This is a genomic window from Nocardia brasiliensis (genome assembly GCF_011801125.1).
GTDB lineage: Bacteria > Actinomycetota > Actinomycetes > Mycobacteriales > Mycobacteriaceae > Nocardia > Nocardia brasiliensis_C.
Genome location: NZ_CP046171.1, coordinates 3,660,893 through 3,718,563 on the forward strand (window position 1 = coordinate 3,660,893; position 57,671 = coordinate 3,718,563).

Consider the following 57,671-nt stretch of genomic DNA (forward strand, 5'->3'; position numbering starts at 1 on the left):
GTGCGACAAGAGGACTTTGGTCCTGCGGATCGATTGCCGTAGTCCCTGTCCGTGATGCCGTGCGCGGTTTGATTCCGATTCGCTATGAAATCCGCGCGTGAAATCGGCTGTGGTTGAAGGTAATACCTTCCTTGGTGACCTCAGTCACATTGGTAGCTGAATGATTGCGAGATCATGTCCGCGTCTGCTGTTGTTGGAGCAGTTACGTGCACGGTTGGGATCGCTCTCTTGTGGGGTGGGTGAACTGGTGATGACGATTTCGGGAGGGCAGGCGGCTCCGCCGACGACCAGCGACGGCGTGCCCGACGCATTGGCCACGCGGCTCGATGCGCTGTTCCATACGGTGCGTGATCCGTTCGGCAGGCCATACACCTATGGACAGGTGGCGGCCGCGCTGCAAACGGCGGGATGCCCGGTATCGAACTCCTATCTGTCGCAACTGCGCTCCGGGGTTCGCAGCAATCCGTCGGAGGCTTTGCTGGCCGCACTGTCGGCATTCTTCGGTGTTCCGGTCGACTATTTCTATGGCGGCACCGAGCCGGTCGCCGCCGCCGGTGACCGTCCGCTGCTCACCGGCTTGTGTAATGAGAGCCTGCGCAAGCTGCTCGACCGCGCCGCGGATCTGTCCGACGAATCGCAGGAATTGCTCACCGCACTGGCCGAACGCTTACGCATGAGCGAAGAGCACGCACCCATGGTGTCCGAGCTCGGTTGAGTGCGTGCCGGCGATTTCGGGGCGTGTGACGGTTATTGTCCCCAAGGGCGTTATGGGCCGCATTTGCCCTGTACCCAGGTGTTTCCGGCGTATCATGATGATCCGCTGAGCACTCGGCGCAGGCGAATCCATTACGTCGTTCGACTGGGGATATTGGCTTATGTGGTGGAATCCGGTCGATGCGGAATCGGAAACGCTGCGACGGAATGTCGACACGCTGAGCGCGCGTTTTCGCGATCATCTCGGCGCCGTGGAGAATGGACGAACGTCGCAGCTCGTTTGGGGAGTCGGTAGTGCACCGGACCCGAGCGGCCGCTGGAACAGCGAACTGGTGCTCGTCGAATGCGCGGCACTCGGCCCGGACAGCGGAATCACCGTAGGCCGATATACCGCGTTCGATCTGCTGCGGCGGGTCGACCCACGCGCGCAGCGCAGATTCGCCGACGCGCCCGCGCTGCAGCTGCTGATCGACTGGCGGATCGGGCCGACGACGCTCATCGATGTCACCACGCGGCCGCTCCCCACCGCGGCGCAGGTGCAGTTGCGCGACCTGGTCCGGGAGAACGCGGTGCCGAACCGGACCGCCACCGTGGGTCTGTCCTGCACCCTCGCCGCGACGAAAAGTCCCGCGATCCTCACCGCGGGCCATCTCGTGACGGGGGTCGGTGATCGGGTGCAGCTCTACGCGTCCGGGCAGCAGACCCCGGTGTGGGTGGACGGCGTGGTCGTGCACTGGTCCGATCCGGCGGTCACCGGCACCGCGGGCTATGACTATGCGGTGGTCGAGCTGCTGGACCAGCGCAATCAGATCCTCAGCGTGTTCCACACCGGCCCGGCCGGGCCGCCGCGGCCGCCGTACGCCCCGATCGATGTCGCCGCCTACGGTGCCACCTCGGGCACGCGCACCGGCCAGATCAGCGGTGCGCTCACACAACTCGGCGACGCCACCCGGCAGTGGTGCGAGTGCTGGCAGATCGGCCCGTCCTATCTGCTCGCACCCGGTGACTCGGGCGGGCTCGTGCTCGGCACCAGCGGCGCGCACAGCGGAAAGGTGCTCGGCCACTTCGTCGGTGGCTCGTACTGGCCGAACCAGCCTGGCCTGGTTCATCAATACGTGCAGGACATGGCGTCCTGCCTCAATTCCGGTCTCGGCCGGTACATCTCGCTGTGAACCAGAGGACCGACCATGACCATTTCCTCGATCGCCCAGCTCGCCGTCGATCGGCACGCGCCGTCGCGCACCAGGCAACCCAAGGGCGCGGCGGTGACCGCCGCGTCGGCCGCGGGCGGGGCGGATCGGTCGAGCGAGAACGGGACCGCCGTGCTCGCCCGCGCGGTGCCGACCGACATCATCGTCTTCTACACCGCGCTGGTCGGGCTGCTCGAGGGAATCCAGAAGGACAGCAACGATTCCTACTATCCGCTGCGCTGGTTCATCTACGCGTTCGCGTTGCTCGCGACGCTCGTCGCGGTCACGGTCGCTACCCGGCTCCGCACCGGCAAGACGCAGGCCACCGACCCGCCGTTGCCGGTGGGTGATCCGATCGCACAGCCGACACCGCAGGCGCCGAATCAGCAGCCCGAGCCGAATCAGCAGCCTGTGCCGAATCAGCAGCCACCGAATCGCGCGCGTCAGCGCCTGTCCGAGTGGTGGCAGCGGTGGAGCCCGCCGCCCGCCGAAACCATCACCGCCACCTTCGCTTTCGCGGTCTGGGGCCTGATCACGCCCGGCTCGCCGCTCTACGTCGCCTTGGACTCCCCGGTGCTGCCGATCGTGGTCGGCATACTGACCGCGGGTGGCGCCCTGGTGATGACGGTGGTGATCTCGCCGATTCTGGGGCGCGCCGCCGATCGCCCGTAGTTCTCTTGGCGTGACGTTATCTTGCGTCCCCGGAACACTTCTGGCAGGTTCAAGGGTGCCTGCGCGCGCCGGAACGAGCCGGTGACGGCGATTGGAGGACACCATGGACTCTCCACTCATCTCGGTGGGCCTGCCCCTGGTGCTGATCGTGATCATGTTCGGGCTCGGGCTCTCGCTCACGGTGGCGGACTTCACGCGAATCGCCAAGAACCCCAAGGTGGTCAGCATCGCGCTGGGCTGTCAGCTGCTGGTGCTGCCCTCGATCGCGTTCGGTCTGGTGCACCTGTTCGACCCGTCCCCGAATCTGGCGGTCGGGGTGATGTTGCTCGCCGCCTCGCCGGGCGGCACGGCGGCGAATCTGTTCAGCCACCTGTTCCACGGCGACGTCGCGCTGAATGTGTCACTCACGGCGGTAAATTCGGTGCTCGCGGTGGTCACCGTCCCATTGGTGACGAACTTCGCGCTCGGCTATTTCGACCCGGGTGAGTCCGGCACGGTCGGATTGCAGTTCGGCAAGACCGTGCAGGTATTCGCGATCGTGCTGGTGCCGGTCATGCTCGGCATGCTGGTGCGCCGGTTCTCGCCCGGCTTCGCCGATCGCATGGACAAGCCCGTCCGGATCGGTTCTGCCCTCACGCTGACGCTGGTGATCACCGCGACGATCATCGACCAGCGCGGGGACGTCGTCGACTACGTCCGGGCGATCGGCGTCGCCATGATCCTGTTCTGCCTGATCAGTTTGACCGTGGGCTATCTCGTGCCACGGGTACTCGGGATCGAGGATCGCCAGGCCATCGCCAGCTCGATGGAGGTCGGCATCCACAACGGCGTCATCGCCATCACCATCGCGATCAGCGTGCTGGGCAGCACCGAGATGGCCATCCCCGCCGCCGTGTACGGCGTGGCCATCTTCCCGCTGGCCGCCGGCTTCGGCTGGCTGGTCACCCGCAACCACCCCGAGCGCACCGGCAGCGCCGAGGCCGACCGCGCGCGGACCGCCCGCTGATCCCGCGCCGCGCGTCGCTGTTTGCGCGGCCTCGACTGGGCTAACCCGAAGCTGAGCGGTGCCGGCCGAGGGTTCGAGGATGGGACGGGTTCATGCGGGACGATGCGCGACGCGCTGGGGAAAGTAAGACGATGCCGTCCGACGTGCGGGGGAAGTTGACGATCTTCGATCGTTTCGCGACCGGGGCCGCCGCACTCACCGCGAAGGCGGGATTCTTCGTGTTCTGCGTGCTGCTCGTGCTGGTGTGGGCGCCGACGTTCCTGGTGCTGCCGAGCATCGACACCTGGCAGCTGGTGATCAACACCGCCACAACGATCATCACGTTCCTGCTGGTGGCGCTGCTGCAGAACACGCAATCGCGCTCCGATGAGGCCGTGCAGCAGAAGCTGAACGCCATCGCCGACGCGCTGGCCGATCTCATGGGCGAGTTCAACGACGATCACCCTGAGCTCGACCGCCATCGCCGTGAACTGGCCGACGCGGTCGGCCTCGAGCAGCGCGAATCGACGTGACCGCCGCGTGCGGCCCGCGGGTTCAGGTGCGGGCGACGAAGCGGAAGCGATCGCCGCGATAGATCGAGCGGGTCCACTCGATGGGACGGCCCGTGGGATCGCAGGCGAGGCGTTGGATCAGCAGCGTGGGGGACCCGACGGCGACATCGAGCAGGGCGGCTTCGGCCGGGGTGGTGAGCGCGGTTTCGACGGTGTCCTCCACCGCGGCCACCTCGATGCCGTAGCAGTCGCGCAGCGTCGCATAGAGCGAGCCCTTGTCGGTGAGGCGCCGGCGCAGGTCCGGCAGCCGGTCGGCGAGATGGGCGGTCTCGAGCGCGAGGGGTTCGCCGTCGACCGCGCGCAGGCGTTCGAGCCGGTGGATCCGGGTGCCCGCCGCGATCGCGAGCCGACCGGCCACCACTTCGTCGGCGGCCACCTTCGTCAGCTCCAGGATGCGTGAACTGACTTGCAGCCCTTGCACATCGAGGTCATCGGTCAACGACGTCAACTGCTGTAGGTGCACCACCTTCGGTGGCGCGACGAACGTTCCGCTGCCCTGGACCCGCCGCAGCAGGCCCTCGGCAGCGAGTTCGGCAAGGGCCTTGCGCAGTGTCGTCCGCGAGGTGGCGAGCTGTTCGGCGAGCACGCGCTCCGGCGGCAGCGCGGTCGACGATTCCAGCGTGCTGATGAGCTGACGCAGTGCCAATTTTGTGCCGTAGTAGCGCGGCTGCTGCGCGGTCTCGGCAGCGGTCCCGGCGGTGTTACCCATGCCGCCGAACCTACCGCGCCTGCCCCGGAGTTGACGCCGGAATTGGTGTATGCCAATCTCGTCACCGGCAAATTGGTGTATACCAATTACTTCCCTGATCAACGGTGAGAGGCGAAGAAACATGGGGTTCGTGGCCGAGCTGCGGGCGTCGTCCCGTTTGGGGGTGCTGGTCGGCGTGGCCGCCGCCAGTGTCGGGGTGATCTACGGCTACGACCTGTCCAATATCGCGGGCGCGTTGCTGTTCATCACCGACGAGTTCGGTCTGACCACGCGACAGCAGGAACTGCTCACCACCGCGGTGGTGATCGGCGAGATCGCGGGCGCGATCGGCGGCGGCGTGCTGGCGAATCGGATCGGTCGCAAGCGGTCGATGGTGCTCGTCGCCGCGACCTACGGCGCGTTCGCGCTGCTGGCCGCGTGCTCGACGGCGCTGCCGATGCTGATGGCCGCGCGCCTCGCGCTCGGCATCACGATCGGTATCTCGGTGGTCGTGGTGCCGGTGTTCGTCGCGGAGTCCGCGCCGACCCGGGTGCGCGGGGCGCTGCTGGTGGCCTACCAGGTAGCCACGGTGCTCGGCATCATCATCGGGTACCTCGCCGCGTACCTGCTGGCGGGCACGCAGAGCTGGCGCTGGATGCTCGGCCTTGCCGCGATACCCGCCGTGCTCACCACCGTGCTGCTGCTGCGGCTGCCCGACACCGCGCGCTGGTATGTGATGAAGGGCCGGATGGACCAGGCTCGGCAGGTGCTGCGGCGGGTCGAGCCCGACCTCGACGCCGATGCCCAGCTCGCCGAGATCGAACACGGGCTGCGCGAGGAATCCGGTGGCGCGCTGCGGGAGATGCTGCGCAAGCCGTACCTGCGGGCCACGGTGTTCGTGGTCGGGCTCGGCTTCTTCATCCAGATCACCGGCATCAACGCGATCGTCTACTACAGCCCCCGGCTGTTGGAGGCGATGGGTTTCCGCGGACATTTCGCGCTGCTCGTGCTGCCCGCGCTGGTGCAGGTGGCCGCGCTGGCCGCGGTGCTGGTCGCGCTGGTTCTGGTCGATCGGCTCGGCCGCAGGCCGATTCTGTTGTCCGGCATCGGCATGATGATCGCGGCGAACGCCTTGCTCATCGCGGTGTTCCTGGCCGGCTCCGATTTCGGCGGTGTGCTGACGGTGCTCGGGTTCGTCGGCGTGCTGTTGTTCACCGTCGGGTTCACCTTCGGCTTCGGCGCGCTGGTCTGGGTGTACGCGGGGGAGAGCTTCCCGGCGCGGCTGCGTTCCACCGGCTCCAGTGCCATGCTCACCTCTGACCTGGTCGCGAACGCGATCGTGGCGGGCGCCTTCCTGACCATGCTCGAATCACTCGGCGGCGCGGGCACTTTCGCGGTGTTCGGGGCGCTGGCGATCGTCGGCTTCGGCTTCGTGTACCGGCTGGCGCCGGAGACCAAGGGCCGCCAGCTCGAGGAGATCCAGTACTACTGGGCCAACGGCGGACGCTGGCCCGCGGGCGAGCACGCCGCGCCGCGCGATCAGGATGTGCGCGCATGACCGCGGTGCTCGGCTTGGACATCGGCGGCTCGAAGACGATGGCGGTGCGGGCCGAGGACGGCGTCGTCGTCGCGCAGGCGCGGGCGGGCAGCGCCAACGTCGCCTCGGTCGGCGCGGACGCGGCGGGCGCGCAACTCGATCTGATCCTCGAGCGGGTCGGTGGCGACGGCGTGCGCGCGGTGTGCGCGGGCGCGGCGGGCGCCGACACCCCCGAGGGACGCGCGCGGGTGCAGGATCTGCTCGCACAGCGGTTGCCCGATGCGATGATTCGAGTGGTGCACGACAGCGAGCTGGTCCTGGCGGCCGCCGGTCTCGACGAGGGCATCGCGCTTATCTCGGGCACCGGCTCGGTGGCATGGGGCAGGCACGCGGGCCGGTCCGCACGCGCGGGCGGCTGGGGCTATCTGCTCGGCGATCAGGGCAGCGGCTATTGGGTGGCGCGCGAGGCGGTCTGCCGTGCGCTGGCCGCGGTGGACCGGGGTGCGCCCGCCGACGCGCTCGGTCTGGCGCTGGCCGCCGAATGCGGGCTGCGTTCGACCGAACAACTGCTCGACCACTTCTACGACCACACCGACCGCAGATACTGGGCGCGCCGCGCCCGCGTGGTCATCGAGGCGGCGCAGCGCGGCGACCGGGCGGGCCGGGAGATCCTCGCGACGGCCGTCGCGGATCTGGCCGAACTGGTCGGCACCGTCGCCGACCGGCTGCGCTATGCCGGCCCGGTGATCGTGGCGGGTGGGCTCGCGGTACATCAGCCCTTGCTGCAAGACGAATTGCGGCGCACGCTCGCCGGGCGCGGACTCGACGACATGCGTGTGCTCGAACTCGACCCGGTGCACGGCGCGGTGCGACTCGCGGGACAGTTGCCGGGCCGCGGCGCGGCGGCCCTGCCCGGATAAGCCTTCAACTCGAGGAGTGACATGACCGACCAGGACAATCCCGGCGCTTTGATGGCGAGCGAGATTGCCGAACAGCCCGCGGCGTGGCAGCGGCTGCTCACCGAGGGCACCGACGCCATCCGGCGCGCGGCTGCCCGAATCGCGGAGTACCAGCCACGATTCGTGCTCTTCGTCGCGCGCGGCACAAGCGATCACGCCGCGCTGTACGGCAAGTACCTGGTGGAGATCCACCACGCGCTGCCCGCCGGTCTGGTCTCGCCGTCCACCATGACGATCTACGACAGCGCCCCCGACCTGCGTGATGTGCTGTTCGTCGCGGTGAGTCAGTCCGGCGGCTCGCCCGACCTGGTGCAGTCGGTGGAGGTGGCGCGGCGGCAGGGCGCTCTGACCGTCGCGCTCACCAACAACCCGGAGTCGGCGCTGGCGGCGGCCGCCGAGATCCACGTCGACGTGCTGGCCGGGCCGGAACGCGCGGTCGCGGCGACCAAGTCCTACACCGCCGAGCTGCTCGCGCTGTACCTCATGCTCGACTACGCCAGGGGCGGCGACGGTGCGGGCGCCGCGGAGCTGCCGAGCCTCGGCAGCCGGGTGTTGGACTCGGGCGCGGCCCTGGCCGGTGTCGCCCAGCGCTATCGGTTCGCGCAGCGGCTCATCACGTCCGCGCGCGGCTACTCCTATCCGACCGCCCGCGAGGCGGCGTTGAAACTCATGGAGACGTCGTATCTTTCGGCGCAGGCCTTCTCCGGCGCGGACCTGCTGCACGGCCCGCTGGCCACCGTCGACCCGTCGGTGCCGGTGCTGGCGATCGTGCCGGACGGCGCGGGTGGCCGGGCGATGCTGCCGGTGCTCGCGCGGCTGGCCGAGCTGCGTGCCGACGTATTCGGCGTCGGCACGGCCGCGGCGATCGCGGGACTGTCCGGCGGTGTGACTCTGCCGACCGGCATCCCCGAGCCACTGTCCCCGCTCGTGGAAATCCTTCCGCTGCAACAACTCGCACTGCATCTCGCCATCGCCCGCGGCGGCGATCCGGATCGCCCGCGCGGGCTGAAGAAGGTGACAGAGACGCTCTGACCCGCTCACCCGCGCCGCGGGTGAGCGATCAGCTCGGCTGTCAGACGGCGTGCTGGTCCATGACGGCTCGCACGTGGGCGGCGATGGTCTGTTCGATCTTGGTAAGACAGTCGTAGCCCTGCTGGGTGCCGGAGATCCAGGCCGCCGTCATGCCGCCGAGGATGTCTCGCGGCGCCGGGGGTTCGGGTTCGGCCGGGGGCGGCGCCGCGGGCGGCGTCCACGGTGCGGGGGATGCGGTCGGTGCGATATCGACGGGTGGGGGATCGTAGGTCGGCAGCTCGGGAACGATGTCGGGTCCACGGGCCGGAGGTGGAAGGAACTGGCGGGTGGCCAGGCCGGAGGCGGTGTGGTCCTCGTTCGAGGCGGGACGACCGGACAGCGGTCCGTCGCGGTGCGTGCAGACCAGCGCGGTGAGCACCGCGGCGGTCGAGACCACGGCGAACTGCATCGTGACTTCGGACTTTCGTGGTGCGCTGTGTTTACCCATCGACTGCTTTCCCTCGAATACCGTCGGGTCTGAGAGTTTATGGCGCGCAATCGATTCGGGCCAACGATGTTAGCGGTTCTGTAAACGAGTTAAGCGCGACCGGCACCGCCCGCGCGGGGTGGTTCCGTCCTTCGATGGCCGGCGACCTGCGGCTTCGATGCCGAGACCCCGACCGGATCGCATTCCCGCCGCATATCTCGGCATTCTGCACAGAAATTCCGATGCGGGATTGGATTCGATGCGGCGGGGTAGAACGAAGGGGTCTTGACGCCGGACTCGATGATTCTCCACAACTGCTGTTTGTCTCGATGTACGCAACATCCGTGGCAATTCGCGAAGGAGGAAACCCATGGAATGGCTTCTCGGATTATTGGGCGGGGTGGTCGGTGGCGGGGTCGGCGGTGCGAAGAACCCGCTCGGACCCCTGGTGAACGGTGCGGCGGGTGCGGTCGGTGGTGGCATCACCGGCGGGATCATCCAGGCCGCGACGGGTAGCGGGCTCGACTTCGGACAGATTCTCGCCCAGGTCGCCGGTGGCGGCGTGGTGGGTGCCGTGCTGTCGGCGATCGTCGGATTCGCCACCAGACCGAAGGTCGGCGACGTGCGCTGACCGCGACTTCGAGCTGCCTGCAAGTGCCAGCCCTATCGCCCCTTGTAAGGAGTCTTTCGATGAAGAGCTTGAAGAAATCTCTGTCCGCCGTCGCCTTCGCCGGTGGGTTGATCGCGACGTTCGGTGCCGGTGTGCTGCTGAGCCCGGGTGCGGGCGCGCAACCGGCCGACGCGGACGCGGCGATCACCGCGCACTACGAGGAGAAAGGCGGCGCGTCCACGCCGCTCGGTGAAAAGGTCGGCGCCGTCTACGCTTTCGGACCGGACGGGGCCGCGCAGGACTACCGCGGCGGCAAGATCGTCTACTCGCCCGAGACCGGCGCGAAGGTGATGTACGGCGCGATCCTGGACAAATACCTCGCCCTCGGCGGCGCGAGCACCGATATCGGCTACCCGGTGAACGACGAGTCCGACGCACCGGTCGCGGGCACGGCGCGCTACAGCGAGTTCTCCGCCGCGGACGGCGCGACCATCCAGTGGAGCCCGCAGAACGGCGCGTGGCTGGTGCGCGGGCCGATCCGCACCGCGTGGTCGCACCTGAAGGCGACCGACGGTCCGCTGGGCAATCCGACCTCCGACACCACCGTGGCCGATGGCGTCTACAGTCAGACCTTCAGCGGCCAGCACGGTAACCCGGTGCAGGTGCGCTGGAGCGAGGCCGACGGCTTCGCGACCGTCCCGCCGGAGATCGCGGGTGAACTGCGCGGGCTGGATGTGTCGGCGCCCGGTGCGGCCCCCGGTTCCGTGGTGACCGGCGGTGATCCGGAGCCCGCCACGCAGGCCGCGCCCGACGGCGATTCGGGGTCGAGTTCGAACGCGAAGTGGTGGGCGCTGCCGATCGGTCTGGTGATCGCGGCCGTCGCCGGTCTGCTCGCGGCCATGGTCGGGCGTGGCCGCGGTGAACACGGCGCGTCCGGCCGGGGCACGCCGGTGCCGGCGGGCAGCGCCGGCACGGCTCAGCCGCGCGGCGGATCGCACGTCGCCACCCCGCAGCAGGTGCACACCGACACGGGCACGACACGTAATCTCTGAGCACACCAGGAGGTGCGGGCTCCCGGGGGCGAAATCCCCGGGAGCCCGAACAAATTCGCTACACGGGTGTGTGCACGTCGGCGTGACCCGCGGTGGAGAGCACGAATGCCTCCGGCTTGGGCTTGCGCGTCGCGAACCAATAGCTCGTGCCGGTGCCCGCCCAGGACTGCCGATTGTGGCCGGTGTGGTCGAGGAACCAGCTGTGGCAACCACCGGAGACCCACACGGACCGATCGAGCTTGCCGTGCAGCCAGGTGTTGAACTCGCGTTGCTTGTCCGCGCTCACCTCGATCCGGGTGGCGTTCCGATTCGCCATCAGGCGCAGGCATTGTGCGATGTAGCGCACCTGCGCCTCGATCAGGAACACGATCGACTGGGCGCCACCGCCGGAGTTCGGGCCCATGATCATGAAGAAGTTCGGGAATCCCGCCACGGTCATCCCGAGGTAGGCTTGCATGCCGTCGCGCCACGCGTCCTGGATGGTGAGCCCGTCGCGCCCGACGATGTGTTCGGTCGCGCACCGGTTGTCGGTGGCGAATCCGGTGCCGAGCACGATCACATCCGCTTCGTGCAGCACCCCGTCGTCGGTGCGGATCCCCGTCTCGGTGAACTCCTCGATGCCCGCGGTCACCAGGCTGACGTCGGGGCGCTGCAGGGCCGGGAAGAAGTCGCTGGAGAACAGGATTCGCTTGCAGCCGAAGGTGTGCGTCGGCGTGAGCTCGGCGCGCAGCTCCGGGTCGGGCACCTGCTTACGCAGGTGATGCAGTGCGACGAACTTCAGCAGGAAGTTCCAGCGCGGGTGGAAGTAGCCGTAGACCGGCGCCTCGTGCAGCCAGAAGGCGAAGTTGCGGTAGATCTTCATCAGACCGGGGAAGGCCTTGAACATGCGCTGTTCGAGCCTGCTCACCGGGCGGTCCATCTTCGGCATCACCCAGTGCGCGGAGCGCTGGAACACCGAGACATGCGCCGCGGTGCCCGCGAGCTGGGGCGCCACCTGCACCCCGCTGGAGCCGGTGCCGATCACCGCGACCCGCTTACCGGTCAGGTCCACCGAGTGGTCCCACTGCGCGGAATGGAAGACCGGGCCGGTGAACTTCTCCCGCCCCTTGAATGCCGGAATGTTCGGCACGTGCAGCGCGCCGTGCGCGGCGACGACGGCCCGCGGCCGATATTCCTCGCCGTCGGCGGTGCGGACCACCCAGCGGTCGTCGGTGGCATCGAACTCGTAGGACACCGCCTCGGAGCGGAACCGGATGTACGGCTCGATCCCGTACTCCTTGACGACCCGCTTGATGTAGTCGAGTATTTCCGGCTGCGGCGCGTACATCCTGGTCCAACCGGTGTGCGGCGCAAAGGAATACGAGTACATCATCGACATGATGTCGCAGCCGCAGCCCGGATAGGTGTTCTCCCGCCAGACGCCGCCGACCTCGTCGGCCTTCTCCAGGATGACGATATCGCGCTCGCCCGCCGCCAGCAGTTCGATAGCCATCGCGACGCCGGCGAATCCGGTGCCGACGATGAGAACATTCGGGGATGCCGTGCTCAGCTGATCGTTGGATGCCATGGTTCACCTTCACTTGACTGGTGCCGCGTCCGGGTACGGGAATTCGCGGACGACTGTGCCGACGGTGGGCCGACTCTCGGAATGCGCACTGCCGGAGAATGATTCGGCGGCGGGAATCGACCGATTACACCACAGCCCGCCGCCCGCCGCACGTCGAATCGCGTGCGGCGCACCGAGCCGCGTGCGGCGTGGCCGTCCCGAATCATGGTGTGCCGACGGGTGTTCGGATCGTGGTGGTGAGGTCCGTCGCGTGCAGCAGGATTTTCGCGTGCTGCCACAGCCGGACCAGGGTCTGTTCGTCGGGCACGTCGGCCCCGCGCGTGGTCGGCTGCGCGGAGCCCTGGCCGCCGTCAGTGAGCCTGCGGGCCGCCAGCACCAGCTCGGCGACCATGCGGATGTGCTCCTGCTCGTCCTCGACGACGGTGTTCTCGATGAGTTCGTCGACCGGCGTCGGCAGGGGCAACACGTACCTGGCGACGATCTCGGCCGCGTCGTGGATCTCCATGCGCCTGCGGTGCAACCGTTCCTGCGGGGAGACATTCCAACTGTCGGCGCGCTTGAGCCGGAAGACGACCTGTGGCGCGGCGGCGGTGAGATCGCGCCAGATCGGATACACCCGGCGCGCGGCGCGCGATTCCCGGTCCAGGCGCAGCAACTGCACGATCGCCTGTGCCGAGGACGGCACGTACACCATGACCAGGGCGGCGAAGACGAACAGTCCTGGCTCGCCCGAGGTGATGCCGTCAGCGACCAGATCGAAGACATTGTGCGTGAACGCGTTCCCGACGCCGAGCGCGTCCGCTCCGGCGGCGAGCGCCATCAGGAAGACCGGCAGTGAGCTGGCGATGCCGAAGCAGACGAGGGCGGCGACGGTGAAGCGTTCCCACAGCGTGGTCGTCCGCCAGACCGTGCCACGCACCTTCAGCACGTAGTAGTAGCCGGAAACGATCACCGGCAGCGCCGAATACAACCCGATGTAGACGCCGAAGCGCCAGCCGCCGTACTCGGCGATGGACGACAGGCCCTGGGCGCGGGCAGGCGCGCTGAGCACGAGGAAGAGCAGGCCGATCGCGCCGGAGAGCCCGAGCACGACCTTGAACTGGGTGCGGTAGCGGACCGGGCCGTTCTCGTGCAGCAGCGCCATCCCGAGCCCGAAGGCCCATGCGGTCACCGTCAGCCAGTGCCAGGCGTCGAAAACGGTAGGCAGGCCGCCGGGTACGACCTTGGACACCTGCCGGGCGACGACCGGTTCACGCAGCAGCGCTGCCGCGGCGTCGAAGCCGAGCAGGGTGTTGATCAAACGGCCGAACAGCGTCGTGTGCAGGGTCGACGCGAGTCGAATCAGAGTGATGGCAACGATGAACACCGTTGCCGAGATAGTGATCCAGGGCGACAGCTCGGTGTTCGGCCACATGCGTCAGAGCTCTCTCAACATCGGGTCGCGGCGCGGTCCGACGGTGCGCGCGCGGAAGCTGATCAGGGTTGCCAATAGCTCGGCTTCGTACTCTTCGACCGAGGCGTAACTCGAGGCGCCGCGGGCGGCGCGCACCATCGACAGGTCGATGGCGTCGTTCAGCGCGACCTCGTTGGTCAGCGTGCGCCATTCCACCGAGGACAGCGAGGTGTCCTGCCCGTGGCCGAGCAGCATGTGACTGACCTCGTGCAGGGCGACGTGCAGTTCCACCGCCGGGTCCGATGACTGCCTGAGGAAGATCACGTCGTAGTCCTTGCAGGCCAACCACAATCCGCACAGTCCGACCGGAGCCGTTGGTGGCAACAGCAGTCGTACGATGCGGCGCCCACGCGTGCGTTCGACGCACGCGATGAACTCCTCGATGGTCCAGTCCGTCGGCAATTCGAGACTGTCGACCAGCGCTTGCAGGCGAGCCCGCGTGGAGGTCTTGCCACGGGAGGGCTTCCACAGGAGAGCGGAGACCTTGCGCCGGAACAGTTTCAACATGTCACCTGCCTCCTCGTTCGAGTGAGGCGATCCGCGTCAGTGAGGTCCGACCCTTCGGCATTACCGCTGGTAAGAGCTGCTGCGTCGAGGCCGGTGGAATGCAGATCGTATGCGTTCACGATTTCCTCCCCCGAGCACCTGGAGATCCCACCTTGTTATCGCGCACGACAGCGGCATCGTTGCCACCGGCGCAATATTGTTCGTCGAAGGCGTCCGTTGCAACAGGAGCGCGACGTCCATTGCCCCGGAAGCCTTCAGCGGACCGGCATGTCGACACACATCGACTCACCATCGTCGACTTGCCGGGCTGGCATATACCCTACCTGTCACCCGGGCTTCGCGTAGCTGTAATTCCTTGGTCACAAGTTGCAGATTGTCACTTTGACCTGGGCTGATATGGGTGAAGAGTGAGGCAAGATTCGGAATCGCGGACGTGGTCGCGACGCGATCGGTCCAGGTGGCGCGGCCGCGGGTGAGCCGGCCGTGGGTGGTGGGGGAGTGCGCGCGGCGGCGCGAAACATCGCGGAGGTGAATGTCTTTCGAGCGCGCCCGCGCGGGACGGTCCGGCGCGCGAGCGGGCGTCGGTGCCGGTCGGGTCGGCGGCAGGCGGTCGTTCGAACCGCCGAGCCGCCGAAACAGCTTGTGTATCAATCGTGGTCGCGTATGGACGGCCCCGTGCCCGCATCCTCGGTTCGCCCGGCATGTGTCGAGGGTGCGCACGTCCATGACCCGCTTCCTCGCAGGTTAGGTCTGCGGATGGTCGTCTCGGTCGGACTCGCGCCCGGGGTGTGCGGGTTCGGCCGTGTTCTGCAATGCCTGTAGCAGACGATCGATCGCGGTCTTCGGGAACACCAGCTGGTAGCCCTCGGTGTGGCTGCGCGCGCGCTTCAACTCGATGCCGAGGCGGTCGAGCTCGGTGACGAGGTCGACCACCGACCGGTGTTTGCGGGCCAGGTTCTGCAGCGCGTCCACGCCGCTTTCCACGTCGTCGGGCACGACCGGCTCGGCGGGCTCGTCAACCGGGGGAGCGCCGAGGGTGGCGCCGTGATGCAGTGCCGCCGTGGCACTTCCGGCCGCCAGCCCGAGCGCCTCGAGCGCTCGGTTGTACTTCGCCTCCGTGGTGGCGCTTATCGTGTCTACCTGCCCGCTTTCGATTCGGGACTGAACATTTCGTGTCGGACCCCCGAGGTCGTGGATGTGCTGGTGCGTGATCAGCTCATCGGGAAGATTTCGCTGCCGGAACGCCTTCAGCTGCCGTCCGAACCGCTGTCCAGCCGACTCGACTCGTGTGCGGTTGACGGTCTCGCTGGCGCCCAACTCGTCGCCCATGGCAAGCACCATACCACTTGGCTGTGCAGAGCTGGTCATCATGCGCGCGCATGTCCTCTCATGTCCGGTCGCGAAGGAGCACCATAGCAAGATCATTCGCCGACGGCGCGCGGGGGGTGGAGTTACACTGCACGAGCGTGTGCATAGCGGGGATCTTGAATGCACACGAATGCACATCGATGTGTTGACATGACTGCTTGTGGTCGATAAATTCTGACCATGGGTGCGGATCTGGGCACCGGGCGTGAGGTGGGCACAAATCATGTGGACGTTCAGCACGATCAGCGCGACTCCCGATGATGTGCAGCCCTGTGCCACTCTGCTCAACCGCCTCAGTCTCGATGAATCGCCGGCTGCCCGGCGTGCGAGCGGCTCGGTCCGACCGCCGAGGCCTCGTTCCGGGGTGGCAGACGCCGGCCGGGAGTGCTATGCCGTCCGGCAATCCGCCGAAAAGTGCTCTGCGGGTGGCTATTTCGTAAGTGCGGTCATGGTCCTCGAGGGGGGAACATGACCGCGGGCCCGATGGTGGCAAGTGACGGTCGAAAACTCGACGATCACATCAGCCTGCCCGAGATCGTCGCGCACTCGCGATCGACGGCATGGTGGGGCGCTTCGCGCAGGCGAAGCGCGAATGGTCGATACGGATCCTGATCGGCTGGGCGAGAACAACACTCAGCGGTTGTTCGGCCTGGTCGATAGACGTGTGGTTACAAAACGAAGGTAATGCGATGGATTCTGTGCACAGCTCATCGATCGAGACCGAGTCGACCGCTCACGAGGGCATAGCCGTCGTGGGAATCGGTTGCCGGTTCCCCGGACGGGTTTCCGATGTCGATGATTTCTGGCAACTGCTGCTCGACGAGCAGGATGCCGTTCGTGAGGTCCCGGAGAACCGGTGGTCCGGCGCGGCCTTCTACGATCGCGATGCGGCGCGGCCTGGCCATCTGCGTACCAGGGCCGGTGGCTACCTCGAGGACGTGACGTCCTTCGATGCGCACTTCTTCGGCATCACACCGCACGAGGCGGCGCGGATCGATCCGCAACAGCGCCTGTTCCTGGAGACCACCTGGGAGGCATTGCAGGACGCGGGAATCGTGCCCGAGAGCATCGCGGGCACGAAAACCGCCGTGTACGCGGGTGTTTCGGGACATGACTACGGCATCATCCAGCTCAACCCCGAGAACCGCTACCTCATCGGTGGCCACACGATGACCGGTGTCACGAACTGTATTGTGGCCAACCGCGTTTCCTATCTGCTCGACCTGCGCGGCCCGAGCATGACGGTCGACACCGCGTGCTCGTCGTCGTTGATCGCGATTCACCTGGCGTGCCGCAGCATTCGCTCGGGCGAGGCATCGATGGCGATCGTCGGTGGCGTGAGCACCCTGCTCATCCCCGAGGCGACCATCGGCTTCAGCCAGGGCACCTTCCTCTCGCCCGAAGGCCGGTCGAAGTCGTTCAGTGAATCCGCCGACGGCTATGTGCGCAGCGAGGGTTCGGGCACGATCATCCTCAAGCCGTTGTCCGCGGCGCTGGCCGACGGCGATCGCGTCTACGCGGTGATCCGGGGCAGCGCGACCAATCAGGACGGGCGCACCAACGGCATCTCCGTGCCGAGCGAGGAAGCCCAGGCGCAGATGATCGCCGACGCCTGCCGCGACGCCGGCGTGCTGCCCGCCGACATCGGCTATGTCGAGGCGCACGGGACGGGCACCTCGGTCGGTGACCCGATCGAGGCGCGCGCACTCGGAAAGGCGTTGGCGCAGGGGCGTAACGGGCACGGCCCCTGCATCGTCGGCGCCGTGAAGTCGAACCTGGGCCACCTGGAGTCGGCCGCGGGCATCGCCGGTGTCATCAAGGCGTGCCTGGTGCTGACCAAGGGCGAGATTCCCGCGAATCTGCACGCGGAAGTGCCGAATTCGACCATCCCGTTCGACGAACTCGGCCTGCGGCTGGCGCAGTCGCGCCAGCCGTGGCCCGACAACCGGCCCCGCCTGGCGGGTGTGAACTCCTTCGGCTTCGGCGGCTCCAACGCCCACGTGATCCTCGAGGGTCCGCCGGAGGAGGCCGGAAACGCGTTGCCGGACAAGGCGAATGAAGCAGACAACGCGGTCGAGACGCAGGAGCCGGTGGTTTTCGCGCTGAGCGCGAAGACCAAGGACGCCCTGCGTGCCTACGCCGAGAGCTACGCGGACTACCTGGAGGAGCCGCCTGCGGCGGCGAGCCTGCCGGTCATCGCGGCCACCCAGGCCCAGGCCCGTGCGCACTACGACCATCGCCTCGCCATGGTGTGCGCCTGCACCGACGAACTGCGCGACGCACTGCGCGAGGTCGCACGCGGTTCGGCGCCGGAATCGGTGCGCACCGGCGTGAAAGCGCCCGCCGCACAGCAGATCGCGTTTGTGTTCTCCGGCCAGGGCCCGCAGTGGTGGGGCATGGCGCGCGAGTTGCTCGCGCAGAACGAGGTCTTCCGGCAGACCGTGCAGCGCGTCGACGCGGAGCTGAGCAAGTACGCCGACTGGACCGTGTCCGAGGAACTCGGGCGCGACGAAGCCGACAGCCGGATCGGCGAGACCTTCATCGCCCAGCCCGCGGTGTTCGCGGTACAGGTCGGTCTGGCGGCGCTCTGGCAGAGCTGGGGCATCGTGCCCGCCGCGGTGGTCGGCCACAGCATCGGCGAGGTCGCCGCGGCCTACGTCTCGGGCGGACTGTCGTTCGAGGACGCGGTGCGGGTCATCTTCCACCGCAGCCGGGTACAGCAGCAGGCCTCGGGCAAGGGCAAGATGCTCGCGGTCGGTCTGCCACTGAGCGAGGTGGAGCAGCGGGTCGCGGGGTATCGCGGCCGGGTCGCCATCGCCGCGCTCAACGGACCGCAGTCGGTGGCGCTGGCCGGCGATCCCGACGCGCTCGAGGAGATCGAGCGCGCGCTCGGCGCCGAGAAGATCTTCGCCAGGATGCTGCAGGTCAGCGTGGCCTTCCACAGCCATCACATGGATCCGCTGCACGACGAGCTGCTCTCCTCGCTCGAGGGCCTCACCTCGGGCCCGGCCACGGTGCCGATGTATTCCACGGTCACCTCCGAGATCGTGCCGACCGGCGGGCTCGACGCCGAATACTGGTGGCAGAACGTGCGCGAGCCCGTGCGCTTCGCGCCGACCATCGATCGCCTGATCGAGGATCAGCACCTGGCGTTCGTGGAACTCGGCCCGCACCCGATCCACGCGACGGCCATCGGCGAGCTGCTCGAACAGCGGCACGTCGAGGGGATCGCGGTCCCGTCGCTGCATCGCAAACAGAGCGATCGCGCCACCCTGCTGTCCTCTCTCGCGGCGCTCTACGCCGCCGGTTTCGACCCGTCGTGGGCGGGGCTGTTCGACGGGGTGGCCGGCCGCGTGCAGGTGCCGTTCTACCCGTGGCAGCGCGAAACCTATTGGCTGGAAACACCGTCCGCGCGTGAACGGCGCTTCCCCGCGCTGAACCACCCGCTCGTCGGCGAGGTCGGCCGGGTCGCGGACGAGCCGGACAAGCACGTCTGGGAGATCGTGCTCGATCCGGACCGGTTCCCGTGGCTCGACGACCACCGGGTGCAGGGCCCCATCGTGTTCCCCGGCGCCGCGTACCTGGACATGGTGCTCGGCTGCGCCGAGGACGTGTTCGGCGCAGGCCGGTACTCCCTGGAGAACGTCGAGTTCCGGCGCGCGCTGTTCGTCTTCGACGATCGTCCCGCGCCCGTCGTCCAGGTGGTGCTGACGCCGTCGCTGGACTACTCGGTGTACAGCAGGCAGGACGGCGACAAAGACTGGACCCTGCACTCGGTCGGCACGGTGCGCCGCGGCGCACCCGACACCGAGCTGCCGGTGCCCTTCGCCGACCTCGAGGCCGAATGCCCGCTGGAGATCGAACCGGCCAAGGTCTTCGCCAAGCTCCGCAACAACGGCCTGATGCTCGGCCCGACCTTCAAGGCGATCACCAAACTCGGCTACGCCGAGCTGAAGTCGCTCGGCCGGATCGACACCCCGGCCGCGCTCGCGGACGAGGCGCCGCGCCACGCGATTCATCCGGCGGTGCTCGACTCGTGCTTCCAGTCGCTGTCGATCTCGATGGGCAACGATCCGAACAACGAGGACAAGACCCTGTACCTGCCGGTCGAGGTGCAGCGGCTCAGCTTCTACGCGAAGGCGAGCGGCCGGGTCTACTGCTACGGACGCGCGCAGGTCAGCGAGGACATCAACTATTGCTTCGGTGATCTGTGGATCGTCAACGAGGACGGCACGCTCGTCGCCGAACTCGAGGGCTTCCGCGGCAAGTCGATCACCACGACCGCCGAGGACAGCGACGCACTGTTGCAGTGGCTCTATGAGTTCCGCTGGCACGAGGCGCCGGTGCGCACCAAGACCCGCATGCCCGCCGCGCTCGCCACGCCCGCGGCGCTCGACGCCGCGGTCGATCCGCTGGTCGAGGAGTTGCAGAACTGGTCGGTCAACCGGGAGTACCACGCGGGCACCGAGTCGGTGATGGACGCGCTGTGCATCGCGTTCGTGACCGAGGCGTTCTACCTGCTCGGCATGGAGTTCGCGGCGGGGCGTCGCTGCACCGTCGACGAACTCGCGGCCGAGATGCGGGTGCACGACAAGCATCGGCGCTACCTGGCCCGGTTGCTGGAACTGCTTGCCCGGCACGGGATCACCGAGCCGGACGGCGACGCGTGGCGGCTGCGTACCGTGCCCGAGCGGGTGGACACCCGCGCGGAGCTGGCCAGGCTGCAGGAACTGCACCCGGAGTGCGAGCCCGAACTGGCGGTGCTCGGTCGCTGTGGCACCGAGTTGACCGCCGTGCTGCGCGACGACGTGAACCCCATCGAGCTGATCTTCCCCGAGGACGAATTCCAGTCGGTCGCAGACCTTTACGGCCCCTCGTTCTCGTTCGGCAAGGCCAACCGCATCGTGAGCAAGATCGTCGGTGAGTGCGTGCGCGCGCTGCCGGCCGACCGGCCGATCCGGGTGCTCGAGATCGGTGCGGGCACCGGCGGCACCACCGGGTACGTGCTGCCCGAGCTGCCCGCGGACCGGGCCGAGTACGTGTATTCCGATGTCACACAGCTGTTCCTGGGCAAGGCGCGGCATCGGTTCGCCGAATTCGAGTTCGTCGACTATCGCGTGCTCGACATCGAGCAGGACATCGAGGCGCAGGGCTTCGACGCGCACTACTACGACATCGTCGTGGCCTCGAACGTCGTGCACGCCACGGCGAGCCTGAGCGCCACCCTCGCCAACGTGCAGCGCCTGCTGACCGCGCAGGGCATGCTGCTGGTCGTCGAGGCGACGGTGCCGCCGCACTGGGTCGACCTGACCTTCGGCATGACCGAGGGCTGGTGGGCGTTCAGTGATCACGAGGTACGGCCCGACTACCCGCTGATGGCGGAGTCGAGGTGGCGGGAGTTCTTGCCCTCCATCGGTTTCGAGGACGTGCAGATCTTCTCCGACATGGCGACACCGGAGCAGACCGGCAACTCGGTGATCCTGGCGCGCACGCCCGCGATCGATCTCGAACCGCACCAGCCGCGCATCGAGCAGGGTTCGTGGGTGGTGCTCGCGGACGCCGACGGCGTCGGCGATCGCTACGTCGGACTGCTCACCGAGGGCGGTGCGGCCGGCGTGGTGGTCACCCGCGGCACCGAGTTCGAGGAGATCGACGCCAACACCTTCCGGGTGCGGCCGAACAGCAGCGAAGACCTGCAGCGGGTGCTCGAGCAGGTGCGGGCGCGGGCAGGCGAGATCGCCGGCGTGCTGCATCTGTGGAACCTGGACTACGCGGGCACCGAGCTGAGCACCGAACTGCTGCCCGCCGTCGAGACCGAGGGCGCCTACAGCGTGATCGCGCTGGCACAGGCGGTCGAGGAACTGGAGTGGGACCAGGCGCCCCGATTGTGGATCGCGACCTCCGGTGCGCAGGTGCTCGATCGGGCCGAGCGGGTCGCGCTCACCCAGGTGCCCAGCTGGGGCATCCTGCGTGTGCTGTTGAGCGAGCACAGCAGCCTGCGGGCGAAGATCTTCGACTTCGACCCGGCGGCGGGCGCGGCCCAGCGTGCGGCGCAGCTGTTCCAGGAGCTGTTGCACGTGGACACGGCGGACGAGGAGATCGCCTTCCGCGGCGAGACCCGGTTCATCGACCGGCTCGAACACGTCTCGCTCGCCGAGTTCGAGGCCTCGGTCGCGACCCCGGCCCGCGTCTCGGATCCGACGCCGTTCGCGCTGTCGGTGCCCGCCGATCCCGAGATCGAGCAGCTGCGCTACGAACGGCAGCCGGTGCCGGTGCTCGGTGCGGGGGAGGCGGCCATCCGGCCGCTCGCCACCGGCCTGAACTTCCGCGACATCATGCTCTCGCTCGGCATGCTCTCCGACGGCGCGACCTTCGGCGGCTTCTACGAGAAGAACCTCGGCGTCGAGTGCGCCGGTGTGATCACCGAGGTCGGACCGGGGGTGGACGGCTTCGCACCGGGTGACCGGGTGATCGGCTTCGCCCGTGGCTGCTTCGGTTCCCTGGTCGTCGCCGACGTGCGTCGGGTCTACCAGGCGCCGGCCCGCCTGTCCGACGCCGAGGCGGCGACGCTGCCGATGGCGTACCTGACCGCGTGGTACGCGCTGGTCGAGGTGGGCAGGCTGCGCAAGGGACAACGGGTGCTGGTGCATGCGGCCGCGGGCGGCGTCGGCCTGGCCGCGGTGCACATCGCCCGCTCGCTCGGCGCGACCGTGCTGGCCACCGCGGGCAGCGAGGAGAAGCGGGAGTACCTGCGGGCACTCGGCATCGAGGCGGTCTTCGACTCGCGCTCGCTCGCGTTCGCGGACGAGATCAGGCAGCGCTACGACGGTGTCGACGTGGTGCTGAATTCCCTGCAGGGCGAGACGATTCCGAAGAGCCTCGAGCTGCTGCGCCCGCGTGGACGGTTCCTGGAAATCGGTAAGAAGGACATCTACGACAACTACAAGCTCGGCCTGAAGCCGTTCGGCAACAACCTGAGCTATGCCGCGATCGATATCGACCGGCTGCTGCTCGAGGATCCCGAACTGTGCCGCGAGGCGATGGTGGAGGTGTTGCAGCGCATCGGCGATCAGACGCTGCCCGCCCTGCCGCACACCGCCTTCGGTGCGGTCGAGGTCGCCTCCGCGTTCCGGTTCATGGCCTCGGCCAAGCAGATCGGCAAGGTCGTCGTCGAATTCGACGACGACACCGAGGTGCTCGTGCATCCGACGGTGACCGGGGAGCAGGCGTTCGACGGCGACGGGACCTACCTGATCACCGGCGGCTACTCCGGTTTCGGTCTGCGCACCGCGCAGTGGCTGGTCGACAACGGCGCGCGCACGGTGGTGCTGGTCGGGCGCCGGGCCCAGATCGACGAGGAGAACGAGGCGCCGATCGAGCAGATGCGCGCCAAGGGCGTCGAGGTGGTCCTGGAACGGGCCGACGTGTCGATCGAGTCCGATGTGGTCGGCCTGCTGGAACGGATCGCGGAACTGCCGCCGCTGCGCGGGATCTACCACGCGGCGATGGTGCTCGCGGACGGTCCGCTGGCCGGCATGACCGAGGAACAGTTCCTGCGGACCGTGCAGCCCAAGGTCGACGGCGCCTGGCACCTGCACAACCACACCCGCGATCTGGACCTCGACTCGTTCGTCATGTTCTCGTCGATGAGCTGGAACGTGGGTACCCCCGGCCAAGCGAACTACGCTGCCGCCAACGGGTTCCTGGAGGCGCTCGCCAAGCATCGGCGGGAACTCGGCCTGCCCGCCCTGACGGTCAACTGGGGCGCACTGGCCGAGGTCGGGTTCGTCGCGCGCACCAAGCTCGACACCCTGGCCCGGCTCGGCTGGACGCCGATCATCCCGGACCACGCGCTCGACTTCATCGGTCGGTGCCTGGCCCAGGGCGTCACGAGCACCAGCGTGTTCGGCGTGAACTGGTCGAAGATGAACCAGGTCATGCCGATCATCCGCAGCTCGCCGCGGCTGGCGCATCTGGCGCTCGCCGAGAGCGCGGGTACGGCGGCGACCGGCGGCACCGAGGGCCTGCGTGCCGAACTGCTCGAGCTCGACGAGCCCGCGCGGCAGCCGCGGCTGATCGAGGCACTGTCGCAACAGATCTCGCGGATCTTCGACATGCCGATCGACCGGCTCGCCCACGACGTGGCCCTGACCGACCTCGGCATGGACTCGCTGATGGCCGGGCAGATCCGCAACGCGCTGGCCAAGCATCTCGACATCGACTTCCCGACCATGGGGTTGATGCGGGGCCCGACGCTGGTCGAACTCACCGACGAGGTGCTGGCGCAGGTGTTCGGCGAGGCCAACGGTGTGCTGCCGGTCGCGTCGGAGAACGCGGGCACGCAACGCTGGATCCATACGGTGAAGGGACGCTCGAGCACCGCGTCGCTGCGCGTGTTCGCGCTGCCGTTCGTCGGTGGTGGCGCCTCGGTGTTCACGCCGTGGCCGAACTTCCTGCCGGACACGGTGGAAGTGGTGGGCATTCAGTATCCGGGTCGCGAAGATCGGGTCAACGAGGTCCCGTTCGACTCCATGCCCGCCTTCATCGAGGAGCTCGCCGACGCGATGCTGCCGCACCTGGATCGCACCTTCGCGATCTACGGGCACAGCATGGGCAGCCTGCTCGCCTACGAGCTCACCAAGTATCTGGAGCAGCAGTACGCGGAAGTGCCGCTGAAACTGATCATCGGCGGCTGGCCGTCGCCGGCGCTGGTCGAAAGCTATGTGCGCAACCTCAAGCACATTCGCGACGGCTTCGACATGGACCGCGAGACCGACAGCCGGGTGCTCGAGGTGTTGCGCGACAACGACCTGCTGAACATTCCGGTCGAGGACGAGGCCTCGGTGAAGCCGATGATGCCCGCGGTGCGGGCGGATCTGAAGATGCTCGGCGACTACCGATTCGAGCACGGCGTGGTGCTGCGGGCCCCGATCACGGTGCTGCGCGGCGCCGAGGACCCGCTGTTCGAGGTCGACCAACTGCAGGGCTGGGAAAAGCTGACCAGCGGCAGGTTCTCGCTCGAAACGGTCCCGGGTGGTCACCTGTTCATCCAGAACCCCAGCGCGCAGGTGATGCGGACGATCGCCGACGAACTGTCCGCCGAGGACCACTACCCGAGCTTCACCAGTCTCATGGATGGGCACTGAGCGGCTGCTCGGAACGGAGAGAGGCAATGAAACCGATGCAACGATACGACGTCGTGATCTGTGGCGGCGGGCTCGCCGGGTTGACCCTGTCGAGGCAGCTCAAGCGGACCATGCCCGAACTCTCGGTGCTGGTGCTCGAGCGCACCGGCGGTGACATCCCCGACGGCGCGTACAAGGTGGGGGAGGCGACCGTCGAAGGCGGCGCGCACTACTTCACCGAACAGCTCGGCCTCACCGGCTATTTCAACAAGCACCACCTGCACAAGCTCGGCCTGCGCCTGTTCTTCGGCGACCAGCACGGTCCGTTCGAGGCGCGGCCGGAGATCGGCGCGCGGCGCTTCGCCAGGGTGCCGTCCTATCAGATCGACCGCGGCATCTTCGAGCGTGACCTGCGCAGGGGCGCAAAGGATCTCGGCATCGATCTGATCGAGCAGGCCAAGGTCGTCGACGTCGATCTCGCGGCCGGCGACGACGATCACGTCATCACCTACGAGGTCGCGGGCGGCGAGCAGCGCTCGGTCCGGGCCCGCTTCGTCGCCGACGCCTCCGGGCGCGGCAAGCTGATCCAGCGCAAGCTCGGGCTCGGCGCGCCGAGCCCGCACAAGATCAACGCGGCCTGGTGGCGGTTGCGCGGCGAGTACGACGTCGAGGAGATGGCGGGGCCGACCAGCCCCACCTGGCGGCCGAAAACCCAAGAGCGCCGGTGGTTCTCGACCAACCACCTGATGGGCACCGGCTATTGGGTGTGGATGATCCCGCTGTCGTCGGGCAACACCAGCATCGGCATCGTCGCCGACGATCGCTACCACCCCTTCCGTACCTACTCGACGGAAACGAAGGCGCGGCAGTGGATCGCCGAGCACGAGCCGACGCTGGCGAAGTTCACCGAGCAGGCCGAATTGCTCGACTTCCTGGTGCTGCGCAACGCGAGTTACAGCTCCACGCAGGTGTTCTCGCACAATCGGTGGGCTTGTGTCGGTGAGGCCGCGGTCTTCCTGGACGCGTTCTACAGCCCGGGATCGGACTACATCGCCTACACCAACACGATCACGACCCGGCTGATCGAGCTCGACCGCAAGGGCAGGCTGACCGAAGACGTCGCCCAGTCCTACAACCGGCTGCTGCTCGAGGACCTGTGGCCGAACTATCTGCAGATGTATCACGACAACTACAGCATCTTCGGCCACGCGCCCGCCATGTTCACCAAGGTGATGTGGGATACCTCGTTCTACTGGGCGCTGCCCTCGCAGATGCTCTTCCGGGGTTTGCTCACCAGCCCGGACGCGGCGGCGGAGTTCCATCCGATCGCCTCGCGGTTCTTCGGCATACAGTCGCGCATGCAGGCCAACTTCCGTGCCTTCGCCGCGCAGGCGCCGCAGCCGGAGAAGTATCTGTTCGTCGAGTACAGCAAGGTGCCGATCTGCGCACAGCTGCATCTGGACCTGCTGACCGACAAGACCGCGACGCAGACCTTCGCCGACATGCGCCGCAATGTCGATCGCCTCGAGGCGTGGGCGGATTCGTTCGAACAGGAGATCGCCACCAGGATCGACCTGCCGCAGCGAGATCCGGCCGAGTCGGCATTGCAGGCGACGGCGCAGTAGCGAGGAGAGTGGCGAACTTGACCGAATTCGAAGGCCGGGTAGCGATCATCACCGGCGGCAGTCGCGGTATCGGTAAGGCGTTGGCCTTGGCGCTGGCGCGGCGGGGCACGGCCGTCGTCATCGCGGCGAAGACGATGGAAAGCGGTGGCCGGCTACCCGGCAGCGTGCCCGACACCGTCCGGGAGATCGAGGCATTGGGCGCGCGAGCGCTCGGATTGCGCTGCGATGTGCGCGACGACGACGATCTGAAGAACGTCGTCGAGCGCACGGTGGCCGAATTCGGTCGAGTCGACTTTCTGGTGAACAACGCGGGCGCGATGTGGATTCAGGCGGTCGAGGCGACCCCGCAGAAGCGCTACGACCTCGTGATGAGCATCAACTCCCGCGCGCCGTTCCTGCTCGCGAACTACTGCATTCCGCATATGCGGCAACGCAAGTGGGGACACATCATCAATCTGAGCCCGCCGCTGGACCCCGACGTGCTCGAGCACGTCGGCGGGAAGGTCGCCTACATGGCGTCCAAGCTGAACGCGACTCTGCTCGCGTTCGGCTTGGCCCAGGAGCTTGCGGGTGAGGGGATCGCGTGCAACGCGATCTGGACGCGCACCTTGATCGGCACGCTGGCGACGCAGAATCTCGGGCTCGGCAGTCCACAGGACTGGCGGACCGAGGACATCGTGGTCGACGCCATCTTGGCGGTGCTGGAACAGGATCCGGCGAAGTTCACCGGCAACGCGCTGGTGGACGACGAGATCCTGGCGCGGTTCAAGGGCATCGAGGATCTGTCCCGCTACCGGATGGTGCCCGAGCACGAGCCGACGCCGATGACCTGGGAGCGCTGGGACCGGCTCGCCGACGAAGCGCGCCAGAAGTATTTCGCCGCGGTGCTCGCCGCCGATCCGGCCGCCGCCGCGAAACTGTCGGGAGGCGCGTAGCGTGTCGTTGACCCATCGCATCCGGTCCTACGGGGTCCTCGCTCGGGGCATGCTCGAGGGCGCGGGTTCCCATCGCACCCTGGCGTTCGAATTCGAACGCCGCAGTGGGCGACCCGAGCACGCGGCGCAACCGTTCCTGCTCTACGCCGACGAGCGTTTCGACTACGCGGAGGCCAACCGCCGGGTCAACCGGATCGCCCACGCGTACCGCGAGGAAGGCCTGGGCAAGGGCGACGTGCTCGCCCTGCTGATGGAGAATCGGCCCGAGTTCATCTGGCACTACCTGGCGGCGGGCAAGCTCGGGATCGTCGTGGCCTTCATCAACACCCAGACCAGGGGTGAGGGGTTGGTGCACGCGCTCTCGGCGTGCGGTGCGAAACAACTGACCGTCGGTTCGGAATGCCTGCCCGCGTTCCTGTCCGTGCGCGAGCGCGTGCCCGCCGATCTGGTCGAGCGCTGCCGCGTGGTCAAGGACGAAAAGGCCTCCGCCGTGGGCGATGTCGGCGGACTCGTGCGGTTCGTGCCCAGCGCGAACAGCGCCGATCCGCCCGAGACGGCCCAGCATTCGCTCGCCGACACGGGCGCCTACATCTTCACCAGCGGCACGACCGGCCTGCCCAAGGCCGCGGTGATGAGCTATCAGCGGTTGACCTCCGTCGGCCGGGTGACCGGTGCGTTGGCCTGGCGGCTGGAACCGGGCGACGTGATCTACAACTGTCTTCCGCTGTTCCACACCAACGCGCTGGTGATCGCGCTGTCGAGCGTGATCGCGCACGGCTGCACGCTTGCCTTGGCGCGCAAGTTTTCCGCGAGTGCGTTCTGGCACGACATGCATCGTTACGAGGCGACCGGGTTCAACTACATCGGCGAGATGTGCCGTTACCTGGTCAACACCGCGCCGACCGAACACGATGTGGGACATCGCATTCGGGTGATCGTCGGCCAGGGTCTGCAAGCCGATGTCTGGGCGACGCTGCAGGCGCGCTTCGAGATACCCCGGATCGTCGAGCTGTACGCCTCGACCGAGGGCAACATCGCCACGCTCAATCTCTCCGGCGAGGTCGGCTCGGTCGGCAAGCTGCGCCTGGGCGGCAGGCTGGCGAAGTGGGATTTCGACCGCGACGACTTCGCTCGTGCCGACGGCCGCCTGATCGATTGCCGGCCTGGCGAAGTCGGCGTGCTGCTCGGGCCGATTCGCAAGCGCACGCCGTTCGGCGGCTACCGCGACGAACACGCCACGCGCGCGAAGGTGATCACCGACGCCTTCCGCGAGGGCGACGCCCTGTTCAACACCGGCGACATGTTCCGCATCGACGCGCAGAAGAACCTGTTCTTCGTCGACCGGCTCGGCGATACCTTCCGCTACAAGGGCGAGAACGTCTCGACCACGGAGGTGCAGGAGCAGCTCGTGCGCTGGCCCGGCATCGCCGCGGCGAACGTCTACGGGGTGCGGGTGCCGGGCCGGGAAGGCCGCGCGGGCATGGCGGCCATCGTGCTGGCTCGCGGTTCGCGCTTCGACGGTGTGGAACTCGCGTCGTATCTCGACGCGGTGCTGCCTCCGTACGCGCGGCCGGTGTTCATCCGAGTGTGCGCGTCACTGGAAACCACGGCGACGCTGAAACTGGCCAAACTCGCGCTGCAGCGCGACGGTTTCACGCCACGGGACGGGGAGCCCATCTATATCCGCGATGCGGGCGAGGCCGCCTACACCGAGCTGACGCCGCAGCGATACGCGGCGCTCATGCGCGACGAGCGAGCCACCCTGACCCTGGAAAGAACTGAGGGCCAATGACACTCGAAGAATCCTACGATCCGGCCGACGCACCGCTCGCGATCGAGCGCTCGGGTACCGGACCGCCGCTCGTGCTGGTGCACGGCGGCATGCCCGCGTCGTTGACCTGGGCGGCGCAGCAGGAACTCGGGCAACGCTGGTCGCTGCTGGTGCCGAGCCGGCGCGGTTTTCCGCCGAGCCCGCCCGCGCGGTGGCAGGACTTCCTCGCCGACGCGGACGATTTGGCCGAGCTCCTCGCCGAGGTGCCAGGGGGCGCGCACCTCGTCGGCTTCTCCTACGGCGGCATCGGCGCGGTGCTCGTGGCCGAGCGGCTGCCGCACCTCGTGCGGTCGCTGACCGTGATCGAGGCACCGCTGTGGCATGCCGCCCAGGACGACGAGTACGTGCGTGAATTGGCCGATCTCTCCGACCAATACGCGGCGAACCCCGACGACGCGGAGGCCGAGCGGAAGTTCTTCGCGGTGGCCGGTGTGGATCCGTCGATGCTCGCCGACCTGGGCGAAGACATCAGGCACGCCCTGGAATTCGGCAGGCGGCTGCGTTCGCCCCGCGAGGCCAAGCCCCGGTTCGAGACGATCGCCGAGGCGGGTGTGCCGGTGCTGATCTGCTCGGGCGAGCACAATCGCGCGCTCGATCGGGTATGCGATGCCGTTGCCGCGCAACTCGACGCGCAGCGGGTGCGGCTGCCCGGTGCGGGTCATGCCGTGCAACACGCCCCCGGATTCAACGCGATGCTGGAAACATTTCTGACAGCCGCGCAACAGCGCCGCGGCAATGGACGAGGAGGCACCAAATGAGTGATGACGCAACGATTCACGGCCACGAGAAGGTGCTCGAGTACACGGTCGAGCTCTTTCGCAGCTTCACCCCGCCCGGGGTGAGCCTGCAGCTTCCGCCGCCCTCGGCGAAGGAAATGGACATGCAGTTCGAGGAATACGTGCCGGGCACGTCGCTGACCGCGACCGTGGCCGCGCCGCCGAGCTACGCCAACGCGGTCGGGCTGGTGCAGGGCGGATTCCTCTCGGCGATGTTCGACAACCTCATCGGCCCGCTCAGCTACCTGACCGCGCGCGGCCCGACGACGACGCTGGAGCTGACGACGCACTTCATGCGCCAGACGTTCCCCGGGCAGCGGCTGCGGCTGACCGCGGTGGTGCGCAAGGCAGGCCGCACGGCGATCTACCTAGCCGCGGAAGCACATAGCGAGGACGGCAAGTTGGTGGCGACAGCGGTGTCCACCGTTCAGGTTCTGTCGATGCCGACTCCGTAGTCGACGGTCCACCTCCGCCACGGCGGAGGTGGACATCCTCTCTCAGCGAGGTTTGTATGCCCTCATTGCTCGAAGTCACAACACATTTCTTTCTGCAGGTCGCGGTCATCCTGGTGACCTGTCGCCTGCTCTGGCCGCTGTTCCAGCGGCTCGGCCAGGTTCAGGTGGTGGCGATCATGGCCGCCGGCTTCGTGCTGGGGCCCTCGGTGTTCGGCATGATCTGGCCGACGGGGCAGGAGTGGCTGTTCCCCACCACGCTGGACGTGGGCGGGTCCTCGATCACCCATCCGAATCTCTCCGCCATCTACGTGGTCGGCCAGCTCGGGCTGGTGCTGTACATGTTCCTGGTCGGCGCCTCGTTCAAGCTGGACATCCTGCGCTCGCATCTGGGCAAGGCCGGGGCGACCTCGCTGGCGGGCATCTCGGTGCCGCTGCTGCTCGGCGGGTTGGTCGGCGTCTGGATGGTGAGTAAGGGCGAATACTTCACCGAGAAGGTCGGCGCCTGGCAGGGCGGGCTGTTCGTCGCCTCCGCGGTGGCCATCACGGCGTTCCCGATGCTCGCCTGGATCATTCATGCGTCGGGCCTGCTGAACACCCGGCTCGGCACGATGTCGCTGTCGTGTGCGGCCGTCGACGACGCATGCGCCTGGGTCCTGCTGGCGACCGTGGTCGCGACGACGAAGGACAGCATGTCGGGCGCGGTGCTCGCGATCGGCGGCGGCCTCGGCTACCTGGTGTTCATGGTGGTCGTGGTGCGTCCGATCCTGAAGCGGCTGGAAGGCTGGACGCCGAGCAGCGGGGATTCCGAGCGCAGCGGCGGCATTCCGATCGTCCCGCTCACCGTCGTGCTGCTGGTTGTGCTGCTGGCCGCATGGTTCACCGACTTCGTCGGAATCTATTCGGTGTTCGGCGCTTTCGTGGCGGGTACCGTGATGCCGCGCGGCAAGTTGCTCGACGTGATTCGCGACCGGTTCGAGCCGCTCGTCGCCTACCTGCTGCTGCCCGCCTTCTTCATCTACTCGGGCCTCAACACCAAGCTCAGCTTGATCTTCGAGCCGAAGGTGCTGCTGGTCGCGGTCATCGTGATGATCGTGTCGTTCGCGAGCAAGTTCGGTGCGATCGGCCTGGTGGCCCGCTGGCAGGGGATGAGCTGGCGGGAGGCGGGCGCGATGGGGGCGCTCGCCAACGCGAGGGGTCTGATGGAACTGATCCTGCTCAACATCGGTCTCACCGCGGGGCTGATCTCGGGCCAGCTCTACACCGTCCTCGCGCTGATGACGATCGTGACGACCTTCGTCGCCACCCCGGTGATGCGGTTGTTCGAGCGCAGTGGCTGGAAACAGGGTGTCGTGTTCGGTCCCTCGGGCGAGGAGCTGCGCGAACCCGAGCAGGAGCACACGCCCGAGCCGGCGCGAATACCCGAGCAGCTCGCGCGCAATCTCCGGGTCGACGCCACCGATGGTTCGCCATGACCGTTGGATTCGGCTCGGATCAGGAGACCCAGGTGCGTATCGGCCGTCGTCGCCCGGTCGAGTGGTGCGGTTCCACCGTGGTGTCGCGGCGCAGTCTGCTCGTCGCCTCCGACTTCTCTTTCGCCCGAGCGGATTTCGAACGGGCGGTGGCCGGGCACGGCGGGTTCGCGTTGGCGGGCACGTGTTCCTGGCGTGAGGTGGTGGATCGGGCCGCGCGCTTGCGGCCCGACGTGATCGTGCTCGACGCCTCGGTGGCGCGTCTCGACGGGCTCGCCGCGACCGTTGCGCGGCTGCGGGATTCGGATCATTCGCCGATGATCACGCTGCTGGTGGAGCGCGGCGCCGCCAATGCCGATATCGCACAGGTCGACGCCGTGCTGGCCAAGGATCGCGGCGTGGAGGCGGTGCTCGAGGTGCTGGAGGTGCTGAGCTCGGGTGCGGTGCTGGCGATGGCGCCGCAGCCGAGCCGGATGCACAGCGGGCTGGCGCTGGACTACAAGGCGCGTCAGCGCCTTTCGACGCTGACCAAACGAGAACGGGAGATCCTGCGGCTGGTCGTGGACGGGCTGTCCAACCGAGAGGTCGGCTCTCGGTTGTTCATCAGCCCGGACACGGTGAAGGAGTATGTCAGCCGCATTCTCGCCAAACTCGAGGTGACCAGCCGGATCGAGGCCGCGGTCGCCGCCGTCCGCGCGGAGTACGACAGTGGCGATTGGTAGCCGGCTGGTATCGGCCCTACTGGGGCGCGGCCGCGACCGAGCGGATCGCGTCGGTCACTGCGGCCAGCGCCATCAGCCGCACCAGGTCGACGTCGGCGTCGACGGATCCCGTTGCCGCGGCGATGAATCCGTCGCCGTCGAACCGGCCGTGCGGTGGCGTCAGCGCGCGCGACAAACCGTCGTGCGCGCCCTGCGCGACGATGTGGCAGCCGACCTTGTCGAGCTTGGCGTTGGTGATCACGGCGCCGATGGTGGTGTGCATGCGCGCCGCCGACGCCGCGGAGATGACCAGATTCAACTGCGTGACCGAGTCCAGTGCGATCTCGGCGACGCCGTCATCGATGTCGCCGAACGCGTTGACCACGCAGAGCGCGCCGACCACCAGGTCGTTCCACCGGCGTTCGATGTAGGCGAGACCGCCCGGCGTGCGTGCGCCGGGTCCACGCCAGTGTCCGGTGTACGCGCCGGTGCCCGCCCCGACACGACCGGCGAGCACCTGCTCGCCGGTGCTGGCGTGGGCAGCCGCGTAGCCGCGTTCGGCCGTCGGCCGCGCCTTGGGATCGCCTGCGCTCAAATCGAACAGGGCAAGGGCGGGCACGATCGGCACCTTGCCGCCGGGCGTCTGCACGCCGCGGTCGTGCTCCTCGAGATAACGCATCACGCCGTCCGCGGCGGCGAGTCCGAACGCGGAACCACCGGTGAGCACGACCGCGTCGATGAACGGCACGGTCTTGTCCGGTGCGAGCACCTCCAGCTCGCGGCTGGCCGGCGCACCGCCGCGGACCTCACAGGACGCGACGGTGCCCTCCGGCAGCAGCAGCACCGTACACCCGGTTTCCCCGTGCGGATCGGACCAGTGCCCGACCCGTACACCCGGAATGCCAATCGTCATACCCACCTCGGTTCAAGAGTTCGTGTTCGCTGTCACGACGAAGAAGTCATCGGGGGTCGTGGGGAAGCCCATTCGACCTACATCGGCAGGCACCGGCTGGTACTCGAACAGTTGCCGCTCGTTGTACGCGAACAACTCCGCCCCCGTCTGTCCGGCCGAGTATATCGACACACTCTTCGTCCACGCTATCCGTCGCGGATCGGAAGTCGGGAAAAGAGTGGCGTTCTTGTACCGGAACTCGTCGGCGGTGTCGCGATAGGGCGGACGTATGGCCGAATACCGCTCGGCGGTCCAGTTTTGGTCCGCGTAATCGGGTGCACCCGGTTCGGTGGCGGTGAAAACGGAGAGCCACGGTGCCCACGAGGTCAATTTCTCCGTGGGTGCCTCGACACCCTGCGCGCGCTCGGCGAGACGACGACCGAATTCGTCCGCCCCCGCCGGATCCGCGGCGGTCAGCACATGCGGACGGTCGTCGGTGAACGGGGTCGCGGTCACGGTATCGCGACCGTCGAACGAGACGACGAACGCGTTGTGCGGATCGGCGAGTACCAGATGAAATGCGAACAATTTTCCGGAATCACCCACAGCGGGCAGCAGCCGGGTGCGCAGGAGTTCGACGGCCTGCTCGGCGGACGGCGCGGTCGCGCAATCGAAGCTCAGCCCGCCGGGTGCGAGCAATTCGACCCCGGGTGCGCCCGACACCGCATCGCCGGTCGCGTCGGCGCGGCCGTGTTCGTCCCACTCCGGTGTGAAGATCCGGCAATAGACACCGGTGCGGCGATGGAAGGCCAGCCACGATCCGCCTTCGATATCCAGCCCGCTCACGACCTCGGCCAATTCGGGGCTTTCCGCCGCCTGTACGGTCCACACCTTTTTGCGGAGATCCGAATTCTCGTGCCAGTGCGCCCCGTACGAGAAGGGTTGTGTCAGTCCGAGCCGGCGAGCCGCCTCGAAACCGTGCGGCCGATAAATGGAATTGTCCCTGGCCTCGATGGCGACGAAACGTTCGTTCGCGCGGTCCAGGAGAAACATACAGGTGCACATGGTGTTTCCGTTTCACATTTCCCGAAGGTCGGACAGGGTCAACGAGATGTTGTCGATCAGCCTGGTCTTGCCGATATGCGCGGCGACCAGCAGCCGGGCCGGGCCTGCCGCGGGTGCGGGCCCGAGATCGGGCGCCCGCAATTCGAGATATTCGACCTCGACCCCGGCTGCGGCGTCGAGTACCGCGCGGGCGGCGTCGAGTACCGCGGCGGCTCCCGCGCCGCTCGCGCGCGCCCCCGCGCGCAGCGCCGTCGGTATCGCCGTCGCCGAGCTCCGCTCGGCCGCGTCGAGGTAGCGGTTGCGTGAGGACAGCGCCAAGCCGTCGGGTTCACGCACGGTCGCGACCCCGACGATCCGGATGTCGAAGTTCAGATCGTGCACCATCTGCTGAATCAAAATCAGCTGCTGGTAGTCCTTTTCACCGAAGTAGGCGGCGTGCGGCCGGGTGATCTGCAGTAGCTTGGCCACCACGGTGAGCATGCCGCCGAAGAGCACCGGCCGGGTCGCGCCGCAGAGTTCGGTACCGAGCGGGCCCGGCGTGACGGTGGTCCGCCTGCCGTTCGGATACATGTCTGCCATGGTGGGCGTGAAGACCGTTCGCACGCCCGCCGCGCGCAGCCGGTCGAGGTCGGTCGCCAGCGTGCGCGGATAGCGGTCGAGATCCTCCGAGGCCCCGAATTGTAATGGGTTGACGAAGATCGAGACAATGCACTCGGAATCGTTTTCCTGCGCCTGTTCGACCAATGCGAGATGGCCGTCGTGTAAGGCGCCCATGGTGGGCACGAAGGTGACCGTGCGGCCCTGTGCCCGCAGCTTCGCGGAAATGTCGGAGATTACCGCGGGATCGTGCTGAACGATCAATGCTTCTTGTGCATAATTGGTGGCATCCGGTGGCTTCAACGATTCTCCCCTCCGGTTGGCTCCGAACGCGCTTCGGCAGCCGGAACGGGCGTATGGATAGATCACTTCGACGGTACCCGAACAGCGCCCGCAACGCAGCTGTTGACGTAATCGAGATCGGTTGCGGATCAACGATGTTGGTTTCGCTGGACGTCCGCCGAAACGTTGCCGATCGTGCGCGCACCGTGATATTGTTCCTTCCGGAACATAAATTATCGACGGCCCTGGGGAGGGCGCCGGCGATCTGGCATTCTCCGCTTGGGAATCAGACGGGTACTCAATGGTCATGCATGCGTCAGAAAACACCGGTAACCCGGTTGACGGGAATCCGGCCGATCCGAGTCCGACCGAAATCGAATTTTTGCAGTGGCGCGCGCTGAGCGCGGGCGACGGCGCTGAATTCTACGATCACGCGACCGCGTCGGACGCCGTGTTCGCGGTGCCCTCTCCACATGCGTCGCTGTCCCGGCGGATCATGTTGAACGCGGTCGGCGAAGCGCCCCCGATCGAGGCCTATCAGATACTTGAGTTCCACGAGCGATCGCTGGGCCCCGACGCGCATATCGTGTTTTACGAGATGTATCAGAAACGGGTGGGGTTGGACGGTATATACGCTGCTATTTCTACGGTGTATATACGTCGCGACAATCGCTGGCTCATGCAATATCATCAGCAAACTCCATTGCGTCGGGGATCGGCCGAGGGAGTTTCGCGGTGAGTGCCGATTACGATGTGCTGATCCTGGGCTCCGGCCTTTCCGGAAGCACGCTGTCGCTCTGTTTACAAGCGTCCGGGCTGCGTACCTGCATGGTCGACCCGAAGACCCATCCCCGGTTCGCGATCGGTGAATCGACGATCCCGAACACCTCGAAGCTCTACAAGCTGATGAGCATCAAGTACGGGGTGCCCGAGCTGGCCGCGCTCTCGTCGTTCGACAATCTCATCGGGTCGGTCGGCACCTGCGGCATGAAGAACAACTTCGGCTTCGTCTATCACGAGCCGGGCGCGACGGCGCGGCGCGCCCATCAGTTCCCGCTCTCGGAGATCGTGGAGACCGAGTCGCATCTGTTCCGGGCCGACGTCGATCACTGGCTCGCGCTGCGCGCCCGCGACTACGGTGCGGTCCTGCTGGAGGGGGTCGGCACCCGGCGACTGGACATCACCGAGGCCGGGGTGCTCTTCGAAGGCGATGAGGGAACACGGATTTCGGCCGAATACGTGGTCGATGCCGGTGGGCGGAGCTCGCCGGTCGCCGCGGCGCTCGGACTGCGCACCACCGAGGGCCTGCGCACCACCTCGAAGTCGGTGTTCACCCATATGACCGGCGTGACGCCGTTCGACGAGATCACCTCGGTGCATGGGCCGCGCGAATGGCACACGGGGACACTGCATCACGTCTTCGACGGCGGCTGGATGTGGGTGATCCCGTTCGACAACAGCGAGAAATCGGCCAATCCGCTGTGCAGTGTCGGCATTGTCTGGCGCATCGACGACGGTGACGAGGCGCCACTGGCGAATCCCGAGCGGGCATTCGCCGATTTCCTGGCGACCTATCCGGAAATCGGCAAGCAATTCGTGCACGCGCGCACCGCGAGATCGTGGATCAGCGCGGGCAGGCTGCAATACTCCTCGACCCGCACCGTCGGTGATCGGTGGTGTCTGACGTCGAACGCGGCCGGGTTCATCGATCCGCTGTTCTCCCGCGGTATGCAGAACACCGCGGTGGTGGTGGATCGGCTGGCCGAACGGTTGATCGATCGCTTCCGCGGCGGTTTCACGCCGGAGACCTTCGACGACATCGAACACATGCAGTCGAGCCTGATCGAAGAGAACGATTTCCTTGTCGGGAACGCCTTCCGTTCGTTCACCGACTATGAACTCTGGAACGCGTGGTTCCGGGTGTGGCAGGTCAATCAGGTGACCGGCACCATGCGCACCGAGAAGCGGTTGCGGCAGGTCACCGCGCTCGCCGCCGCGCGGGCCGCGGGCAAAGCGCCGGCGCAGCAGCCCGATCCGGCGCCCGGCACCGGGCTCGACGGTTTCATCGACGCGTTCTATCAGAAGTCGGATCAGATCATGGAGTCCTACTGGCACCGGCGGACGAGCCGCGACAGCGCGGTCGCCGAGTTCGCGAAGTTGTTCGCGGAGGTCGATTTCGTGCCGCCGTCCTTCGGTCTGACCGACATGTCCCAGCCCTACTTCGATATCGACATGGACAAGGTGGCCGCCGCGGTCGCGTGGGCGCGCCAGGCCAGGCCCGGAATTCGTGAGCTCTACCTCGGCGGGCTGCCCGCATCGGAGAGTTAGGTGCAGATGAACCCAGTAGATCTCTCGGCATACGACGACCGCGTCTCGGCCGCGGTTTCCGGCTCGCTGAACGGGCTGCTCAGATTCGATCGCACCATGGTGACGTCGCTGGACGAGCTGGACCACGACGACGCCGAGCAGCCCGTCATCGTGATGCTGCGCGCGTACCTGTATCTACTCGGGGGTGTGCGCCCACCGGCGGAAGTCGTTGCGGCCCTGCGCGATATCGATCAGGGCGCGATCACCGCGCTGGAATCGGGCCACCTGGACGCGATCCGGCAGCTGCTGCGCGGCGATTTCGGCGCCGCGGGCACCACGCTGCTGGAGATATCGTGGCAATTCCCCTCGGACGCACTGGCTTTGGCTGCCGGGCATCAGGTGGATTTCCTGACCGGCGCCACCGGAACGCTGCTCGCGCGCTTGACCGCGAGCCCGCTGCTGACCGAGGGTGCGACCGAGGCGTATCCGTACCTGCTGGCGATGCTGGCGTTCGCGCTCGGGGAGAACCATCGCTTCGACGAGGCATATGCGGCGGGTAGCCGGGCGCTCGAACTCGCCCCCGACGACAATCCGTGGGCGGTGCACGCGTGCGCGCACGCGCTGTTCGAGACCAGGGATCACGGTGCGGTCGGGGAGTTGCTGTCATCGACGCGGTCCCGGTGGAACGCCGAAAGTTGCCTGCTGCGTACGCATCTGAGCTGGCATCACGCGCTGAACTCGATGGCGGGTTCCGACCATGACGCGCTGGTCGGGCTCACCGGCGAGGTCACCGGTGTGCTCGGGGCCGAATGCTCGGCCATGCAATTCTGTGACGCGGTCTCGCTGCTGTGGCGCCTGCGGTTGGCGGGGCGGGCCGGGCCGGAGGAGTTCACTGCCGTCGCGGACAAGGCGTCGGAGATCCGTGCGGCCTCGAATTCGGCGTTCGTGGATCTGCACGTGCTGCTGGCCATCATCGGCGCCGACCGGCACGAACTCGCCAAGCAGGTGGCCAACGAAATCGGTGCGGAGGCAACCGATATCGCCGCGCATCTGATCGGCACCCGGCGCACCGCGGTGGGCGTCGCGGAGAGCTTTCTCTACTACTGCCAGTCCAATCCCGAACAGGCGGTGCGGCAGTTGATCTCGGTGCTGCCTGCCGTGGTCGGCGTCGGCGGCAGCATGGTGCAACGCGATCTTGCCTTGGAACTGCTGGTCAGCTGCGACTACGGGCGCCGCCCCGACCTGACGATTCCCGCGGGCGTCGGCATCGACAAACGCCCGCTCGTGACCAATCTCCGTTTGTGAAGGAATGAGCGAACGAATGACGCACGCAACCCTACCCATCTGCACCCGCACCATCACCGGACCGTCCGCGTGGCGCAGCAGCGACTACACCGATCCCGATCAATGGACCACCCCGCTGACCACCGACGACGTCGGCGAATTGTTCGCCGCGCTGCAGCACTGCCGGCGTACCGGCAAAGAACTCGGTGAGATCACCCGTGCGGACTTTCCGCTCGACGGGCTGGCGCGCAAGCTCGCCGCGGTATCGGAGACCCTCGTCTCCGGACGGGGGTTCGCCGTGCTCAGCGGCTTTCCCATCACGGCCGATATCCCGCGCTCCGACATCGAACTCATGTATTGGGGTGTCGGCGCGCACCTGGGGCCGGCCGTGACGCAGAACGCCCGTGGCGACCTGCTGGTGCCGGTCAAGAACTACGGCAACGGCGGTCTGCTGAACGCGGCCACCCGCGGCTATCAGACCAACGAGGCGTTGCCGTTCCACACCGACAGCTCCGACATCGTCGGGCTGCTCTGTCTGCATTCGGCGGGCGAGGGCGGCTACAGCAGCCTCACCAGTTCGGTGACCATCCACAACGACCTGCTGCGCGAGCATCGGGAACTGCTCGGCCTGTACTACGCCGGTTTCTATTACGACCGGCGCGACGAAGAGGTCGACGGTGAGCGGCCGTACTACCGCAACTCCGTGTACGCCTGGCACGAGGGCAGGCTCAGTTGCCGCTACTACCTGCGGCAGTTCGTCGAGTCCGCGCACGAGCGCTTCGATTTGGACCTTTCCCCGGTGGAGCGGTACGCCCTGGACACGTTCGAGGCCATCGCAGCCCGCCCGGAGAACAAGATCACCATGCGGATTCGCCCCGGCGATATCCAGTTCCTCAACAACAACGTGGTCGTGCACGCCCGCACCGCGTTCATCGACACCGACCAGATCGCCCGTGAGCTACTGCGGCTCTGGCTCAATCCGTTCGATGCGCCGACGCCGCCGCCTGGGCACGCGGCGTTCCGTGAAGGTATGCCACTGAAACAAATTCGCTGATCGGGGATATCGTGTCATGGGTGTCTGGCTCGATCGGCGTCGAAACGAGGTCAGGAGTGCTGAATTGCAGTCTCGGATAATGACGGATCACACCCTCGGGGGCGTCCGTTGAGGCGCGCTCGTCCGGTCGCCGTGGTCGCGCTGGCCTTCGCGGTCTGGTTGACGAGCGTGGCCTGCGGTACCGGCGGCGACGTGCCCGACGGGGCCGACTCGAGCAAGGCGACCCAGTCCGCGACACCGCCCGACGACCAGCTGAACCTCGATGCGACGGCGAACGTCCGCTTCGCGCTGGAGCCGGTCAGTCTGAACACCTTCACCACCGCGGGAGTCGCGCTCGATCAGGCCTTGCTCGACAACGTCTACCAGGGCCTGGTCACGGTGGACGCCGACGCGCAGGACAAGATAGTGCCCGGCCTGGCGACCTCGTGGGAGCAGTCGCCGGACGGGTTGAGCTACACCTTCCACCTCGTCCAGAACGCGAAGTTTCACGACGGTTCACCGCTGAGCTCCGCCGATGTGGTGTGGTCGTTGCAGCAGCAGATCGCGCCGGGCTCCAAGTCGCTGCGCGCGGCCGACCTCGCCTCGATCGCGGCGGTGACGGCGGCGGACCCGGCCACCGTGACAATCCAGCTGAAACAGCGCGATACCAACCTGCTGTGGAACCTGACCCAGCGCGGCGGCATCGTCTACAAGGCGGGCACCGACTTCGCCGCGCTCGACGGCGCGGAGAACGGGTCGGGGCCGTTCCGGCTGGCGCAGTGGAATCGCGGCTCGACCCTCACCCTCGCCCGCTGGGACGACTACTGGGGGCCGAAGCCCAAGGTCGCGAAGGTGGTGTTCCACTACATCATCGACGCCAACACCGCGAACAACGCCGAACTGACCGGACAGATCGACGTGCAGACCGCGACGGATCCCACACTGCTGCAACCGTTCACCGGTGCCGGTGACAAGTTCAGCGTGCTGCGCGGCACCAGCACCGACGAATACACCCTGGCCTTCAACGAAGCCAATCCGGTCTTGGCGAATCCCGATGTGCGCCACGCTATTCGGCAGGCGCTGGACAAGAAGGCGATCATCAAGGCGGTGGGCGCCGGTATCCAGATCGGCAGCCCCGTGCCGCCGCAGGATCCCTGGTACGAGGACCTGACCTCGCTCGACGAATACAACCCCGAGAACGCGAAGAAGCTGCTGGAGAAGGCCGGCTACGGCAACGGCCTCACCCTCTCGGTGGAGTATCCGAACCACTACGTCACGGCGCTGAGCGACATTCTGGTCTCCAACCTCAAGGACGTCGGCATCACGCTCAACGTTCGGGTGGTCGAGTTCCAGACCTGGCTGTCGAAGGTGTACAAGAACCACGATTACGAACTGAGCGTGGTCAATCACGCCGAGGCGCGCGACGTCGGCAACTACGCGCGCGCCGACTACTACTTCGGCTACGACAACAAACAGGTACAGCAGTGGTATCAGGAGGCGCGTACCGCGGACAGCGAAGACGCGCGTAATGCGCTGCTGCGCAAGATGACCCGGCAGATCGCCGAGGACGCGCCGTGTGACTGGCTGTTCCTCGTCGAGCTGAACACGGTGGTGCGCAAGGGGGTTTACGGTGTGCCGCAGCACGAGACCAATAACCGGTTCCCGCTGACCGAGCTGGCGGTCGCCAAGTGACGGAGGCCTTTTGCTCTGGTATGTGATCCAGCGAGTCGGGCTGCTCCTGGTGTCCCTCGCGGTGGCCAGCGTGCTCGTCTTCGGCCTGCTGCGGTTGCTGCCCGGCGATGTCGCGGCCACCGTCGCGGGCCTGCAGGCGACACCGGAGCAGATCGCCGCCATCCGCACCGATCTCGGACTGGATCGCTCGCTGCCGGAGCAGTACCTGTCCTGGATCGGCGGCGTCTTCCACGGCGACTTCGGTCACTCCCAGCTCAACGGGACCTCGGTGGGGGCGGAACTGCGGCAGAAGCTGGCCGTCACCGGCCCGCTCATCGCCGGATCGCTGGTGATCGCCCTGGGTTTGGCGGTGCCGCTGGGGACGTGGGCCGCGATCCGGCATCGCAGCAGGACCGGCGAGGCGGCGAACGCGCTGTCCCAGCTCGGCATCGCGGTGCCGGGGCTGTGGCTGGCGATGCTGCTCATCCTGGTGTTCGCGGTGGAACTGAAAATACTGCCGGCGCAGGGGTTTCCGGCGGATCGCTGGGCGGAGCCGGGTGAGGCGATGCGCAGCCTGATCCTGCCGTGCGTGACCCTCGGTCTCTCCGAGGGCGCGGTGCTGTTCCGGTTCGTGCGCTCGGCGATCCTCGGGGTGCTGTATTCGGAGTATCTGCGGACCGCGCGAGCCAAGGGGCTGACCCGGACACAGGCGTTGGTGCGGCACGGTTTTCGCAACGCGGCGCCGCCGGTGGTGTCCATCCTCGGGTTGCAGTTCGCGGTGCTGATCGTGGGCGCGGTGGTGATCGAGCGGGTGTTCACCCTGCCCGGCGTCGGCAGCATGCTGCTGTCCGATGTCGCGAACCGCGACCTGGTCAAAGTGCAGGGCGAGGTGCTGCTGATCGTCAGTGCGGTGCTGGTGATCGGCTTCGCCGTCGACATCGTGCACCGCCTCATCGACCCGCGGGTGGAGGCCACACTGTGATTCGAGCCGTGCAGCGACCCAAGTGGCGGCGCAGGCGTCGCGCCGTGCAGGTCGTGCTGGCCGCCCTGATCCGAAAGCCCAGTGGCGCTTTCGGGTTGGTGATGGTCGGCACCCTGATCGGCGCGAGCCTGGTGTCGCTGTGGTGGACGCCTTACGACCCGCAGGCCACCGATACGAGCCGAGCGTGGTTGCTGCCGTTGCGCGAGGGCCATCTGCTCGGCACCGACCGGGTCGGCCACGATGTGTTCAGTCAGGTGCTGGCCGGTGCGTGGCAGACGCTCGCGGTGGCGCTGGTGGTCGCGGCGATCGCGGGCACGCTCGGGCTGACGCTGGCCATGGCCGCGCAATTGTTCCCGCACCCGGTCGGCTCGGTGGTGGTGCAGCTGATCGACATCATGATCGCGTTCCCCGCCCTATTGCTGGCGATGGTGCTGGCGGCGGTCTACGGCGGGTCGATGCTGACGGTGGCGGTGGCCATCGGGATCAGCTCCGGCGTGGCGGTCGCCAGAGTGGCGCGTGCCGAGGTGGCGCGCGTGCTGACCAGCGATTTCGTGCTCGCGGCGCGGGCCGCCGGTGCGTCGACGGGCCGCGTCGTGGTCAAACACCTGCTGCCCGCCATCGCGCCCACCCTGATCGTGCAGCTGTCCTGGGTGATGGCGCTGGCCGTGCTCGCCGAGGCGGCACTGACCTACCTCGGCTACGGCAGTTCGCCCTCGGCACCGTCCTGGGGCGGCATCCTGCGCGCGCAGCAGGACTACATCAAGGTGCGGCCGCTGCTGGTGGTGTGGCCGGGCCTGGCGGTCGCGCTGACGGTGCTCGGGTTCAATCTGCTCGGTGACGCGCTGCGCAGCGTCACCGATCCCCGGCTGCGCAAAGGAGTGCCGACCCGATGACACTGCTGAAGGTGACCGGGCTGACCGTCGAGATCGGCGATCGGGTCCTGCTCGACGCGGTCGACTTCGAGGTGGCGGCGGGCGGCCGGCTCGGTCTGATCGGCGTCTCCGGATCGGGGAAATCCCTACTCGCCCTGGCGATCATGGGATTGCTGCCGGAGGAGGCACGGGTGCGCGGCAGCATCACCCTCGACGGGATGGAGCTGCTCGGGCGGGCCGACCGCGAGCTGTCGAAGATCCGGGGCCGCCGGATGGCGATGGTGTTCCAGGAACCGCTGTCCGCGCTGAATCCGTTGATGCGCGTCGGCAAGCAGATCGCCGAACCGCTGCGGCTGCACCGGCAGATGGGCAGGCGCGCCGCCGACGCCGCGACCATCGAACTGGCGGCCCGGGTCGGCTTGCCGGACCCGGCGCACATCATGCGCGCCTTTCCCCATCAGCTCTCCGGCGGTCAGCGACAGCGCGTCGGCATCGCGATGGCGCTGGCGGCCCGGCCCGCCCTGTTGATCGCCGACGAGCCGACGACGGCCCTCGACGTCACGGTGCAGGCCGAAATCTTGGCGCTGCTCGAGGATTTGGTGTCGGAGGAGGGGACGGCGCTGCTGTTCATCACGCACGATCTGGCGGTACTGGCGCAGGTGACGCAGCGGGTGCTGGTCATGGGGGAGGGACGGGTGCTGGCGGACGGAGACCTGGCGCAGACTCTGCGACAGTCGCAACATCCTTACCTGCGAACGCTATTGACGCAGGCGCGCGCATCGTCGTTCCGTCGGGACCCGGCGCGCTCGGGCGCCTGCGGTGGGCCTGCGGAGGTGGTGTCGTGATGCTGCTGGAGGCCACGGACTTGAGCCGGTCGTTCCGGTTGCCGCGCACCAGTCCGCTGCGCCGCGCGCCGCGGCGGCACGCGGTGCGTTCGGTGAGCCTGTCGCTGGCCGAGGGCAGCCACCTGGGGATCGTCGGCGAATCCGGTTCCGGGAAGTCGACCTTGCTGCGCTTGCTGCTCGCCCTCGATCGTCCCGACGCGGGCGAGGTGCGGTACCAGGGCAAACCGGTACGCGGCCGCGACCTGGCCTGGTTTCGCCGGGAAGTCCAAGTGGTGCTGCAGGATCCGCTGAGTTCGCTGGACCCGCGCATGATCGTCGGCGACTCGATCGCCGAACCGCTGGAATGCCTGCGCATTCCGGGCAACCACGACTATCGGGTCGCGGAACTGCTCGTCGCGGTGGGCCTGGAACCCGATGCCGCGGCCCGCTATCCGCACGAGTTCTCCGGCGGTCAACGCCAGCGCATCGCGATCGCGCGCGCCTTGGCCCCCAACCCGAAGGTGCTCGTCGGCGACGAACCGTTCTCCGCCCTGGACGCCCCCACCCGCGCCCAGATCATCGAACTATTGCGTGATCTGGTCGAGCAATTCGGCCTCTCGCTGATCCTCGTGTCCCACGACGTCGGCGTCGTCCAGCAGCTGTGCGACCAACTGCTGGTTCTGAAGGACGGCGAGATCGTCGAGCGCGGTCTCGCGGACGAGGTGCTGGCGCACCCCGCGCACCCGTACACCCGGGCTCTCCTCGACGCCGTGCCCATGCTGCCGTTCTGAGCCGCCGCCGGTTCGGGGCGGGTCAGCGGGGGCCGTCGGGGTGCGCGAGATCGTATGCGCGGGCGAGCTTCTGCGGGACGACCAGGCGCCAGGCATCCACCACCAGCTCGCGGGCCTCGCGGGGGTCCAGCGCGGCGAGGTCAGCGTGGACCCAGTTGAAGCGCATGTCCGAGCTCGACGGGAGCTGGAATTTGTGCGGTTCGCTCGCGACGAGCGCCGCGCGCTCCTCCTTCGGGAAGCCGAAGCCCATCACCGTCTCGTCGAGCGAGAACGCCACGTAGACGATCTGCTTGACGCGGAACTTCAGCCTGCCGCGCACGTAGACCTGGTACGAGCGTTCCAACTCGTTCCCCAGCGCGCTGACGTCCTCGATCACCGCCACGGCCGGTCGCCTTCGCTCCGGCCCGAAGCCGTCATCGGGAGTCCATTGCCGCGTATCGGCGTTCGCCATGGCAGCGGTTCGCTCATGTCTTCGCTCCAGTCTCACGACCCCTGTGCAGATACCGACGAGAAACCGGCCCGGAATTCATCGGCGCCGCCGAGATCAGCCGGCGTGTGCGCGATGTCGCCGACTGGCGCACGCGGCGACCCAGGAAATCGACTCGCTATCTGTCGGTGACCGGGGTCAGGATCAGGCGGGCACCGCGGGCGGGGACGTTGGTGATGTTGCGGACGCGGCCGGGTTCGGGGGTGCCGGGGAGTTCGAGGCGGTAGCGGCTGAGCACGGTGCGGAGCACGACCGCGCCCTCCATGAGGGCGAATCCCGCGCCGAGGCACCGGCGCACCCCGCCGCCGAACGGCAGCCAGGTCTGGGGCGTCACGTCGCCGTCGAGGAAGCGTTCCGGACGGAATCGCGCCGGCTCAGCGTGATTGGCGGGGTTCTGGTGGGCGAGGGCGATCGAGGTGGAGACGCGGGTGCCGCGGGGGAGGGCGACGCCGCCGATGGTCAGGTCGCGGGTGAGCTGGCGTTGCACGCGCCCGATCACCATGCGGTGGCGCAGTGCCTCTTTCATCACTGCTTCGAGGTATTTATCGTCGCCGTCGCGGGCGGCCTGGCGGGCGCGGTCCTGCACCTCGGGCGCGGCAGCCAGTTCGTGGCAGGCCCAGGACAGCGCGGACGCGGTGGTCTCGTGCCCGGCGAGCAGCAGCGTGACGAGCTGATCGCGCAGTTCGGCGTCGCTGAGCGGTTCGGTCGAGGGATCGTCACCGGAGCCGACCGCGAGCAGCCGGGACAGCACATCGGCGTACTGGTCGATGTCGGGATGGCTACGGCGGCGGGCGATCTCGGCGTAGAGCAGCTCATCGATCGCGGTGAGCGTGTCGGCGAACCGGCGCCACGGCCCGAAACGGCGCAGCCACGGCCATTTCCAGCCGAGCAGCACGACGGGGCTGACCGCGGTGATGCGGCGCAGCTGCGGCGTCAATTCGGCTCTGCGCTGTTCGTCGGCGACGCCGAACACCACCTGGGTGATCACGTCCAGCGTCAGATCCTCCATGCGCGCGAGGATGCGCTCGGTGCCGGCGTCCCACCGCTCCACCTGGGTCTTGGTGATGTCCTCGACCAGGGCGCGGTAGCCGCTGAGAGCCGCGCCGGTGAACGCGGGCATGAGCAGCCTGCGCGCGCGGGCATGTTCGCGACCGTCGGTGAGCAGCACCGAATGCTCGCCCATGATCATCGCCAGTTCCCGATACGCCTCGCCGGCATGCAGATCCGCGGGCGCGGCGGCGAAGATCTCCTTGATGTGCTCGGCCCGGGAGAACACCACGATGCGGTCCGGGTAGGGCGGCAGCAGCCGCACGGTGAACACGTCGCCGAAGCGGCGGGCCTGCGCGGTGAGGAATTGCGCGTGCCGCTTGGTGTGCAGCACCGTCTGGAGTAGTCGAGGTAGTCGGGGTGCCGGTGGGTACGCGCCGGTCATCAGGTGGTCCTTTCCGCCGAGTCGGGCTGAGGCCGCCCCGCCGCGCCCGCGCGCCGCGCATAGCCCTCGATGACGACGAAGGCGACCGCGCTGAGCGCTGCGGCCGCGATCGGCAGGGCGAAGGGACTGAACAACGAGAGGGTGATGCCACCGGCGATGCTGCCGAGGGTGACGCCCAGATAGGTCGACGACGAGTTGAGGGCCAGCACCTGGGTCGCCGAGTCCGGCGCGGAATCGAGCAGCATGGTCTGCATGGCGGGTGCGTTCCAGTAGAGCGACAGCGACCACACGAGGGTCAGCAGCACGAGAACCGCCAGCGGGATGGGCGCGAACGCGGTGAGCACGGAGAAGATGACCATCGTGCCGAGGAACAGGCCGAAGCCGATGCGCAGCGCCGCCGACGGCCCCTTCTTGTCCACGTAGATGCCGCCGGCGACCGAACCGACCAGACCGGCGACGCCGGCCACCGCGAAGAGCAGACCGCGTTGGCGCAGTGACGAATTCGAGAAGTCGGCGGCGAACGGGCCGAAATAGGTGAACATCATCAGCGCGCCGCCGAGCAGAATGGTGTTGCCCAGCAGCACAGTCACCACCGGACGACTGGACAACGCCGTGAGATGTGTTCGCGCCGACACCAATTCGCCGGGCTTGTTGAGGTGCGCCCGCACCCCGAACAGCAGCGCCGTCGACAGCACGCTCAATCCGGCGAAGACGACGAAGTTGCCGCGCCAGCCGAACACGCTGGCGCACAGCGTGCCGAAGGGCACCCCCACCGCGAGTGCCCCGACGATGCCGGTGGACACGATGCCGATGTAGGCACTGCGCTTCTCCGGCGGCGCCAGCATGGGGGCCAGCGCGAACATCGCGGGCAGGCACGCGGCGGCGGCGCCGGCGGCGAGGATGCGCAGCACGATCAACTGCCAGAATGAATCGGCCAGGGCGGCCAGCAGATTCGCCACGATGAAGACCGCGGCCGCGCCGACGAAGACGCTGAACCTGCTGCGCCTGGCGGAGGCGAACGCGATCAGCGGCGCGCCGAGCACCAGTACCAGCGAATAGGTCGAAACGAGCTGTCCTGCCGCGGATTCCGAGATGCCGAGGTCGGCGGCCAGCTCGGGCAGTACCCCGGCGATCATGTAGTCGTCGGTGTAGAAGACGAACACGGCGAAGGTGATCGCGATCAACCAGAACGGCATCGGGCCTCCAATGGCACGGATGGTCAGGGGATGAGCAGGTCCGGGGCGATCGCGGCGGGGTCGATGCGCAGCGACCGCTCGCTCATTGTCGATCGATCCGGGGTTCCCGTGGCGAAGATCACCGTCCAGTCCCGGTGATACAGCGGATCACCGTCCCAGGGCCGCCACGCGATGTGCGGGGTCAGCGTGACCCGGCCCTTATCGATCCACGGTCGCAACAGTTCGGCCCGCTCGGCGGTTTCGACGTCGCTGGTGAGCCGTCCGGTCCCGGCCGAGAGCCAGCGCAGCAGTGCGTCGGGGTCGACCGGGGCGCAGCGCGCCGGATTGATCAGGTGCCCGTCGTCGCGCAGCAGGGCGAAGAGGGTGTCGTCGAGGAAGTTCACCAGCTCGGGCAATCCGGGCAGCGCGACGACCATCAGGTGCGCGTCGCGGCGGGGGAGCCGATCCAGCGGCATCGCCGTCGCCGCGTCGTCGAGCGGGTGCGCGGTCGCCGACCGCGGGCGGATCACGGTGACCTGTGCGCCGAGCCCGGCCAGCGTGTGCGCGACGGTGCGTCCGAACGCGCCGTAACCCACCACCAGCGTGGTACGCCGGTGAAACGGCTTCGGCATGTCCGCGAATGTGTCCGCGGCGCAATGCAAGACCTGCTGGGTGACGACGTACTCCGCCAGCGAGGGAGCGTAGGCCCGCGCACTGCGGGTGACCAGATTGTCGCGCGCGAGCTCGTCGACATGCGGATATCCGGGTGCGGAGGAGACGAGATGCACCCAGCATTCCCTTGTCGCGGCGGCGGTTTCGGCCAGCTCAGCGGCGGAGAGGTCGTGGGCGGCGAGGGCGAGCATCTTGCGGGTGAGCGGGGTGCCGGGCCGCACCGGTTCGATGCCGACCCGCTGCCGGCGCAGCGCGCCGGCGACGGCGGCCGGGTCGGTGGACGCTCCCAGACAGTACAGCGTCGATCGATCCACCGTGACGGCGCGCATCAGCGTCCGTCGGTCAACGCCAGTGGCACGCGGATATGGCCGTGCAGCACCACCGAGTCCCGCCATTGCCTGCCGGGCAGCAGCCGGGCATCAGGATAGGCGGTGAGGAAGCTGCCGACCGCCACCTGCCCCTGCACCTTCGCCAAAGACGCGCCGAGACAACGGTGTACGCCGGTGGAGAAGCTCATGCTGGTGCGTGCCGCCACGTTGGCGACATCGAGACGACCCGGGTCCGGATAGGCGCGCGCGTCGTAGTTGACCGCGCCGACCCAGATCAGCGCGCCGGTGCCGGGCGCGACCACCCGGTCACCGATCTTGGTCTCGACCCGCGCGGTGCGGTGCGTCAGCTGGATGGGGGAGTCATAGCGCAGCAACTCCTCGAACCACGGGTCACTCAACCGGCCCTGGTCGAGCACCTGGTCGCCGAGACCGTGTTCGAGCACGGTGACAATGGAATTCGCGATGAAGCTGACCGTGGTCTCGAACCCGGCCGCGAAGACGAAGCCGACCAGGGTGAGCAGTTCCGGGAAGGTCAGCTCGCCTGCCAGGTGCATGTGCACGCAGTCCTTGAGAAACCCGTCGCGCAACTGGTCCGGGTCGGTGCGGCAGTCCAGCACGAAGTCGGTGAACTTGCGCGCCACCGTCATGCCGCGCCGATAGTCCGGATAGGTGATCCCGACATCGAGCAGTTTGGCGCCGTGCCCGCCGAGCGCGTCGAGCATGTCCTCGCCGAGATCGGGGATGCCGAGGAAGTCCGAGATCACTCGGATGGGGATCTTGCGGGCGAAATCCGCTACCAGGTCGATGCTTTCGCGGCCATCGAGTTCGGCGAGCACCGCTTCGGTGTGGCCGGTGATCACGTCGATCGACGCGGTGACCGCGCGATGGGTGAACATCGGGAACACCAGTTTGCGTAACCGGGTGTGCTCGGGCGGGTCCATGAACACCAGGGCGGGCGCGTCGAGGGCGATCGGCACCGACCGGCGGGTGAGCCAGCGGTAGAGCCCCGCGGCGGGCGGAATCGCCACCGGCTGGTCGGCGGACCAGTCGTTGCTGCGCAGGATCTCTTCGCTCTCCTCGTAGCCGGTGACCACCAGCCCCGCGGCGCTGTCGTGCACGCCGGCGTCGGCACCGACCTTGGTCAGCAGTGTCCGGTACGGGTCGCCCTTTTCCGGCGGTCGCAGGAACAGCCTGCCCACATCGTTGCCGTCGCCGAGCATCGAGTCGGGCAGCAACCGCAGCGGCCCGTGTAGGAGAAACCAGCGAATCGGATCAGTGACCACCGAGCTCACGGAGGACAACGTCGACACCCCCTTGTCGTTTCATTGCGGCATAGAAGTTTTCGCGTTCGAAGCGGAACAGCGCGGCCTGCTTGTGCGGCAGGTCGATCTCGCCCAGTTCGTGGCCGTCCACCACGGTGCAGACGCTGCGGTCCAGCGCGCGCACCAGTTGATTGGCCGCCGACGGGTCCGAGATCACGCCCGTGCACTCGGGATAGGTCTCGAAGACACCGGCGATTAGCGCCACCCAGAACGGCAGCGCGTATCCGAAGTAGTCGGGTTCGCCGATGCAGCCGTGCATGCCCATATCGCGATCCGGGGTGTCGTAGTAGTCGGCGACGACATCGAGCGCGACGCGATAGAGCTCGACGTATCCGCCGTGCCGGCCGCCCTGCCCGACGAGGAAGGGCCGGGTCTTGTTGTCGGAGAACTGGAATTCGATCTCGGTCTGCCAGCCGTCGCGATCCCAGTCTTTGTGCATCGCGAACTGTACGTGCGGCCGCGCCATCCACTCGACCACCTGGTCGATCTCGGCGGCGGTGCTCGGTGTCACCGGGGTGAGCTCCCACGGCCGCGGCAGCGTCGGCACCTGCCATTCCTGAAAGGCAAAGTCGGTCAGCGGTGTTCCGCGCCGTCGGGATCGGTCGATGGGTACTCGCCTGCTTGCCACTGCTCACCCCGCATTCGCGACTGCCAGGAGTTCGAGCGCGGTCAGGACGGCCTCGGTGCGGCCGCTGAGCCGGGCCCGCCCGCCGAGGCGGATGTGATCGAATGTCGCGTCGACGGGCAGGTGCGCGATCCGGTCGGCGCCCTCGATCGCTCTGCCGACGCGCCACAGCCAGCCGCCGGATGCCTCGTGATCCACCTTCGGCTCGGACCAGTCGAGCCCGGCCTGGATCCGGAGATTGAGCAGCTCGAGATCGGTGCCGGTGATGATTCTGGACTGGAACGGCACCTCGCCGCCGGAGGCCCGCGCGCACACCTCGCTGACCACCACATCGGCGAAGGCCGGTCCGCTGGAGAGGTATTCCACGTGCGCGGTGAACGTGCCGTCGAGCCCAAGCGCGGTGCAGGTGCGGATCGCCAGGTCGGCCAGCTCAGCCTCCAGCTCGGGTGCGACCCTGGCCGAGCCGGAGGGCCCGCCGGTGGTCAGATCCAGCAGTGAGCGGATGTAGAGACCCGAGAACAGATGCGTCACCGTGCCGTTCACCACGAGCACTTCCGAATGGTACTGCGGGCCTTCGAGCAGTCGCTCGATCAGGCCGTCGCCGAGCGCGGCCGGATCGACCGCGGCGAACTTCTCGATCCGGATGCCGCGCAGATTGGCCTCCGCGGCGGGTTTGACGATGACGAGCTCGTCGTCGCCGAAGCCGGGATGACCAGCGGTCGACTCGACCGCGCCCGCGGTGACGATCAGCGACTCGGGCACCGGGATGGCGGCCGCCTCCAGCGCGCGCCGCATCCGCCCCTTGTGCCGGTAGTTCTCCAGCGAGCCGGGCACCGGACTCGCCAGCCCGCGCTCGCGGCACAGCTGTGCCGCGAGGCCGAGCAGGTATTCGTCGTTGGTCACGATCGCGGTCGTGCCCGCCGGGATCAGGGCCTGCCATGCGGCGAGCTCGGCGATGTGCTGGTCGCCGAGGTCGTCGAGGGTCACTTCGGCATCTCGGACCAGCGGTACCTCGCCGGTGCGCAGAATCCGCAGTTCGGCGCCCGCCGCCGCCACGGCCGCGCCGAACTCGGCGAGCCCCTCGCTGCCGAGCGACTGCTTTGCCTGGAGCAGGACCACCGTCGCGCGCTCACCTGATGACAACACGCCTCCATGCCTCTAGGTGCTGGTCGACGCGCTGGCAGCCCGTGACGACGGCTTCCGGATCGCGTGCCAGCGATATTCGGATCAGGTCGGTGCCGAGATTCGGCTGCTCCCAGTAGAACAGCTCGCCGGGCAGGACGTGTACCCCGGTCTTGCCTAGCTCGGTGTACAGCGCGTTGGCCGTGACACCGTCGGGCAGCCGGAAGGTGTCGACCGAGATCCGCGAGTCCGGATAGGCCGGGGGCAGTTTGATGTTGTCGCGGGCGAGTGTCCGGTTGCGCCGGATGTCCTCGCGCAGTTGGTCGTAGCCGCCGTGCCTGCCGTCCTCGGCGAACAGCTCGATGACGCGCAAGATGAACGGCGACGCCGAGAGCATGTGGTCGGAATACATCCGCGCCAGCGCGAGCGGGTTGGTCGCGTTCCAGTTGAGGAAGCCCGCCTTGAGTTCCTGCAGGGGCCAGAGCTTTCCGGTGTCCTCGATGATCACCCAGTCCAGGTCGTGGCGGCCGAGCACCGCGTACATGTCGTACTGCGCGCGCGGATCCTGTGCCCGGAAGCACGAGTCGATGACCAGGACCGTGCCGCGCTCGGCACACGCCGTCGCGATCTCGTGCAGCCGGTCCGCGTCGAGCACGGTGCCGGTCGGGTTGTTCGGCGAGACGATGAACAACACCCCGTTCGGCGGGGGTATCCCGTCGAGTGGCCCACGCACCAGGGCGGTTTCGGCCACCGAGCGGATGCGCAGGCCGTGCCCGGCCAGCAGGTCGTGCAGGTTGTCGAAGGTGGGCTCGACCATGGCCACGGGGCGACCGGCGAGCCGGATCGCCTTGCCGATCATGTCGATCGCGGTGGAGGAGGAGTAGCAACTGCGAAAGCTGACCTCCTCGGCGAGGCCGCTGTGCTGGCCGATCGAGGAGAGGAACGCGGCCCGCGCGCTCTTCTCGACCACGTCCACCGGCAGCTTGCGGGTGTGCGCGAAGACCTCGGGGAAGGCCGCGACGATCTCGGATTGAGTGGTGGACAGCGACATTCGCGGATGCCCGTCGGACAGGTTGACCCCGTCGACGAGCGCCCTGACCTCGAGGTCGGTGATGTTGTCACGCATGCAGACGACCATCCTGTTGTATCCGGGTCCGCCGGGCGGCCGCGGCGAGCGCCATGATCTCGAAGATCACCGCGACGCCGAGATGCGCCGTGATGTCGGCGGAGTCGTACGGCGGCGAGATCTCGACCAGCGAGACCGTCTTGATGTTCGGCAGGTCGAGCTCGCGCAGCAGGCGCAGGGCGAAGGCCGATGACGGCCCGCCGACCTCGGGGGTGCCGGTGCCCGGCGCGCACGACGGATCGACGAAGTCGATGTCGAAGGTGAGCGCGACCGGGTTCGCGCCGACCTTGTCCCGCGCGATCCGCCCGAGTTCGGCGCAGCCGAGCGAGAGTGCCTCGTCGCTGTGGATCACGGTGAATCCCATGCCGTCCGGGGCGAGATCCTCGCGCGGCACGCTGCCGCGCATGCCGATCTGCACGCTGGTGGCCGGGTCGATCAGACCTTCGTCGACCGCCCGGCGATAGACCGTGCCGTGGAAGTGCTCGACCCCGAAATAGTTGTCGAGCACATCCCGATGCGCGTCCAGCTGGACCAGCGAGAGCGGCCCGTGATGGCGTGCGGCCGTGCGTAATTCGGCGATGGCGAGGCTGTGGTCGCCGCCGACCAGGATCGGCAGCGCGCCGATCCGGTGCACCGCGTCGACGCCCTGTTCGATCAGGTCGAGGGTCTGTAGGTGATAGCCGGGGATGATGTGCACGTCACCGCCGTCGACCACCGAGAGCAGGTCGGTGATCACCAGGTCGCGTTCGCGGCTGCCCAGCCGGGCGAGCGTGCTCGCGGCGCGCACCGCCTCGGGGCCGAAGCGGGCGCCGCTGCGATAGCCCGTCGCACCGTCGATCGGCACCCCGAGAATGACGGCGTCGACGCCGTCGGCCTCGGTGAGCTCGCGCACGGGCCGATACGGGAGCCGGAAGAAGGTGCGCGGGCCCGAACTCAACCGGGAGACCGCTTGGCTGTCGGTGTAATCAGTCATCGTGGGAGTCCTTGGATCGCAACAGGATTGCCGTCACGATCCCGGTCTCGTCGAGGCCGGGCGTGTCCACGTCCTCGGCGACCACCTCGAGCCCCTCGCTGTCGAACAGATCGAGCCAGTACCGCTTGGTCGCCAGGCGCTGATCGGTGAACGGGTGCAGCAGGAAGTAGTGGTTGTAGTAGTTGGTCCGGTGCGGGTCCTTCATCAGTTCCGCGTCGTCCCAGCAGTAGTCGATATCGATGACGAGCAATTCCAGTCCGGGATTGTTGTCGAACAGGGTGCGCAGGAACTTGCGGACACCGGGTTCGCCCTCCTGCCCGAGGATCTCGTGGATGACGAAGCTGATGATGCCGAAGTCGTAGTGCGACTCGGTGTGCTCGAGGTGGCCGATCGCATCCGCGTTCACGATGTCGATGCGGTCCGCGTGCAGCGAACCAGTGACGAATTCCACTGCGGCCGCGGCCCCCTCGGGGCTCGGCTCGATGCCGGTGAGCCGCATCAGCGGATACTTCTCGGCCAGCGTGGTCAGAAAGATGCCGCTGCCGCAACCGAGGTCGATGCCGCTGCGGTAGGTCTTACCGCGTTGGTCGAGCACCCGGTACATCAATGGGATCGCGTCGTGCACGCTGATCGCGCAGCTGCCGACGCCGACCATGCGGCCGTCCCTCGGCACCGCGGCGGGGTCGGTGAAACCCTGGCCGATCTCGAGGAAGGTCCGGCCGTAGCCGCCGATCATCATCTGGTACCAGCCGCGGGCCTCCCAGATTCGCACCAGCTTGTCGGTGGCGTGATCGTCCTCGGTGTATCCCGCGGTGCGCAGGAACAAGCGCAGCGCCTCGACCCGTTCCGGCGTCGTCACGACCGACTCCAGCGCCTCGGTGGCCGAACTGCCGTTCACCACGATCTGTTCGAGTACCCCGTGTTCGATCAGGTTGTACAGCACTGCTGACTGGACGAATCCGCTGAACGGTTCCAGCGCTTCGATCAGGCGATTCCGGGTGAGCATGTCGTTCATACCTCTCTTGCGGTTGTTCTCCGCGGGTCAGCCAGCGGCGAGCCGATCGGGATCACCGACGAATGCGAGTTCGTATTTGGTCTGCCGATATCCGTATGCCCCCGAGGACAGGTTCGTGAACAGCGTCCAGTCGGAAAGCCGAGGTGCGACCGGCAGCAGGCCCCGCCCGCTCGTGCGACCGGGCTTCGGGCAGATGAGGTCCAGTCCGGCGATCTGGGACAGCAGCGTCGTCGCGCCCTCGATGCGCTCGGTGAAGTTCCCGATGCCCTGCAGCAGCGTGGTGCGCTCGGCGGCCCAGAAGCCGTAGCGCTCATCGAAGCTCGCCGACTCCAGCGCGGCGGTGAAATCCCGCTCGGTACTGGTGGCGAAGCGGTGCAGCTTGGCAAGGAGCACCGCGGGTTCCTTCGCCGAGGTCGGCCCGCCGTCGAGGACCCGCTGCGCGAGTTCGTGATACATCCGCGCCTTCGCCGACATCCGCGCCAGCGCCTGCACCCAGGCCGGGTGGGTCATGCCGGTGCGGGCACGGAACATATTGCATCGCTCGACCGAACCGTCGATGAAGACCTGGGCGTTGGGCACGAACGCGTGGTCGAACTCGATGATCGCGTCCTGTTCGTCCAGCACATCGATCGACTCGTCCGCAAGCTCGTGTGCCCCACGGAAACCCGGGCGCGCGTGCACCGTCACGCCGTCGGCCTCCGGTGCGACGGCGACGCAGAGCGCGGTATCCGCCTCGGCCTGCGTCAGCATGCGATAGGGGTAGACGAGCAGCACGTCGGCGTAGGGCGCGAGGGTGGCCAGCTGCTTGAAACCGCTCAGATAGATGCCGTCGGAATCACGGTCCACGACCCTCAGCAGATGACGCTCGGAAATGCGCCCTCGTTCCGAGATATCGGAAATCGCATGAGTGAGGATCGAATTGGCGGCGCGGCAGGCGCGATGGAACTCGCGCACCCGCTCGGCATTCTCGCCGAAATGCGTGGCATTCGCCGCCCAGGCGGAGACGATGCCCGCGAGGAAATCGGGGCTGCGGCCGAGGAGGCCGCCGCTGTGCGCGGCGAATCTGCGCAGTTGTCCGGCGTATTCGAGGAATTGATCTCTGGTCGCAGGCGGCGTCCAGATGCAGTCCCAGAACAATTTCAGTTCCGGATTGGTCCGCAACCCGTCCAAGGTCTTCGCAAACGGCGTGCGATCCGTCTCCGCGAGCGCGGCGGAAATGCTGTCGGTCGTGGAGGTGATCTGCTGAGTTTCCAATGGATTTCCTTAGCCTGCAACCCGGATGCCTGCCGTTGACAGCGCTTCCGAGCGTATGAGTAACCTTGCGGCTATCGGTGTTGCGGCCCGAGCGGTGTGTATACCCCTATGAATCAGGTCGAATGCATGGAAACCCCCGCTCGCGAGATGGACAACCTGTAGCATGCCTCGCTCCCGCGAGCGATGAGAACCCCCTGATCGGGGGGTTGTCATTCACGCCGAAATGGCGAGAATGCACCCCTTATCGATCGTGTAATAACAGTTGTCGCACCGCATCTCGTCGCATGCGGCACATGTCAGGAGTATGCGCTTCGCAGCGTTGCGGGGTAGGGGTGTCGGTGCTAGATTCGGGCCACCGGGGGCTGAGCTTTCCCTGATTCGGGTGTACGGAGAAAGCTCGTGACAAATTCGGCTCGTAACCGACGAGAAGCAGGCCGGGCCATGACCCCGATGGTTGAAGGGCGGTAGTGGTGGAGACGAATCGGGTGGGGTCCGGTGCCGTCGATCGCGCGGCGATCGAAGAATGGCTGGCCGCGAAGATCGGTGCGATCGCGGGCGTCGATCCCGCGGCGATCGAGCCGACCACCACCTTCGCCGCGTACGGGTTGACATCCGCTGACGCGGTGGGCCTTTCGGGTGAGCTCGAAGAATGGCTCGACCGCAAGCTGCCGGAGACTCTGCTCTACGAGTATCCGACGCTGGCGCAACTCGGTGCGGCATTGGCGGATACGAATCCTGGCGCCGCGAGCACCCCTGACCCGGTGGCGTCCGTCGCGGTGTCCGTCGAGCGGGACGTGATCTGTATCGCGGGCATGGCGTGCCGGTTTCCGGCCGGGGCGAACACGCCGCCGCTGTTCTGGCGCAATCTCGCCGACGGGGTCGACGCCGCGACCGAGGTCCCGCCCGCGCGCTGGGACGCCGAGCGCTACTTCGATCCCGATCCGTACGCGCCGGGCACGGCCTACACCACCCGCGGCGCGTTCGTCGACGACCTGGCCGGATTCGACGCGCAGTTCTTCGGCATCTCGCCGCGCGAGGCCATGCGGATGGACCCGCAACAGCGAATGCTGCTCGAAACCGCCTGGGCGGCATTGGAAGACGCCGCCCTTCCCGCGGACCGGGTCCGGGCGAGCCGGACCGGGGTATTCGTCGGCATGATGGCCGACAGCCGCTACGCCCACCTGCTCGTCGACCGCGGCGGCCACGGCGAGCTCGACGATCCCTATGTCGGGCTCGGAAGCGCGACCAGC

48 protein-coding genes (1 of these 48 cut by a window edge) are annotated in these 57,671 nt (G+C 67.6%); 28 read left to right on the top strand and 20 right to left on the bottom strand.

What is annotated here, in order from left to right:
• Positions 1 to 190 precede the first annotated feature (190 nt).
• The 5 genes from F5X71_RS16665 to F5X71_RS16685 all read left to right on the top strand — a co-directional run bounded on the left by F5X71_RS16665 (position 191) and on the right by F5X71_RS16685 (position 4,094).
• Entirely contained in the window at positions 191 to 715 is a 525-nt protein-coding gene (locus F5X71_RS16665; protein WP_238815935.1) for a helix-turn-helix domain-containing protein, read from the top strand.
• Between the two features lie 250 nt (positions 716 to 965).
• Positions 966 to 1,886: a hypothetical protein gene (locus tag F5X71_RS16670; protein ID WP_167462790.1), complete on the top strand. Its 921-nt coding sequence runs from the start codon at positions 966 to 968 to the stop codon at positions 1,884 to 1,886.
• A 15-nt stretch (positions 1,887 to 1,901) separates the two neighbouring features.
• The gene (locus F5X71_RS16675) at positions 1,902 to 2,576 is read left to right on the top strand and encodes a hypothetical protein (RefSeq protein ID WP_167462791.1); all 675 of its coding nucleotides are present in this window, start codon (positions 1,902 to 1,904) and stop codon (positions 2,574 to 2,576) included.
• Between the two features lie 103 nt (positions 2,577 to 2,679).
• The gene (locus F5X71_RS16680) at positions 2,680 to 3,582 is read left to right on the top strand and encodes a bile acid:sodium symporter family protein (protein WP_167462792.1); all 903 of its coding nucleotides are present in this window, start codon (positions 2,680 to 2,682) and stop codon (positions 3,580 to 3,582) included.
• A gap of 131 nt (positions 3,583 to 3,713) precedes the next feature.
• A complete protein-coding gene (locus F5X71_RS16685) occupies positions 3,714 to 4,094 on the top strand; it encodes a low affinity iron permease family protein (protein ID WP_167462793.1) in 381 nt (126 codons plus the stop codon).
• 22 nt (positions 4,095 to 4,116) lie between these two features.
• On the opposite strand, the gene F5X71_RS16690 is transcribed toward F5X71_RS16685, so the two are convergent.
• Positions 4,117 to 4,842: a GntR family transcriptional regulator gene (locus tag F5X71_RS16690; RefSeq protein WP_167462794.1), complete on the bottom strand. Its 726-nt coding sequence runs from the start codon at positions 4,840 to 4,842 to the stop codon at positions 4,117 to 4,119.
• Between the two features lie 121 nt (positions 4,843 to 4,963).
• Here F5X71_RS16690 and F5X71_RS16695 point away from each other — a divergent pair, with 121 nt between their 5' ends.
• From F5X71_RS16695 to F5X71_RS16705, 3 genes are read left to right on the top strand one after another with little or no spacing between them, the layout of a single operon-like run.
• Entirely contained in the window at positions 4,964 to 6,379 is a 1,416-nt protein-coding gene (locus F5X71_RS16695; RefSeq protein ID WP_167462795.1) for a sugar porter family MFS transporter, read from the top strand.
• Positions 6,376 to 7,278: an N-acetylglucosamine kinase gene (locus tag F5X71_RS16700; protein ID WP_167462796.1), complete on the top strand. Its 903-nt coding sequence runs from the start codon at positions 6,376 to 6,378 to the stop codon at positions 7,276 to 7,278. The genes F5X71_RS16695 and F5X71_RS16700 overlap by 4 nt, the downstream gene beginning before the upstream one ends.
• Positions 7,279 to 7,329: 51 nt before the next feature.
• Positions 7,330 to 8,349 carry an SIS domain-containing protein gene (locus tag F5X71_RS16705; protein WP_203218350.1) on the top strand — a complete coding sequence of 340 codons (1,020 nt, stop codon included), beginning with the start codon at positions 7,330 to 7,332 and terminating at the stop codon, positions 8,347 to 8,349.
• A 40-nt stretch (positions 8,350 to 8,389) separates the two neighbouring features.
• Here the strand turns inward: F5X71_RS16705 and F5X71_RS36465 are convergent, their stop codons facing one another.
• Complete coding sequence (locus F5X71_RS36465; RefSeq protein WP_174817081.1) at positions 8,390 to 8,836, bottom strand: hypothetical protein; 447 nt, start codon at positions 8,834 to 8,836, stop codon at positions 8,390 to 8,392.
• 349 nt (positions 8,837 to 9,185) lie between these two features.
• Between F5X71_RS36465 and F5X71_RS16715 the strand changes: the two genes are divergently transcribed.
• Entirely contained in the window at positions 9,186 to 9,446 is a 261-nt protein-coding gene (locus F5X71_RS16715) for a hypothetical protein (RefSeq protein ID WP_167462798.1), read from the top strand.
• 59 nt (positions 9,447 to 9,505) lie between these two features.
• Positions 9,506 to 10,477, top strand: a complete 972-nt coding sequence (locus F5X71_RS16720; protein WP_167462799.1) for an LGFP repeat-containing protein — start codon at positions 9,506 to 9,508, stop codon at positions 10,475 to 10,477.
• A 58-nt stretch (positions 10,478 to 10,535) separates the two neighbouring features.
• Here F5X71_RS16720 and F5X71_RS16725 read toward each other — a convergent pair whose 3' ends face one another.
• The 4 genes from F5X71_RS16725 to F5X71_RS16740 all read right to left on the bottom strand — a co-directional run bounded on the left by F5X71_RS16725 (position 10,536) and on the right by F5X71_RS16740 (position 15,333).
• Entirely contained in the window at positions 10,536 to 12,044 is a 1,509-nt protein-coding gene (locus F5X71_RS16725; protein WP_167462800.1) for a flavin-containing monooxygenase, read from the bottom strand.
• A gap of 202 nt (positions 12,045 to 12,246) precedes the next feature.
• Complete coding sequence (locus F5X71_RS16730) at positions 12,247 to 13,410, bottom strand: DUF6545 domain-containing protein (protein WP_167462801.1); 1,164 nt, start codon at positions 13,408 to 13,410, stop codon at positions 12,247 to 12,249.
• 51 nt (positions 13,411 to 13,461) lie between these two features.
• Positions 13,462 to 14,004 (bottom strand): hypothetical protein, encoded by a 543-nt coding sequence (locus F5X71_RS16735; protein ID WP_167462802.1) that lies wholly within the window; start codon positions 14,002 to 14,004, stop codon positions 13,462 to 13,464.
• A gap of 744 nt (positions 14,005 to 14,748) precedes the next feature.
• A complete protein-coding gene (locus F5X71_RS16740; protein WP_167462803.1) occupies positions 14,749 to 15,333 on the bottom strand; it encodes a hypothetical protein in 585 nt (194 codons plus the stop codon).
• Positions 15,334 to 16,061: 728 nt separating this feature from the next.
• Here F5X71_RS16740 and F5X71_RS16745 point away from each other — a divergent pair.
• Genes F5X71_RS16745 through F5X71_RS16780 form a run of 8 tightly spaced genes read left to right on the top strand, consistent with a single transcriptional unit; the run spans position 16,062 to position 32,310 of the window.
• Positions 16,062 to 24,518 (top strand): type I polyketide synthase, encoded by an 8,457-nt coding sequence (locus tag F5X71_RS16745; RefSeq protein ID WP_167462804.1) that lies wholly within the window; start codon positions 16,062 to 16,064, stop codon positions 24,516 to 24,518.
• A gap of 26 nt (positions 24,519 to 24,544) precedes the next feature.
• Positions 24,545 to 26,122, top strand: a complete 1,578-nt coding sequence (locus F5X71_RS16750) for an NAD(P)/FAD-dependent oxidoreductase (RefSeq protein WP_167462805.1) — start codon at positions 24,545 to 24,547, stop codon at positions 26,120 to 26,122.
• Positions 26,123 to 26,139: 17 nt separating this feature from the next.
• Entirely contained in the window at positions 26,140 to 27,057 is a 918-nt protein-coding gene (locus tag F5X71_RS16755) for an SDR family oxidoreductase (RefSeq protein WP_167462806.1), read from the top strand.
• A gap of 1 nt (position 27,058) precedes the next feature.
• On the top strand, positions 27,059 to 28,849 hold the full coding sequence (locus F5X71_RS16760) for a long-chain-acyl-CoA synthetase (RefSeq protein WP_167462807.1): 1,791 nt from the start codon (positions 27,059 to 27,061) through the stop codon (positions 28,847 to 28,849).
• Positions 28,846 to 29,646: an alpha/beta fold hydrolase gene (locus F5X71_RS16765; RefSeq protein ID WP_167462808.1), complete on the top strand. Its 801-nt coding sequence runs from the start codon at positions 28,846 to 28,848 to the stop codon at positions 29,644 to 29,646. Before F5X71_RS16760 ends, F5X71_RS16765 begins: the two co-directional genes overlap by 4 nt.
• Entirely contained in the window at positions 29,643 to 30,119 is a 477-nt protein-coding gene (locus F5X71_RS16770) for a PaaI family thioesterase (protein WP_167462809.1), read from the top strand. The genes F5X71_RS16765 and F5X71_RS16770 overlap by 4 nt, the downstream gene beginning before the upstream one ends.
• Positions 30,120 to 30,175: 56 nt before the next feature.
• Complete coding sequence (locus F5X71_RS16775) at positions 30,176 to 31,591, top strand: cation:proton antiporter (protein ID WP_167462810.1); 1,416 nt, start codon at positions 30,176 to 30,178, stop codon at positions 31,589 to 31,591.
• On the top strand, positions 31,588 to 32,310 hold the full coding sequence (locus tag F5X71_RS16780) for a response regulator transcription factor (protein WP_167462811.1): 723 nt from the start codon (positions 31,588 to 31,590) through the stop codon (positions 32,308 to 32,310). Before F5X71_RS16775 ends, F5X71_RS16780 begins: the two co-directional genes overlap by 4 nt.
• A gap of 16 nt (positions 32,311 to 32,326) precedes the next feature.
• Here F5X71_RS16780 and F5X71_RS16785 read toward each other — a convergent pair whose 3' ends face one another.
• The 3 genes from F5X71_RS16785 to panC are packed head-to-tail and all read right to left on the bottom strand — an operon-like array spanning position 32,327 to position 35,146.
• Complete coding sequence (locus tag F5X71_RS16785) at positions 32,327 to 33,202, bottom strand: P1 family peptidase (RefSeq protein ID WP_167462812.1); 876 nt, start codon at positions 33,200 to 33,202, stop codon at positions 32,327 to 32,329.
• A 12-nt stretch (positions 33,203 to 33,214) separates the two neighbouring features.
• Positions 33,215 to 34,234: a hypothetical protein gene (locus F5X71_RS16790; protein ID WP_167462813.1), complete on the bottom strand. Its 1,020-nt coding sequence runs from the start codon at positions 34,232 to 34,234 to the stop codon at positions 33,215 to 33,217.
• 24 nt (positions 34,235 to 34,258) lie between these two features.
• Positions 34,259 to 35,146, bottom strand: coding sequence for a pantoate--beta-alanine ligase (gene panC, locus F5X71_RS16795; RefSeq protein WP_238815936.1), 888 nt, complete (start codon positions 35,144 to 35,146; stop codon positions 34,259 to 34,261).
• Between the two features lie 280 nt (positions 35,147 to 35,426).
• Here panC and F5X71_RS16800 point away from each other — a divergent pair, with 280 nt between their 5' ends.
• The 9 genes from F5X71_RS16800 (at position 35,427) to F5X71_RS36985 (ending at position 44,889) form a co-directional block, all read left to right on the top strand.
• Positions 35,427 to 35,864 (top strand): hypothetical protein, encoded by a 438-nt coding sequence (locus F5X71_RS16800; RefSeq protein WP_167462814.1) that lies wholly within the window; start codon positions 35,427 to 35,429, stop codon positions 35,862 to 35,864.
• Entirely contained in the window at positions 35,861 to 37,453 is a 1,593-nt protein-coding gene (locus F5X71_RS16805; RefSeq protein ID WP_167462815.1) for an NAD(P)/FAD-dependent oxidoreductase, read from the top strand. The genes F5X71_RS16800 and F5X71_RS16805 overlap by 4 nt, the downstream gene beginning before the upstream one ends.
• Positions 37,454 to 37,459: 6 nt before the next feature.
• Positions 37,460 to 38,737, top strand: coding sequence for a hypothetical protein (locus F5X71_RS16810; protein WP_167462816.1), 1,278 nt, complete (start codon positions 37,460 to 37,462; stop codon positions 38,735 to 38,737).
• 16 nt (positions 38,738 to 38,753) lie between these two features.
• The gene (locus F5X71_RS16815; RefSeq protein ID WP_167462817.1) at positions 38,754 to 39,770 is read left to right on the top strand and encodes a TauD/TfdA family dioxygenase; all 1,017 of its coding nucleotides are present in this window, start codon (positions 38,754 to 38,756) and stop codon (positions 39,768 to 39,770) included.
• 108 nt (positions 39,771 to 39,878) lie between these two features.
• On the top strand, positions 39,879 to 41,441 hold the full coding sequence (locus F5X71_RS16820; RefSeq protein WP_167462818.1) for an ABC transporter substrate-binding protein: 1,563 nt from the start codon (positions 39,879 to 39,881) through the stop codon (positions 41,439 to 41,441).
• Between the two features lie 10 nt (positions 41,442 to 41,451).
• A complete protein-coding gene (locus F5X71_RS16825) occupies positions 41,452 to 42,402 on the top strand; it encodes an ABC transporter permease (protein ID WP_167462819.1) in 951 nt (316 codons plus the stop codon).
• Positions 42,403 to 42,410: 8 nt separating this feature from the next.
• Positions 42,411 to 43,295: an ABC transporter permease gene (locus tag F5X71_RS16830; RefSeq protein ID WP_238815937.1), complete on the top strand. Its 885-nt coding sequence runs from the start codon at positions 42,411 to 42,413 to the stop codon at positions 43,293 to 43,295.
• Positions 43,292 to 44,119: an ABC transporter ATP-binding protein gene (locus tag F5X71_RS36980; protein ID WP_167462820.1), complete on the top strand. Its 828-nt coding sequence runs from the start codon at positions 43,292 to 43,294 to the stop codon at positions 44,117 to 44,119. The genes F5X71_RS16830 and F5X71_RS36980 overlap by 4 nt, the downstream gene beginning before the upstream one ends.
• Complete coding sequence (locus F5X71_RS36985) at positions 44,119 to 44,889, top strand: ABC transporter ATP-binding protein (protein WP_167466521.1); 771 nt, start codon at positions 44,119 to 44,121, stop codon at positions 44,887 to 44,889. Before F5X71_RS36980 ends, F5X71_RS36985 begins: the two co-directional genes overlap by 1 nt.
• A 22-nt stretch (positions 44,890 to 44,911) precedes the next feature.
• On the opposite strand, the gene F5X71_RS16845 is transcribed toward F5X71_RS36985, so the two are convergent.
• The 11 genes from F5X71_RS16845 to F5X71_RS16895 all read right to left on the bottom strand — a co-directional run bounded on the left by F5X71_RS16845 (position 44,912) and on the right by F5X71_RS16895 (position 56,421).
• The gene (locus tag F5X71_RS16845; protein ID WP_167466522.1) at positions 44,912 to 45,271 is read right to left on the bottom strand and encodes an MmcQ/YjbR family DNA-binding protein; all 360 of its coding nucleotides are present in this window, start codon (positions 45,269 to 45,271) and stop codon (positions 44,912 to 44,914) included.
• Between the two features lie 223 nt (positions 45,272 to 45,494).
• On the bottom strand, positions 45,495 to 46,808 hold the full coding sequence (locus F5X71_RS16850) for a cytochrome P450 (protein ID WP_167462821.1): 1,314 nt from the start codon (positions 46,806 to 46,808) through the stop codon (positions 45,495 to 45,497).
• Positions 46,808 to 48,004, bottom strand: coding sequence for an MFS transporter (locus F5X71_RS16855; protein ID WP_167462822.1), 1,197 nt, complete (start codon positions 48,002 to 48,004; stop codon positions 46,808 to 46,810). The genes F5X71_RS16850 and F5X71_RS16855 overlap by 1 nt, the downstream gene beginning before the upstream one ends.
• A gap of 23 nt (positions 48,005 to 48,027) precedes the next feature.
• The gene (locus tag F5X71_RS16860) at positions 48,028 to 48,984 is read right to left on the bottom strand and encodes an NAD(P)-dependent oxidoreductase (protein WP_167462823.1); all 957 of its coding nucleotides are present in this window, start codon (positions 48,982 to 48,984) and stop codon (positions 48,028 to 48,030) included.
• A complete protein-coding gene (locus F5X71_RS16865) occupies positions 48,984 to 50,267 on the bottom strand; it encodes a cytochrome P450 (RefSeq protein ID WP_167462824.1) in 1,284 nt (427 codons plus the stop codon). Before F5X71_RS16865 ends, F5X71_RS16860 begins: the two co-directional genes overlap by 1 nt.
• Entirely contained in the window at positions 50,257 to 50,853 is a 597-nt protein-coding gene (locus tag F5X71_RS16870; RefSeq protein WP_167462825.1) for a GNAT family N-acetyltransferase, read from the bottom strand. Before F5X71_RS16870 ends, F5X71_RS16865 begins: the two co-directional genes overlap by 11 nt.
• 84 nt (positions 50,854 to 50,937) lie before the next feature.
• Positions 50,938 to 52,074 carry an ATP-grasp domain-containing protein gene (locus F5X71_RS16875; protein WP_167462826.1) on the bottom strand — a complete coding sequence of 379 codons (1,137 nt, stop codon included), beginning with the start codon at positions 52,072 to 52,074 and terminating at the stop codon, positions 50,938 to 50,940.
• Positions 52,061 to 53,179 (bottom strand): pyridoxal phosphate-dependent aminotransferase, encoded by a 1,119-nt coding sequence (locus F5X71_RS16880; RefSeq protein ID WP_167462827.1) that lies wholly within the window; start codon positions 53,177 to 53,179, stop codon positions 52,061 to 52,063. The genes F5X71_RS16875 and F5X71_RS16880 overlap by 14 nt, the downstream gene beginning before the upstream one ends.
• Positions 53,172 to 54,152, bottom strand: a complete 981-nt coding sequence (locus F5X71_RS16885) for an arginase family protein (RefSeq protein WP_167462828.1) — start codon at positions 54,150 to 54,152, stop codon at positions 53,172 to 53,174. The genes F5X71_RS16880 and F5X71_RS16885 overlap by 8 nt, the downstream gene beginning before the upstream one ends.
• On the bottom strand, positions 54,145 to 55,158 hold the full coding sequence (locus tag F5X71_RS16890) for a methyltransferase (RefSeq protein ID WP_167462829.1): 1,014 nt from the start codon (positions 55,156 to 55,158) through the stop codon (positions 54,145 to 54,147). Before F5X71_RS16890 ends, F5X71_RS16885 begins: the two co-directional genes overlap by 8 nt.
• 36 nt (positions 55,159 to 55,194) lie before the next feature.
• Complete coding sequence (locus F5X71_RS16895) at positions 55,195 to 56,421, bottom strand: 4-hydroxyphenylacetate 3-hydroxylase N-terminal domain-containing protein (RefSeq protein ID WP_167462830.1); 1,227 nt, start codon at positions 56,419 to 56,421, stop codon at positions 55,195 to 55,197.
• 470 nt (positions 56,422 to 56,891) lie between these two features.
• On the opposite strand from F5X71_RS16895, the gene F5X71_RS16900 reads away from it, so the two are divergent.
• Positions 56,892 to 57,671, top strand: the beginning of a protein-coding gene (locus F5X71_RS16900) for a type I polyketide synthase (RefSeq protein ID WP_167462831.1). It continues 4,065 nt past the right edge of the window; only the first 780 of its 4,845 coding nucleotides appear in the window; the start codon lies at positions 56,892 to 56,894; its stop codon lies off the right edge, out of view.

Bases quoted from the DNA above. Each gene is read 5' to 3' on its own strand.
- F5X71_RS16775 (WP_167462810.1), top strand. From the start codon at position 30,176: ATGCCCTCATTGCTCGAAGTCACAACACATTTCTTTCTGCAGGTCGCG.
- F5X71_RS16740 (WP_167462803.1), bottom strand. From the start codon at position 15,333: ATGGGCGACGAGTTGGGCGCCAGCGAGACCGTCAACCGCACACGAGTC.
- F5X71_RS16675 (WP_167462791.1), top strand. From the start codon at position 1,902: ATGACCATTTCCTCGATCGCCCAGCTCGCCGTCGATCGGCACGCGCCG.
- F5X71_RS16680 (WP_167462792.1), top strand. From the start codon at position 2,680: ATGGACTCTCCACTCATCTCGGTGGGCCTGCCCCTGGTGCTGATCGTG.
- F5X71_RS16860 (WP_167462823.1), bottom strand. From the start codon at position 48,984: ATGCGCGCCGTCACGGTGGATCGATCGACGCTGTACTGTCTGGGAGCG.
- F5X71_RS16705 (WP_203218350.1), top strand. From the start codon at position 7,330: ATGGCGAGCGAGATTGCCGAACAGCCCGCGGCGTGGCAGCGGCTGCTC.
- F5X71_RS16715 (WP_167462798.1), top strand. From the start codon at position 9,186: ATGGAATGGCTTCTCGGATTATTGGGCGGGGTGGTCGGTGGCGGGGTC.
- F5X71_RS36985 (WP_167466521.1), top strand. From the start codon at position 44,119: ATGCTGCTGGAGGCCACGGACTTGAGCCGGTCGTTCCGGTTGCCGCGC.
- F5X71_RS16725 (WP_167462800.1), bottom strand. From the start codon at position 12,044: ATGGCATCCAACGATCAGCTGAGCACGGCATCCCCGAATGTTCTCATC.
- F5X71_RS16695 (WP_167462795.1), top strand. From the start codon at position 4,964: ATGGGGTTCGTGGCCGAGCTGCGGGCGTCGTCCCGTTTGGGGGTGCTG.
- F5X71_RS16770 (WP_167462809.1), top strand. From the start codon at position 29,643: ATGAGTGATGACGCAACGATTCACGGCCACGAGAAGGTGCTCGAGTAC.
- F5X71_RS16880 (WP_167462827.1), bottom strand. From the start codon at position 53,179: ATGCGTGACAACATCACCGACCTCGAGGTCAGGGCGCTCGTCGACGGG.
- F5X71_RS16720 (WP_167462799.1), top strand. From the start codon at position 9,506: ATGAAGAGCTTGAAGAAATCTCTGTCCGCCGTCGCCTTCGCCGGTGGG.
- F5X71_RS16765 (WP_167462808.1), top strand. From the start codon at position 28,846: ATGACACTCGAAGAATCCTACGATCCGGCCGACGCACCGCTCGCGATC.
- F5X71_RS36980 (WP_167462820.1), top strand. From the start codon at position 43,292: ATGACACTGCTGAAGGTGACCGGGCTGACCGTCGAGATCGGCGATCGG.
- F5X71_RS16685 (WP_167462793.1), top strand. From the start codon at position 3,714: ATGCCGTCCGACGTGCGGGGGAAGTTGACGATCTTCGATCGTTTCGCG.
- F5X71_RS16885 (WP_167462828.1), bottom strand. From the start codon at position 54,152: ATGACTGATTACACCGACAGCCAAGCGGTCTCCCGGTTGAGTTCGGGC.
- F5X71_RS16890 (WP_167462829.1), bottom strand. From the start codon at position 55,158: ATGCTCACCCGGAATCGCCTGATCGAAGCGCTGGAACCGTTCAGCGGA.
- F5X71_RS16790 (WP_167462813.1), bottom strand. From the start codon at position 34,234: ATGTTTCTCCTGGACCGCGCGAACGAACGTTTCGTCGCCATCGAGGCC.
- F5X71_RS16855 (WP_167462822.1), bottom strand. From the start codon at position 48,004: ATGCCGTTCTGGTTGATCGCGATCACCTTCGCCGTGTTCGTCTTCTAC.
- F5X71_RS16810 (WP_167462816.1), top strand. From the start codon at position 37,460: ATGAACCCAGTAGATCTCTCGGCATACGACGACCGCGTCTCGGCCGCG.
- F5X71_RS16690 (WP_167462794.1), bottom strand. From the start codon at position 4,842: ATGGGTAACACCGCCGGGACCGCTGCCGAGACCGCGCAGCAGCCGCGC.
- F5X71_RS16780 (WP_167462811.1), top strand. From the start codon at position 31,588: ATGACCGTTGGATTCGGCTCGGATCAGGAGACCCAGGTGCGTATCGGC.
- F5X71_RS16850 (WP_167462821.1), bottom strand. From the start codon at position 46,808: ATGACCGGCGCGTACCCACCGGCACCCCGACTACCTCGACTACTCCAG.
- F5X71_RS16745 (WP_167462804.1), top strand. From the start codon at position 16,062: ATGGATTCTGTGCACAGCTCATCGATCGAGACCGAGTCGACCGCTCAC.
- F5X71_RS36465 (WP_174817081.1), bottom strand. From the start codon at position 8,836: ATGGGTAAACACAGCGCACCACGAAAGTCCGAAGTCACGATGCAGTTC.
- F5X71_RS16800 (WP_167462814.1), top strand. From the start codon at position 35,427: ATGGTCATGCATGCGTCAGAAAACACCGGTAACCCGGTTGACGGGAAT.
- F5X71_RS16815 (WP_167462817.1), top strand. From the start codon at position 38,754: ATGACGCACGCAACCCTACCCATCTGCACCCGCACCATCACCGGACCG.
- F5X71_RS16700 (WP_167462796.1), top strand. From the start codon at position 6,376: ATGACCGCGGTGCTCGGCTTGGACATCGGCGGCTCGAAGACGATGGCG.
- F5X71_RS16750 (WP_167462805.1), top strand. From the start codon at position 24,545: ATGAAACCGATGCAACGATACGACGTCGTGATCTGTGGCGGCGGGCTC.
- F5X71_RS16785 (WP_167462812.1), bottom strand. From the start codon at position 33,202: ATGACGATTGGCATTCCGGGTGTACGGGTCGGGCACTGGTCCGATCCG.
- F5X71_RS16735 (WP_167462802.1), bottom strand. From the start codon at position 14,004: ATGTTGAAACTGTTCCGGCGCAAGGTCTCCGCTCTCCTGTGGAAGCCC.